This is a genomic window from Peribacillus cavernae (genome assembly GCF_003989135.1).
GTDB classification, from domain to species: Bacteria; Bacillota; Bacilli; order Bacillales; family DSM-1321; genus Peribacillus; species Peribacillus cavernae.
Map to the genome: position 1 here is coordinate 115,344 of NZ_RYZZ01000006.1, position 57,671 is coordinate 173,014.

General features: G+C 40.3%; 56 protein-coding genes, 3 pseudogenes and 3 riboswitches (2 of these 62 cut by a window edge). Of the genes and pseudogenes, 45 read left to right on the top strand and 14 right to left on the bottom strand.

Annotated features, from left to right (window positions below):
- The 8 genes from ELQ35_RS05065 to hutH all read left to right on the top strand — a co-directional run.
- Window positions 1-236: the final stretch of a xanthine dehydrogenase family protein molybdopterin-binding subunit gene (locus ELQ35_RS05065; RefSeq protein ID WP_221884951.1), read on the top strand. It extends 2,140 nt beyond the left edge of the window; the window shows 236 of its 2,376 coding nt (coding positions 2,141-2,376); the start codon falls outside the window, past its left edge; it ends in the stop codon at window positions 234-236.
- A 5-nt stretch (window positions 237-241) separates the two neighbouring features.
- A complete protein-coding gene (locus ELQ35_RS05070; protein WP_126863749.1) occupies window positions 242-742 on the top strand; it encodes a (2Fe-2S)-binding protein in 501 nt (166 codons plus the stop codon).
- Window positions 739-1,470 (top strand): RraA family protein, encoded by a 732-nt coding sequence (locus ELQ35_RS05075; RefSeq protein WP_126863750.1) that lies wholly within the window; start codon window positions 739-741, stop codon window positions 1,468-1,470. Before ELQ35_RS05070 ends, ELQ35_RS05075 begins: the two co-directional genes overlap by 4 nt.
- A gap of 6 nt (window positions 1,471-1,476) precedes the next feature.
- On the top strand, window positions 1,477-2,007 hold the full coding sequence (locus ELQ35_RS05080; RefSeq protein ID WP_126863751.1) for an XdhC family protein: 531 nt from the start codon (window positions 1,477-1,479) through the stop codon (window positions 2,005-2,007).
- The gene (locus ELQ35_RS05085) at window positions 1,962-2,558 is read left to right on the top strand and encodes an XdhC family protein (protein ID WP_281278107.1); all 597 of its coding nucleotides are present in this window, start codon (window positions 1,962-1,964) and stop codon (window positions 2,556-2,558) included. Before ELQ35_RS05080 ends, ELQ35_RS05085 begins: the two co-directional genes overlap by 46 nt.
- Window positions 2,559-3,243: 685 nt before the next feature.
- On the top strand, window positions 3,244-4,269 hold the full coding sequence (locus ELQ35_RS05090) for a serine hydrolase domain-containing protein (RefSeq protein WP_126863753.1): 1,026 nt from the start codon (window positions 3,244-3,246) through the stop codon (window positions 4,267-4,269).
- 48 nt (window positions 4,270-4,317) lie between these two features.
- Window positions 4,318-5,130 carry a YihY/virulence factor BrkB family protein gene (locus ELQ35_RS05095; RefSeq protein ID WP_126863754.1) on the top strand — a complete coding sequence of 271 codons (813 nt, stop codon included), beginning with the start codon at window positions 4,318-4,320 and terminating at the stop codon, window positions 5,128-5,130.
- A 482-nt stretch (window positions 5,131-5,612) separates the two neighbouring features.
- The gene (gene hutH / locus ELQ35_RS05100; protein ID WP_126863755.1) at window positions 5,613-7,103 is read left to right on the top strand and encodes a histidine ammonia-lyase; all 1,491 of its coding nucleotides are present in this window, start codon (window positions 5,613-5,615) and stop codon (window positions 7,101-7,103) included.
- A gap of 244 nt (window positions 7,104-7,347) precedes the next feature.
- Here the strand turns inward: hutH and ELQ35_RS05105 are convergent, their stop codons facing one another.
- Window positions 7,348-7,581 (bottom strand): hypothetical protein, encoded by a 234-nt coding sequence (locus ELQ35_RS05105; protein ID WP_185861671.1) that lies wholly within the window; start codon window positions 7,579-7,581, stop codon window positions 7,348-7,350.
- Between the two features lie 165 nt (window positions 7,582-7,746).
- Here ELQ35_RS05105 and ELQ35_RS23665 point away from each other — a divergent pair.
- A pseudogene (locus ELQ35_RS23665) lies at window positions 7,747-7,938 on the top strand (acyclic terpene utilization AtuA family protein); the annotation flags it as partial.
- 244 nt (window positions 7,939-8,182) lie between these two features.
- Window positions 8,183-8,812 carry an RNA polymerase sporulation sigma factor SigH gene (gene sigH / locus ELQ35_RS05115; RefSeq protein WP_185861681.1) on the top strand — a complete coding sequence of 210 codons (630 nt, stop codon included), beginning with the start codon at window positions 8,183-8,185 and terminating at the stop codon, window positions 8,810-8,812.
- 77 nt (window positions 8,813-8,889) lie between these two features.
- Here the strand turns inward: sigH and ELQ35_RS05120 are convergent, their stop codons facing one another.
- A complete protein-coding gene (locus ELQ35_RS05120) occupies window positions 8,890-10,089 on the bottom strand; it encodes a NupC/NupG family nucleoside CNT transporter (protein ID WP_126863758.1) in 1,200 nt (399 codons plus the stop codon).
- A 314-nt stretch (window positions 10,090-10,403) separates the two neighbouring features.
- Here ELQ35_RS05120 and ELQ35_RS05125 point away from each other — a divergent pair, with 314 nt between their 5' ends.
- Entirely contained in the window at window positions 10,404-11,390 is a 987-nt protein-coding gene (locus ELQ35_RS05125; RefSeq protein ID WP_126863759.1) for an aldo/keto reductase, read from the top strand.
- Window positions 11,391-11,601: 211 nt separating this feature from the next.
- Window positions 11,602-12,216 (top strand): NUDIX hydrolase, encoded by a 615-nt coding sequence (locus ELQ35_RS05130; protein ID WP_126863760.1) that lies wholly within the window; start codon window positions 11,602-11,604, stop codon window positions 12,214-12,216.
- Window positions 12,217-12,375: 159 nt separating this feature from the next.
- Here the strand turns inward: ELQ35_RS05130 and ELQ35_RS05135 are convergent, their stop codons facing one another.
- On the bottom strand, window positions 12,376-13,608 hold the full coding sequence (locus ELQ35_RS05135; RefSeq protein WP_126863761.1) for a CynX/NimT family MFS transporter: 1,233 nt from the start codon (window positions 13,606-13,608) through the stop codon (window positions 12,376-12,378).
- A 381-nt stretch (window positions 13,609-13,989) separates the two neighbouring features.
- On the opposite strand from ELQ35_RS05135, the gene ELQ35_RS23670 reads away from it, so the two are divergent.
- The 6 genes from ELQ35_RS23670 (at window position 13,990) to ELQ35_RS05165 (ending at window position 18,049) form a co-directional block, all read left to right on the top strand.
- The gene (locus ELQ35_RS23670; protein ID WP_370873437.1) at window positions 13,990-14,160 is read left to right on the top strand and encodes a DUF4181 domain-containing protein; all 171 of its coding nucleotides are present in this window, start codon (window positions 13,990-13,992) and stop codon (window positions 14,158-14,160) included.
- A gap of 101 nt (window positions 14,161-14,261) precedes the next feature.
- Window positions 14,262-14,371, top strand: a riboswitch (TPP riboswitch).
- A 99-nt stretch (window positions 14,372-14,470) separates the two neighbouring features.
- On the top strand, window positions 14,471-15,460 hold the full coding sequence (locus ELQ35_RS05145; RefSeq protein ID WP_126863762.1) for an ABC transporter substrate-binding protein: 990 nt from the start codon (window positions 14,471-14,473) through the stop codon (window positions 15,458-15,460).
- 12 nt (window positions 15,461-15,472) lie between these two features.
- The gene (locus ELQ35_RS05150; protein ID WP_126863763.1) at window positions 15,473-15,763 is read left to right on the top strand and encodes a thiamine-binding protein; all 291 of its coding nucleotides are present in this window, start codon (window positions 15,473-15,475) and stop codon (window positions 15,761-15,763) included.
- Window positions 15,760-16,542, top strand: a complete 783-nt coding sequence (locus tag ELQ35_RS05155; protein ID WP_246025981.1) for an ABC transporter permease — start codon at window positions 15,760-15,762, stop codon at window positions 16,540-16,542. Before ELQ35_RS05150 ends, ELQ35_RS05155 begins: the two co-directional genes overlap by 4 nt.
- Window positions 16,526-17,260, top strand: coding sequence for an ABC transporter ATP-binding protein (locus ELQ35_RS05160; RefSeq protein ID WP_126863765.1), 735 nt, complete (start codon window positions 16,526-16,528; stop codon window positions 17,258-17,260). The genes ELQ35_RS05155 and ELQ35_RS05160 overlap by 17 nt, the downstream gene beginning before the upstream one ends.
- 12 nt (window positions 17,261-17,272) lie before the next feature.
- On the top strand, window positions 17,273-18,049 hold the full coding sequence (locus ELQ35_RS05165) for a TatD family hydrolase (RefSeq protein ID WP_126863766.1): 777 nt from the start codon (window positions 17,273-17,275) through the stop codon (window positions 18,047-18,049).
- Between the two features lie 167 nt (window positions 18,050-18,216).
- Here the strand turns inward: ELQ35_RS05165 and ELQ35_RS05170 are convergent, their stop codons facing one another.
- Window positions 18,217-18,654, bottom strand: coding sequence for an RrF2 family transcriptional regulator (locus ELQ35_RS05170; protein ID WP_126863767.1), 438 nt, complete (start codon window positions 18,652-18,654; stop codon window positions 18,217-18,219).
- Between the two features lie 185 nt (window positions 18,655-18,839).
- Between ELQ35_RS05170 and ELQ35_RS05175 the strand changes: the two genes are divergently transcribed.
- From ELQ35_RS05175 to ELQ35_RS23675, 15 genes and pseudogenes are all read left to right on the top strand, one after another.
- Window positions 18,840-19,706, top strand: coding sequence for a sulfite exporter TauE/SafE family protein (locus tag ELQ35_RS05175; protein WP_126863768.1), 867 nt, complete (start codon window positions 18,840-18,842; stop codon window positions 19,704-19,706).
- Between the two features lie 337 nt (window positions 19,707-20,043).
- Window positions 20,044-21,156, top strand: a complete 1,113-nt coding sequence (locus tag ELQ35_RS05180) for a GerAB/ArcD/ProY family transporter (RefSeq protein ID WP_126863769.1) — start codon at window positions 20,044-20,046, stop codon at window positions 21,154-21,156.
- Window positions 21,157-21,255: 99 nt separating this feature from the next.
- Window positions 21,256-21,332, top strand: a riboswitch (glycine riboswitch).
- 95 nt (window positions 21,333-21,427) lie between these two features.
- Window positions 21,428-21,697, top strand: a complete 270-nt coding sequence (locus ELQ35_RS05185; RefSeq protein WP_126863770.1) for an ACT domain-containing protein — start codon at window positions 21,428-21,430, stop codon at window positions 21,695-21,697.
- 15 nt (window positions 21,698-21,712) lie between these two features.
- Complete coding sequence (locus ELQ35_RS05190; protein WP_126863771.1) at window positions 21,713-23,074, top strand: PFL family protein; 1,362 nt, start codon at window positions 21,713-21,715, stop codon at window positions 23,072-23,074.
- 123 nt (window positions 23,075-23,197) lie between these two features.
- A complete protein-coding gene (locus ELQ35_RS05195; protein WP_126863772.1) occupies window positions 23,198-24,229 on the top strand; it encodes an acyltransferase family protein in 1,032 nt (343 codons plus the stop codon).
- 309 nt (window positions 24,230-24,538) lie between these two features.
- On the top strand, window positions 24,539-25,582 hold the full coding sequence (locus tag ELQ35_RS05200; protein ID WP_126863773.1) for an ArsR family transcriptional regulator: 1,044 nt from the start codon (window positions 24,539-24,541) through the stop codon (window positions 25,580-25,582).
- Window positions 25,579-26,805: an MFS transporter gene (locus tag ELQ35_RS05205; protein WP_126863774.1), complete on the top strand. Its 1,227-nt coding sequence runs from the start codon at window positions 25,579-25,581 to the stop codon at window positions 26,803-26,805. Before ELQ35_RS05200 ends, ELQ35_RS05205 begins: the two co-directional genes overlap by 4 nt.
- A gap of 100 nt (window positions 26,806-26,905) precedes the next feature.
- The gene (locus ELQ35_RS05210; protein WP_126863775.1) at window positions 26,906-27,367 is read left to right on the top strand and encodes a GNAT family N-acetyltransferase; all 462 of its coding nucleotides are present in this window, start codon (window positions 26,906-26,908) and stop codon (window positions 27,365-27,367) included.
- Between the two features lie 102 nt (window positions 27,368-27,469).
- The gene (locus ELQ35_RS05215) at window positions 27,470-30,700 is read left to right on the top strand and encodes a S8 family peptidase (RefSeq protein WP_126863776.1); all 3,231 of its coding nucleotides are present in this window, start codon (window positions 27,470-27,472) and stop codon (window positions 30,698-30,700) included.
- Between the two features lie 127 nt (window positions 30,701-30,827).
- Complete coding sequence (locus ELQ35_RS05220) at window positions 30,828-31,385, top strand: putative glycolipid-binding domain-containing protein (protein ID WP_126863777.1); 558 nt, start codon at window positions 30,828-30,830, stop codon at window positions 31,383-31,385.
- 41 nt (window positions 31,386-31,426) lie between these two features.
- On the top strand, window positions 31,427-31,639 hold the full coding sequence (locus ELQ35_RS05225; RefSeq protein ID WP_126863778.1) for an N-acetyltransferase: 213 nt from the start codon (window positions 31,427-31,429) through the stop codon (window positions 31,637-31,639).
- 148 nt (window positions 31,640-31,787) lie between these two features.
- On the top strand, window positions 31,788-32,240 hold the full coding sequence (locus ELQ35_RS05230) for a GNAT family N-acetyltransferase (protein ID WP_126863779.1): 453 nt from the start codon (window positions 31,788-31,790) through the stop codon (window positions 32,238-32,240).
- Between the two features lie 79 nt (window positions 32,241-32,319).
- A complete protein-coding gene (locus ELQ35_RS05235) occupies window positions 32,320-33,054 on the top strand; it encodes an alpha/beta fold hydrolase (RefSeq protein WP_246025997.1) in 735 nt (244 codons plus the stop codon).
- Window positions 33,055-33,188: 134 nt separating this feature from the next.
- The gene (locus ELQ35_RS05240; protein ID WP_126863780.1) at window positions 33,189-34,442 is read left to right on the top strand and encodes an MDR family MFS transporter; all 1,254 of its coding nucleotides are present in this window, start codon (window positions 33,189-33,191) and stop codon (window positions 34,440-34,442) included.
- A 98-nt stretch (window positions 34,443-34,540) separates the two neighbouring features.
- A pseudogene (locus ELQ35_RS23675) lies at window positions 34,541-34,726 on the top strand (hypothetical protein); the annotation flags it as partial.
- Between the two features lie 52 nt (window positions 34,727-34,778).
- Here the strand turns inward: ELQ35_RS23675 and ELQ35_RS05250 are convergent.
- A complete protein-coding gene (locus ELQ35_RS05250) occupies window positions 34,779-35,657 on the bottom strand; it encodes a metal-dependent hydrolase (RefSeq protein ID WP_126863782.1) in 879 nt (292 codons plus the stop codon).
- A 65-nt stretch (window positions 35,658-35,722) separates the two neighbouring features.
- Between ELQ35_RS05250 and ELQ35_RS05255 the strand changes: the two genes are divergently transcribed.
- From ELQ35_RS05255 to ELQ35_RS05265, 3 genes are all read left to right on the top strand, one after another.
- Complete coding sequence (locus ELQ35_RS05255) at window positions 35,723-36,382, top strand: hypothetical protein (RefSeq protein ID WP_126863783.1); 660 nt, start codon at window positions 35,723-35,725, stop codon at window positions 36,380-36,382.
- A 180-nt stretch (window positions 36,383-36,562) separates the two neighbouring features.
- Window positions 36,563-37,027 carry a helix-hairpin-helix domain-containing protein gene (locus tag ELQ35_RS05260; protein WP_126863784.1) on the top strand — a complete coding sequence of 155 codons (465 nt, stop codon included), beginning with the start codon at window positions 36,563-36,565 and terminating at the stop codon, window positions 37,025-37,027.
- A gap of 315 nt (window positions 37,028-37,342) precedes the next feature.
- The gene (locus ELQ35_RS05265) at window positions 37,343-37,933 is read left to right on the top strand and encodes a molybdopterin-dependent oxidoreductase (RefSeq protein ID WP_126863785.1); all 591 of its coding nucleotides are present in this window, start codon (window positions 37,343-37,345) and stop codon (window positions 37,931-37,933) included.
- 46 nt (window positions 37,934-37,979) lie between these two features.
- On the opposite strand, the gene ELQ35_RS05270 is transcribed toward ELQ35_RS05265, so the two are convergent.
- Window positions 37,980-38,939 (bottom strand): D-2-hydroxyacid dehydrogenase, encoded by a 960-nt coding sequence (locus tag ELQ35_RS05270; protein ID WP_126863786.1) that lies wholly within the window; start codon window positions 38,937-38,939, stop codon window positions 37,980-37,982.
- A gap of 740 nt (window positions 38,940-39,679) precedes the next feature.
- On the opposite strand from ELQ35_RS05270, the gene ELQ35_RS05280 reads away from it, so the two are divergent.
- The 4 genes from ELQ35_RS05280 (at window position 39,680) to ELQ35_RS05295 (ending at window position 46,694) form a co-directional block, all read left to right on the top strand.
- A complete protein-coding gene (locus tag ELQ35_RS05280) occupies window positions 39,680-41,383 on the top strand; it encodes a sigma-54 interaction domain-containing protein (protein ID WP_126863787.1) in 1,704 nt (567 codons plus the stop codon).
- A 197-nt stretch (window positions 41,384-41,580) separates the two neighbouring features.
- On the top strand, window positions 41,581-43,653 hold the full coding sequence (locus ELQ35_RS05285; protein WP_126863788.1) for a hydantoinase/oxoprolinase family protein: 2,073 nt from the start codon (window positions 41,581-41,583) through the stop codon (window positions 43,651-43,653).
- A 3-nt stretch (window positions 43,654-43,656) separates the two neighbouring features.
- Window positions 43,657-45,435, top strand: coding sequence for a hydantoinase B/oxoprolinase family protein (locus tag ELQ35_RS05290; RefSeq protein ID WP_126863789.1), 1,779 nt, complete (start codon window positions 43,657-43,659; stop codon window positions 45,433-45,435).
- A 14-nt stretch (window positions 45,436-45,449) separates the two neighbouring features.
- Window positions 45,450-46,694: a hydantoinase/carbamoylase family amidase gene (locus tag ELQ35_RS05295; protein WP_126863790.1), complete on the top strand. Its 1,245-nt coding sequence runs from the start codon at window positions 45,450-45,452 to the stop codon at window positions 46,692-46,694.
- A gap of 299 nt (window positions 46,695-46,993) precedes the next feature.
- On the opposite strand, the gene ELQ35_RS05300 is transcribed toward ELQ35_RS05295, so the two are convergent.
- From ELQ35_RS05300 to ELQ35_RS05340, 8 genes and pseudogenes are all read right to left on the bottom strand, one after another.
- A complete protein-coding gene (locus tag ELQ35_RS05300) occupies window positions 46,994-48,193 on the bottom strand; it encodes an MFS transporter (RefSeq protein WP_126863791.1) in 1,200 nt (399 codons plus the stop codon).
- Between the two features lie 102 nt (window positions 48,194-48,295).
- Window positions 48,296-49,342: an LLM class flavin-dependent oxidoreductase gene (locus ELQ35_RS05305; RefSeq protein ID WP_126863792.1), complete on the bottom strand. Its 1,047-nt coding sequence runs from the start codon at window positions 49,340-49,342 to the stop codon at window positions 48,296-48,298.
- 205 nt (window positions 49,343-49,547) lie between these two features.
- A complete protein-coding gene (locus ELQ35_RS05310; RefSeq protein WP_126863793.1) occupies window positions 49,548-50,600 on the bottom strand; it encodes a lactonase family protein in 1,053 nt (350 codons plus the stop codon).
- Window positions 50,601-50,785: 185 nt separating this feature from the next.
- Window positions 50,786-51,411 (bottom strand): annotated as a pseudogene (locus tag ELQ35_RS23680) (adenine deaminase C-terminal domain-containing protein).
- 136 nt (window positions 51,412-51,547) lie between these two features.
- The gene (locus ELQ35_RS05325) at window positions 51,548-52,243 is read right to left on the bottom strand and encodes an LrgB family protein (RefSeq protein ID WP_126863796.1); all 696 of its coding nucleotides are present in this window, start codon (window positions 52,241-52,243) and stop codon (window positions 51,548-51,550) included.
- Window positions 52,240-52,608: a CidA/LrgA family protein gene (locus tag ELQ35_RS05330; RefSeq protein WP_126863797.1), complete on the bottom strand. Its 369-nt coding sequence runs from the start codon at window positions 52,606-52,608 to the stop codon at window positions 52,240-52,242. The genes ELQ35_RS05325 and ELQ35_RS05330 overlap by 4 nt, the downstream gene beginning before the upstream one ends.
- A gap of 119 nt (window positions 52,609-52,727) precedes the next feature.
- Window positions 52,728-53,612, bottom strand: a complete 885-nt coding sequence (locus tag ELQ35_RS05335) for a LysR family transcriptional regulator (RefSeq protein ID WP_126863798.1) — start codon at window positions 53,610-53,612, stop codon at window positions 52,728-52,730.
- A gap of 2 nt (window positions 53,613-53,614) precedes the next feature.
- Window positions 53,615-54,403 (bottom strand): HAD family hydrolase, encoded by a 789-nt coding sequence (locus ELQ35_RS05340; protein WP_126863799.1) that lies wholly within the window; start codon window positions 54,401-54,403, stop codon window positions 53,615-53,617.
- A gap of 221 nt (window positions 54,404-54,624) precedes the next feature.
- Between ELQ35_RS05340 and ELQ35_RS05345 the strand changes: the two genes are divergently transcribed.
- The 5 genes from ELQ35_RS05345 to ELQ35_RS05365 form a co-directional block, all read left to right on the top strand.
- Window positions 54,625-55,392 (top strand): DUF4931 domain-containing protein, encoded by a 768-nt coding sequence (locus ELQ35_RS05345; RefSeq protein ID WP_126863800.1) that lies wholly within the window; start codon window positions 54,625-54,627, stop codon window positions 55,390-55,392.
- Between the two features lie 70 nt (window positions 55,393-55,462).
- A riboswitch (PreQ1 riboswitch) is annotated at window positions 55,463-55,505 on the top strand.
- Between the two features lie 34 nt (window positions 55,506-55,539).
- Window positions 55,540-56,226, top strand: coding sequence for a 7-cyano-7-deazaguanine synthase QueC (gene queC / locus ELQ35_RS05350; RefSeq protein ID WP_281278101.1), 687 nt, complete (start codon window positions 55,540-55,542; stop codon window positions 56,224-56,226).
- A complete protein-coding gene (queD, locus tag ELQ35_RS05355; protein ID WP_126863929.1) occupies window positions 56,226-56,702 on the top strand; it encodes a 6-carboxytetrahydropterin synthase QueD in 477 nt (158 codons plus the stop codon). Before queC ends, queD begins: the two co-directional genes overlap by 1 nt.
- Window positions 56,695-57,423 carry a 7-carboxy-7-deazaguanine synthase QueE gene (gene queE, locus ELQ35_RS05360; protein WP_126863802.1) on the top strand — a complete coding sequence of 243 codons (729 nt, stop codon included), beginning with the start codon at window positions 56,695-56,697 and terminating at the stop codon, window positions 57,421-57,423. Before queD ends, queE begins: the two co-directional genes overlap by 8 nt.
- 214 nt (window positions 57,424-57,637) lie before the next feature.
- On the top strand, window positions 57,638-57,671 hold the 5' end (the start) of the coding sequence (locus ELQ35_RS05365) for a hypothetical protein (RefSeq protein WP_126863803.1). 386 nt of this gene lie beyond the right edge of the window; only the first 34 of its 420 coding nucleotides appear in the window; it begins with the start codon at window positions 57,638-57,640; its stop codon lies off the right edge, out of view.

The window sequence follows — 57,671 nt, forward strand, 5'->3', positions numbered from 1 at the left end:
CGGAAACTATCATTGTTGAGGTTCCACATCCGGAGGGACCATTCGGCGCCAAGGGAGTTGGCGAAACCGCCTCATTTGCCGTGCAGCCGGCAATTGCGAATGCATTGTATCAAGCAACAGGAGTTCGAGTTAAAGACATGCCTTTAACTCCGGAACGGGTTTTGCAGGCTTTAAAACAGACGACAAATCGGTCAGAGTCCACAATTCGTGATTTTAAAGAAAAGGCTAAAGGGTGAATCACATGAAAAAACAAGTAAACTTTACGTTGAATGGAAAAAAAGTCACCGCATTAGTTTCCTCTAGCGATACCCTGTTAGAGGTCTTGAGAAATCAGTTTCATCTATATGGGGCCAGAGAATCATGCGCCTTGGGACTTTGCGGGGTTTGTACCTTAATCGTTTCCGGTAACCCGGTAAGCGGTTGTCTTTATCTTGCACCCATGGTTGATGGGGAAGAAGTCTTGACGGTTGAAGGTTTGGAAAGCGAGGGCGAGCTTCACCCAGTTCAGCAAGCTTTTTACGAGAAAAATGCTTTTCAATGTGGGTATTGTACGTCGGGTATGATTTTAATGGCAAAAAAGTTACTTGATGAGAATCCGAACCCGTCAGAGGAAGAAATCAAGGACTACATGGCAGGAAATATATGCCGGTGCGCAAGTTACAAACAAATTATAGAAGCGATAAACGAGGCATCAAAGATATTGGATACCGGAACTAATGGCGTGAAGGCAGCCTACCAATGATGGAAGGAAAGAAAATGGTTGGGCATACAGGTTTCGGATACATTGAAACGATTGACCGCCCATGTGCAGAATTGATAAATAATTTGACAATGATGGATTCGGCCAATGTGACAGATGCTCAAAACAGAACTGGCGCAATGGACAGAGGAATCAAACCTTTGGATCAAGGTAAGAGGATTTTTGGGACAGCGATTACAGTGGAACTGCCATTAGGAGACAATCTAATGCTTTATAAAGCATTAGATTTAGCTCAACCTGGAGATGTTCTGGTAGTATATACGAACGGAAACTTCAACAAGGCGATCTGGGGGGAATTAATGACCAAATCGGCCATGTTACTGAAAGTTGGCGGTTTGGTTGTCGACGGACTCATTCGTGACAGACAGGCAAATCGCAATCATGATTTTCCGATTTTTTGCAGAGGAACTACTTCTGTAAGTGTTGAGAAAAACGGACCCGGGTTTGTTAACGGGGAAATTCCCTGCGGTGGTACAGTTGTAAGACCAGGAGATATCATCATCGGGGATGATGATGGAGTTGTTGTGGTCAAAAAAGAGAATCTGTCAATGGTGATAGAGAACCTTAAACAAATCGAACAGCGAGAAATCACTAGAAGCCAAGAAATTGCCAACGGTCAGGCGCTGCCTAAGTGGTTTGCACAACTCATGGCGGAAAAAGGATTGTTACCTGGAATGAACAGAGAGGATACACGAATAGGAAAGAAGTGACTTGTGGTGAACGAACTCAAAATGGTTTATTCTGCTATCGGGAAGGCGCGAGATGAAGGGCAAAAGGTAGCCATGGCAACTGTTGTAGCCGTCAAGGGGTCTGCATATCGCAGACCTGGGGCTCGTATGATTGTTGTTGAAGGTGAACAGTCTGTCGGAATGCTTGGTGGAGGTTGTTTTGATACGGATGTAAAAGAAATAGCCATGGAAGTGTTGAATACAGAAGTACCCAAACTTCGCCTGTATAATATGGCTGACGATGAGGTATGGGGACTTGGACTTGGATGTAACGGTAGTGTGTATGTATTAATCGAATCTATGTTAACTGACCTTGGTCAGGAATGGCTTCAAAGGGTAGGACAATCGCTGGAAAACAGAAACGGTTTATGGATTCAACATCGCTTTTCAAAACCACTTAATTTTGATTATTTTGACGAAAATATGAAGTGTCTTTACAGCGGAACTATTTGGATTTGTATTCTAAAACGAACATGCAGGTACAAAAGGGCAGCCCCTTTATCTTTGATGAATGGATAGAACCAACTTCAAGGTTGATCATTTTCGGAGCGGGTCATGACGTGATACCAGTCGTGGAGTTTGCTTCCAAGGCTGGGTTTGATGTGACAATCGTCGACCAAAGGCAAGAGCTGCTCAACTATAATCGTTTTCCAGGTGCTGTTGGATTTGTCCATTCATACCCGGATGAATACGAGGAAAAATTGCCTCTAATGGCCAATGATTATGTTCTATTCATGTCACATCGAATTAACTATGATGCGGCCGCATTTCGAGTCTGTTACCGGTATCCAGTTAAATACCTCGGTTTCTTGGGACCAAAGAGCAGGACTGAACAAATAAAAGAGATGGTAGGAATCGATATTGGGTTTTTAAATCGTATCCAACATAGGATTTTTGCACCGATTGGTTTGGATATTGGATCAGAAACGGCAGAACAAGTGGCATTAAGCATTGTGTCTGAGTTATTAGCAATCAAAAAAGACCGACCTGCAACATCTCTACGTGAAAAAAACGGGAACATTCATGACGGAAAACCCGATACTTCCCGCTCGATAGGCGGACTGAATTGACCTTCTAGCTGCCATTCTTGCTTGGTTTATATTAAATCCCTCTGATCCAGAATCTTGGAGAGATCTTTTCGTAATTGCAAGTATTCCAGCCTTTTGCACGCTTCTTTTCATTATCCTATTTGTACAAGAATCACCTGTTTATGAAATTAATCCAGGTGTTAAATAAAAAAAGATGTGCAAAAGTCAAAAATGGCTTGCACATCTTTTTTTATCTCCATTTCTTAGTGTCAAAAATAATGTACCAGATGTGTGGTCAGACCATCAAATATTCTGACCAGAAACTTTTCTAAAGCTTATGCTCGTATTTCACTACTTTTATTGAAGTGAGCGATCAACTAACCACAGTCTAGACCGATTATACGTAAGTTCATGTATGATCTATACAATTTCAGCAATTTAGTTTTACGAGTTCAAAACAAAGCAGTTATCGTCCTGGAATTTCATCAGAATATCTATAACGCGATTAAACAGCCGGATACGGAAAAAGCAAGCACTCTTATAGTAGACCATTTGTATAGTGTTCATGGGTTTCTAAAGAAAGGATAATGGGAATATGAATAAAATCCCAACTAACCTTTTATTGAGTGCTACGGCCAAATTTTCTTAAAAAGAAGGTATTTCTGCTATGATGCAGAAAATAGAAATGTACTCATGCGGTAAAGTCCGAATGAAATGGGGTAGCATCATGCTAAAAAGTAATATTGAGATTGACAAGATCGTAGCAGATATCGATGACTTTGTAGGGTTATCAGGAGTCGTGTACATGAAAAACGGAAATGATGTTGTCTTTGAATCAGCGTATGGTTATTCAAACAGGGCTGAAGAACTGTCAAACACCGTGAATACACGGTTTGGCATCGCGTCTGGTTGTAAATTGTTCACAGCCATAGGTATTTGTCAGCTAGTTGAAAAAGGGGCTCTCTCTTTTCATACTCGCCTGAAAGACTGTTTAGGTATCAATTTTCCGAACTTTGATGAAAGTATAACCATCCATCACCTTTTAACACACAGCTCCGGCATCCAGGACTATTTTGACGAGGAGGAAATGGACGATTTTGAGGAGCTTTGGAAGGAACAGCCTACGTATCTTTTAAACCATTTAAAAGATTTTTTGCCAATGTTCCAAAATAATCAGATGATGTTTAAACCAGGCGAAAGATTTCATTATAATAATGCTGGTTTCATTGTATTAGGATTAATTATCGAACAACAAACAGGGCTCAGTTTTACAGATTATATGGAGTCAGAAGTATTTAATCGATGTGGTATGAGGGATTCGGGGTACTTTTCTTTAGATAACCTCCCGAAAAATACAGCCTATGGGTATATAGACAATGAAGAAGATGGGACCTGGAGAACAAATGTATTCTCTATACCTATTAAAGGCGGGGCTGATGGCGGGGCATTCATCACAGCACCGGATATGATGAAATTGTGGGAAGGATTATTTAACCATGAGTTATTAAGTGAAGCCTATACGAATGCCCTATTGAATCCGCATATAGCGGTTAAAGGTGAGGCGTATTACGGTTATGGGATATGGATAAACAAAAGAAACAATAACATTTTCAAGTACCATGTTATCGGATATGACCCTGGTGTGAGCTTTCATTCATCCGTGTATCCGGATCTTGGAATTAAGCTAGTTGTACCTTCAAACAAAGGCTACGGTTCATTTGATGTGACAAAAGCAATAGAAGATCTTTTTTGATTCGAAAAACTACCATTAGTTCATCTCGCTAGTAGAGGAGTCCCTGTTATGAATATCAGTTACGTTCTTAATCAGTTGAGTGACCGTTTTTTTAAGTTGCGGGTATATGATCTATCCGCACAAATGGCTTATTACTTTTTAATGTCCGTCTTTCCATTTTTACTAGTCATTTATTCATTAATGGCTTATTTGCCAATAAAGGAAGATAATATTTTAGAACTGGTCAAACCTTATGCACCCGAAAACACCTATGATTTAATTGACAAAACACTGTCGTACACCGTAACGGAGCAACAGGGGAACATCTTGTCATTCGGTTTAATTATTACATTATGGCTCTCTTCAATGGGTTTCCAATGCATTAAACGGATTCTAAATGATGCTTATTCTGTTCAATTGAAGGGTAATTTTCTGAAACAAATTCTCGAGAGTTTAGTGCTTACAGTTGGATTTATGATCGCCATCCTGTTTTCAGTCTTTATTCCCGTTATTGAAAAAGTAATGAGACATTATTTGAATGCTGTCTTTTCTATAGATGGATTTCAGAACTTATGGATTCTAATTCAATGGGGAATTGGAAGCTTATTTTTAATTATCTTTTTTTTAGTTTTATATTATTTTGCACCTAATATTAAGCTGAAATTGTCAAAAGTATGGCCAGGTGCGATTTTTTCAACGATTGGCTGGCAGCTTGTTTCGATGGGATTCGCGGCCTATGTAAGAGGGAGCAATTATTCTGCATTGTACGGGCAATTGGGAGGAATTGTTGTTTTAATGCTCTGGTTTTATCTTTCTGCCATGATTATTATTATTGGAGGCTTGTTGAACACCATCGTCCATCCCGCAAGAGAAAGCAATTAACTGATAAAAGCTGACCAGATTTAGAATTTTGAAATCCTTCACTACTGTATCATACTACTATACTAGTATACTAAAATTTCCCAAAACCATTGACAATTAGGAGGATGGACAAATAAAATAAAAGTAAGTTAGTAATGAATAGGCAATATTCGGAAAATGGGGGTTACTATGAGCCAAAATAATGCGATTGGGAAAATAGCAAACCTCTGGCGTCCCTGAAGGAAGAGGAAATGGATTTTTTTCGGCCACTATTGAACGAGGAGGCGATGATGGTATCACGATGCCATTATCGTCTTCTTTTTTTTCAAATTTAAGCAAGATTCAAGCGAAAAATTCCTGGATTAAGCGAAAAATGGGAAATCGAGCGAAAACAATGGTGATTCAAGCGAAAAAATTTGGAATCAAGCGAAAACAGATCTTATTCAAGCGAAAAGAAAAGCGAAAACCTACTTTTAAAATCGAGTATTTCAGGAGGGAAAGTCATGGTTGAGTTAACTGGAGATTCACTAACATTGGGCCAAATCAGACAAATTTGCTTTGAAGGTGAGCTTGTGGCGATCAGCGCGGTTAGCATGGGCAAGGTGGTAGAAAGCAGGGCAGCTGTTGAAAAAATCGTTGCTGAAAAACGTACGATATACGGAATTAATACCGGATTTGGCAAATTTAGTGATGTGATAATCGCCGAAGATGATGTGAACGATTTACAGTTGAATTTGATCCGTTCTCATGCTTGCGGGGTGGGAGATCCTTTTCCGGAAGTGGTTTCAAGAGCAATGGTGCTGCTTCGCCTGAATGCTCTGATAAAAGGGTTTTCCGGGATACGGCCTGTTACAGCGGAACAACTTGTTACGTTATTAAATTCGCACATCCACCCAGTCATCCCGCAGCAAGGCTCCCTGGGGGCATCCGGAGATTTAGCCCCGCTTTCCCATCTTGCTCTCGTTTTAGCGGGAGAAGGAAAGGTGCACTATAAAGGAAATGTTTGCACCACCCAAGATGTTTACAGGCAGGAAGGGCTAAAACCGATTGTACTGCAGGCAAAAGAGGGGCTGGCCTTGATTAACGGTACTCAGACCATGACAGCAATGGGCGTGATTAACTGGCTTGAAGCAAGCGATCTTGCCTATCAAAGCGAGTGGATTGCAGCGCTCACAATGGAAGGGTTGGGGGGCATTATTGATGCCTTTCATCCAGCGATTCATGAAGTACGCGGTTATCCGCAGCAAATAGCGGTTGCCGAGCGATTACGGAATATTTTATCAGGAAGCAAGTTGATCACCAGGCAGGGGGAGAAGCGCGTACAGGATGCTTATTCACTGCGCTGTATTCCACAGGTGCATGGCGCTTCCTGGCAGGCATTGGATTATGTGAAGGAGAAGCTTGAAATTGAAGTGAATGCTGCTACCGATAATCCTTTGATTTTCGACGGCGGGAAAACGGTTATCTCGGGCGGTAATTTTCACGGCCAGCCGATTGCGATCGCCATGGATTTTATGAAAATTGCCATGGCGGAATTTGCAAGCATCTCCGAAAGAAGGATTGAACGGCTCGTGAACCCGCAATTAAGTGATTTGCCGCCGTTTTTAAGTCCTCAGCCGGGACTGCAATCAGGGGCAATGATTATGCAATACTGTGCTGCATCACTGGTCTCGGAAAACAAAACACTTGCCCATCCGGCAAGTGTCGACTCCATCCCTTCTTCAGCCAACCAGGAAGATCATGTAAGCATGGGTACGATCGCGGCCAGGCATGCCTATAGCATTATCCAGAATGTTCGCCGGGTGCTCGCAATTGAGTGCATTTGTGCCCTGCAGGCAGTTGAGTACCGCGGCGTGGAAAAAATAGCACCGCAAACGAAAAGCTTTTATGAAGAGGCACGGAAAGTGGTAGCTTCGATTAATGTGGATCGGGTGTTTTCGGAAGATATTGAAAGAATGGCTGAATGGCTAAACAAAGGTAAATGGCCCCGGTAGGATTGGCGTGATTTAATGGGATGCTCATCATGATGTGCGTACTAACAGCAGAAGGAAAACAGCTTCAATGATGACTTTTCCTTTGAATTTCGTATTAGCCATTACCTTCCCTAATAATAACCCTAAAACTAAAACCATTACTCCAAAGACAGATGCGATCTCAATGGAGAGTCTGACCGGTGACCAAAAGTCGGTTGCCATTTAAATTAATTCAGACCTTTAAATCCGTACTTTACTAAAGTCTCTATAGATTTTTCATTTTGGAGATACTCGTAGAATAGTTGGGCTTCTGTTGAATGGGAACTGTTAAAGCATCTTGTAAACTTGAAGCTGCCGAAATAGTCAATTCCACTTTCTTATCAGAAGCTTCTTGCTTCTGTTCTTCTGGCTTTTTACTTTGTTCATTTGTTGAACACCCAGACACGACTAGCAATAACAGCATTACCGAGACAAATAAAAGATATAATTTTTTCATCATCCCTCTTCCTTCCTCGTATATTATAATTAGTTATAATAAAAAATGAAATAAAAAAGTCACTTTTATTACTATTAACGTTATTTAAAAAAATTTCAATACCGGTTAAGGATGGGTGGCTCCGTGAAAGGTGAAAGCAATTCGAATAGGTGATGGGCAGGTTACGCAGGAGACCGTATCGAGTCTGCCATTGAATTATTGCAGAAGGGGAATTTGGATTATATCATTTTTGAATGCCTGGCGGAAAGAACGATTGCGATTGCCAAACAAGAAAAATTAAAATACTCTGGCAAAGGCTACATTCATTTACTAGAGTATCGGATGTCTAAAGTTCTGCCTCTATCGATAGTTTCAAAATAATAAAGATACTATTCGACACATTCCATCTTAATTCGACACCATTTTCACAGAATAGATGCTTTTTTATAGCTTTGTGGTACTGGCTGTAAACAATAGTCGATATTTTCGCATATCTTAATAGGCTCATCTAGTGTTACTATTAAACTACATTATATTGGTTGGTGAAAGAAATATACCAGTTAATCAACATCAAAACTCAACTGAATTCTGTGGGGGGATATGAGTGAGTACAAACTTCGGAGTAATGGTAATGGAACAGTATGATACATTAGAAGATGAAGCTCTTGTAAAGCTAATTCACAATGGAGATGGCCAGTCGACCGATTTTCTGATCAATAAATACCGGAATTTTGTACGGGCCAAGGCAAGCAGATATTTCTTAATTGGTGGAGATAAAGAAGATATCTTTCAAGAGGGAATGATTGGTCTATATAAAGCCATTCGTGACTATAAAGAGGACAAACTTACCTCTTTCAAGGCTTTTGCTGAAGTTTGTATTACCAGACAAATTATCACGGCGATTAAAACGGCTACCCGGCAAAAGCATACACCATTAAATTCGTATGTTTCGCTGGACAAGCCCATTTATGAAGAGGAATCCAACCATACGCTTTTGGACGTGATTTCTGGAACGAAAGTAATGGATCCGATAGCAATCATCATTAACCAGGAAAAAGCCGATCATATGGAGTTAAAAATGTCAGAAATGCTTAGTGATTTGGAAAGAAGAGTCCTAGCCTTATACATGGATGGGCAATCCTATGTAGAAATTTCCGAAGAATTAAATAAGCATGTGAAGTCAATTGATAACGCCCTTCAGCGAGTAAAGAGGAAACTGGAAAGATATCTCGAGATGGGAGAGGCTATCCTTTAGTTTTAAGCCCGAAAAAGCCAGTAATATGACTGAGTCATGCACAATACTGGCTTTTTGTTGGTAGAGGAGGGCAGCCTTTATCTAATAAACAAACCGACAACCATTGCTGTCAAGAATGAAACTAGTAGACCTGATAGGAGTAATCTCCATGTGTTTTTTGCGATTAACATCGTTTTTTCCTCGTCAAATAAAGACTTTACACTTCCTAAAATAATCCCGATTGTAGAAAAGTTACAAAAGGAAACGAGAAACGTCGAGATTACAGCCTCTGTATGTTCACTGAGTTTTGGAAGGACGGGATGCAAGCTGCCCATTGCGATAAATTCATTTGTTGCTAATTTTTCGCCCATGAATTGAGATACCGTAAATATTTGAGAGGGTGTTACTCCCATTAAGAACGTAAAAGGATAAAAAATAACTGCGAAGATATTTTCCAATGAAAGACTTTTATTGAATAATGCCAGAATACTGTCACTGGCGGTTATTAATGCTGTGAATCCCATCAGCATGGCGGCAATGATTAATGCCATCCTTCCTCCAGTAAGCATACTTTCGGCTAGCATATCAAAAAAGTTCCTTTTGTTCTCCTCCTTTGCCGGATTATAGACAACGTCATCTTCTTTTGTCACCTTGTATGGGTTTAATAAGGAAGTAATGATCAAGGCCCCGACCGCGTTTAATGGGATGGCAATCAAAACATATTTAGGATCGATAAGCTGCATATATCCGCCAAGAACCCCAACACTGACGCAGGACATCCCGAGCATGGAGGCCGTTAACAACCGTTTATTATCCATTTCATTAAGCTGTTTTCTTGTGATAGCCAAGACTTCATTATTCCCCAAAAACATAACCTGGGTCGCAAAAAAACTTTCAAACCGTGGAGTCCGGGTCAGTTTGGAAAGCACAAAACCAACGATATTAATTAATGCAGGGAGAATTCCGAAATAGGTTAAAACGTCAAAGAACGCAACGATAAAAATAATCGGCATTAATACGCTGATAAAAAAGGGTGCCGGACCATCGAGCGGAGCAAGATCACCAAATACAAAATTGATCCCGGACATCGAACAATCAATCAGCCATAAGAAAAACTTGGCAACTAACTGGATGAATCCTTCGCCAATTTCTGTGGATAGCATGAACCATGTAATAACCAATTGTAAAATAAGCATCAAGGCAATGGAAATGAAGTCCACACTCTTCCGATTTATTGAACATACATACGCTATAGCAAATACAACGATAATTCCAATTGCGTTGATAATAAAAGACAACGAAATTCCTCCCTGGAGTTCCTAATAATCATACTTATTAAGTTTTTCCAGACAAAATACTTTTATCCATTATGGAGTCTATGTCTTCCGCGTGTCGTAGGTAAATCGCAAATAAATAAATTATATTATTTTTGGGTTACATTTTCATATTTCAGGGAAGAAGATGAAAGGTAGCGGAAAAGCAAAATAAATCGGCCTTTGGATAGAGGCCAAATGGCTGTCCGCCTATATCGATCGCGACAAAGTAGGGAATCCACCGAAGGTATAACAGAAAAAAGATTTTGATAAATGGTTATAGGAAAGGGGCAAGTAACATGAAAAAGAGGAAATTAGGAACAGAAGGATTGGAAGTTTCCACGATTGGACTCGGATGCATGGGCATGTCGGATTTTTATGCTGGGCAGGATGACGAAGAATCGATCAAAACGATCCATTATGCACTGGAGTTAGGTGTAAGCTTATTAGATACTGCAGACATGTACGGAGTCGGGAAAAATGAAGAATTGGTAGGCAGGGCGATTAAAGACCGCAGAGACAAGGTCATTCTTGCGACAAAGTTTGGGAATGTCCGAGGAGAAGATGGTTCTTTTTTAGGAGTCAGCGGACGTCCGGAATATGTCAAACAAGCATGTGACGCAAGCCTGCGGCGTTTAGGTGTGGATCACATTGATTTGTACTATCAGCACAGGGTGGATCCGAATACTCCGATCGAGGAAACGGTTGGTGCTATGGCCGACCTTGTACGCGAAGGAAAAGTCCGCTACATTGGTTTGTCGGAAGCAGGGCCGGACACGATTCGGACCGCTCATAAAGTCCATCCTATTTCAGCGCTTCAGACCGAATACTCGCTCTGGAGCAGGGATGTGGAGGATGAAATTTTACCGACGGTGAGAGATCTGAGAATTGGATTTGTACCGTACAGCCCGTTAGGCCGAGGCTTTTTAACCGGGCAAATCCAAAAATTCGAAGATCTTGCTGAAGACGATTTCCGCCGTTTCTCACCGCGTTTTCAGGGTGAAAACTTCGAAAAAAATATTCAATTAGTGAACAAAATCAAAGAAATTGCAGATAGAAAAGGATGCGAAGCCTCACAACTAGCTTTAGCCTGGCTTCTTGCCCAAGGGGAAGACATTGTGCCAATTCCTGGAACGAAAAGAAGAAAATATTTAGAAGAAAATATAGGAGCGGTTGAGCTCCAACTTACAGAGGAAGAACTGGCTCGGATTAACGAAATTTCTCCTCAAGGGGCTGCAGCAGGACAACGCTACGACGAGGCAATGATGAAAGGTGTAAATCTATAACCAATCGCATCCCCGTCCCTTTGCCTAATGGCAGAGGGGCTTTTTCATCAAGAATAGCAGTATTCAGGCTAAATCTTGTCTTGGTTGATAAATTTTGTGTTTGGTTGCTAACAATATTTGAAAAACATTTAGTTTCACTTGTCGGACTCAAAGAGGTATTGTAGAAATAGTAAGCTAATCAAGCTTTGAAAGTAAATTTGAGGTGTGATATATGAACATGGAACACATTATTAGTAAATTAGACCAGCATACCCCTACGATTCTGGGGAGCGAAAATTTTTTAAAATATGCGGTCCTCTTGCCGCTGATTCGAAAAGACAGTGAGATTCATGTTCTTTTTGAAGTCCGTTCGCTGAAACTAAGAAGGCAGCCTGGTGAAATTTGTTTCCCGGGAGGAAGAATTGATTCAGAAGATACAGATGAGAGAGGTGCAGCCATTCGCGAGACGATCGAAGAATTGGGAATTAAAGGCGAGGAAATTTCGGATGTATACCCAATAGATTATCTCATTTCCGGATTTGGAATGATTGTCTATCCTTATGTAGGATTCATCGACTGTCCAGAAAGGATTAAGCCTAATCCAACCGAAGTCGGCGATATTTTCACGGTACCTTTATCCTATTTTATAGAAACGGAGCCGGAAGTTTATCATGTTAGTTTTAAAGCTGAACCCGAGGAAAACTTCCCGCTTAACTTATTGGTCGGCGGTGAGAATTATAATTGGCAGTCAAGGCAGATGGATGAGTTTTTCTATATCTATGAAAACAGGGTCATATGGGGGCTAACAGCAAGGATTTTATCGCACTTTGTTGAAATTCTTCGTTAACTTATAAAGACTAGAGAAAGTGATTTCACGTATTATCTCCTCTCTGGCAAGCGGGGCTACGGGTCAAATCATTCATTCGGATGGGGGCTTTTGGGATTGAATCGCCCGATATGGAAAGCACCCAACCTACCATACCAGGAAGACTAGGTGCTTTCTTTGCTATCTTTTCTGAGATCTTTCATTGCTTCGCAGGGAGGTTACATACTTATTGCTGCCAGCTTCCATGCCAACTATAAAGAGAAGAACAGCCTCGATAATCAGAATGATGAGTGGGATTGTCCAGGCATGCGCAATATCGTGGATAAATCCAAATAGAGCGGGAGCTATAGCTGCTAATAAATAACCGACAGATTGCGCCATACCTGATAGCTCAGCTGCCTGTTCTGCGTTATGAGTGCGCAGTACAAAAAACATGGTGGCCAGGCCAAATGCTGCTCCAATTGCAATCCCTATCAATATTACATATAACGGTGCTAAAGCAGTAATTCCACTTAGAAGTCCCATGCAGCCAAGGAGTAAAAAGACAACAATGAATCCCACTAGACTGCGTTGATTGGAGCTGCGTCCTGCCAGAATTGGTACGATGAATGAAGCTGGAAGGCTCGCAAATTGTGCCAATGACAGAAGCCAGCCTGCTGCTGATTGGCTTATCCCTTGTTGGTGAAGAATCGCTGGTAGCCAGGTGATCACAGAATAGAAGAACGTTGATTGCAAACCCATGAACAGGGCTACTTTCCAGGCAAGGCTAGAGCGCCATAAAGATTCGCCTTTTGCTGGAGAACTTTTTGGCTTTTGGCGAAGACGCAGTTGCGGAATCCAGAATAGAATGGACACAACAGAAAGGAGCGCCCAGCAAGCAAGGGCACCGCGCCATCCAAAACCTAAGCCTTGAGTGATCGGAATACTAATCCCCGAGGCAATCGCGGCCCACATATTCATCGAAACCGAGTATGTGCCTGTCATAATACCGACTCTATTGGGAAATTCCCGTTTAATTAAGCCGGGTAAAAGTACGTTACATATAGCAATCGCTATCCCAAGCAAAACTGTACCGATAAACAGTGTATTCATAAATGGCACAGAACGCAGAATAATTCCTGCAGCCAGCAAAAGCAATGCTCCAAAGAGTGTGTACTCTAAGCCAAGACGACGCGCAACTTTAGGAGCAAGAGGCGAAAAAAAAGCAAACGCCAGCACTGGCAACGTGGTCAGCATGCCTGCTATCGTATTCGACATTCCTGTATCCTGGCGAATCGTTTCAATGATCGGTCCTACACTTGTAAGAGGTGCTCTTAACGTTGCTCCAGTAAAAACAATTCCTAATATGAGTACCCAAATTCCCAACCGGGAAGAAGAAGCATGTGTCTGAGTTATTTTATCTTCCGGAATCATGTAAATCCTCCTTATGCTTTTATGTCGTATAGTAATCTGAATGTAAGTTTAGATTTTATAAAAAATCCACTATATCCTCATTATCTTTTTATTGTTTTTCAATATTCATAGAGATCCTATTAAAAGAAATCTCAGGACGCCTATTAGCCTTATATAAAAAAAAATCTATTAAAAAGATAAAAACAAACCTCTGAAGGTTTGCTCTCTTTTCGGACACCTTAATAAAAATGCCATGAATAAAAGGTGAATAATAAGAAAAGCTTTTTGCATAATTATTATAGCATTGTTTTTATTTAGCAATCAGAAGTTTTTCTTCCCAGTGGAGCTTCTTCTTTAGTTGGAAGTTTATTAATAGAAAAAAATGTTATTATCTGTTTCGTTATTGCTCCATTTTTTTCATTCACTTATTTTTTCTCTTTCTTTATAACGCTCCAGGTTTTCAGAATTTTCATGGAATGGAAATATGATAATGGCACCAAAGAATATATTCTATCACTAAACGGATTGGCTTTTTATTTAGTAATCGTGGGCACCCTGAATCTGTACAGATAGTAAACCGCTCTCGAAATGTAAATTAGTAAGAACAATCCTGCAAAAAAATTTTTCACCAAATTTCGTGTAGTTTTGCTATAATCAAGAAAAGTTCATATTCAAGAGAAATGTAGGGGAGCTGGTGTTGCCAGCTGAGAATGCATCCGTAAGATGCTGACTCTTTGAACCTGATCTGGGTTAGACCAGCGGAGGGAACATCAATTCAAACACTTCATGTTTGTTAGGTATGTTAGCGTCCGGATCAGATCCGGACGTTTTCTTTTTGCTATTTTTCTGATACGTGGACAAATGAAAGAGGAGGTTTATTTATATGGGGAAATTTATTGTTGTCTTGGCAGCTATTTTTGCTTTGGCCGGATGTTCAGGAGAAGAACCCAAGCAAAGTGATGAAGGGAAAGAGCCGCTGAAAAAGGTATCTGTAGTCCTTGATTGGACACCTAATACTAATCATACCGGATTATACGTGGCAAAAGAAAAAGGGTATTTTGCAGAACAGGGACTTGATGTTGAGATTGTAAAACCGGGGGAAGCTGGAGCCGATCAGCTGGTAGCGTCGCAAAAAGCAGATTTTGGTGTCAGCTACCAGGAAGGCATCACCCAGGCCAGAGTCCAGGGCGTGCCGCTTGTTTCGCTGGCTGCAGTAATTCAGCATAATACATCAGGATTTGCTTCACCAGCCAGCAAAAACATCAAAACCCCTAAAGATTTTGAAGGAAAAGTATACGGCGGCTGGGGCTCGCCTGTGGAAAAAGCTGTTTTGCTATCATTAATGAAGGTGGATAAGGCTGACATTAATAAAACGGAAATCGTAAATACCGGGGATACTGATTTTTTCACATCCGTGAAGAGGGATATTGATTTTGCCTGGATTTATTATGCCTGGACAGGAGTCGAAGCTGAACTGCGCGGGGAAAAGTTAAACATGGTCTATTTAACCGATTATAGTAAAAAGCTCGATTATTACACTCCAGTTTTAGCAACAAGCGAAAAAATGATTGAAAAGGATCCTGAAACAGTGAAAGCCTTTACCCACGGGGCGTCAAAAGGATATCAGTTTGCGATTGAGCATCCAGATGATGCTGCTGATATTCTTATAAAAGCTGAGCCCGACCTTGATAAAGAGCTGGTGAAAAAAAGCCAGCAATGGTTAGCGCCGAAATATCAGGATGATGCGAAACGCTGGGGTGAGCAAAAACTTGAGGTATGGGAAAATTACGCTTCCTGGATGGATGAAAACGAATTGCTTGAAGGTAAATTTGAAGCAGAAAAGGCATTTACAAATAAATTTATACCTGAGTGAGGAGGAAAAACAATGGCTAGTTCTTTAGTGAGTGTTCAAATCATCCCAAAAACAAACAATGGGGACGATGTGATTCCGTTTGTGGATGAAGCAATTAAAATCATCGATGAAGCCGGCGTCAAGTATGAGGTGCATCCGTTGGAAACGACAATGGAAGGAAATTTACCTGAACTTCTTGATGTGATTAAGAAAATGAATGATAAAATGATCGAGCTTGGATGCCAAAACGTGATTACCCAAATGAAAATATTATATCAGCCGCAAGGAATTACCATGGATACTTTAACGGAGAAGTACCGTTGAAGTTTAGGGTGATTTGGAAAAAGGCAGGAGCTGTTTTCCTCCTGTTCGGAATCCTGGTGATCTGGGAGTTGGCCGTGAACTGGACGGATACACCAGCATGGCTGCTCCCGGCACCGTCTGACATTTTTTCTGAAGCACAGGCCTCATATCCAGATTTTTTTGGACATGTTCTGTCGACTATCTATCTAACACTACTTGGTTTTTTGATTGGAAGTTCTGTTGGATTCTTGCTTGCGGTGATCCTTCATATTCTGCCAAAAATAAGGGATACCTTCTATCCTATTTTGATTCTTTCACAGAATGTACCAATTATTGTATTGGCACCGTTGTTAATCATCTGGCTTGGATTTGGAATCCTGCCGAAAATCATCGTGATTGGCCTGGTTTGCTTTTTCCCTGTGGCGATAGCAGCACTTGATGGATTGAAAAATACCTCTTCCGAATTAAAGCATTATCTAAACATGATGGGAGCAACCAAGTATCAACTCTTTTGGAAGCTGGAGCTGCCGCATGCTCTACCGTCTTTGTTTTCCGGATTGAAAATCTCCGCTACATATAGTGTCATGGGAGCAGTCATTTCAGAATGGCTTGGCGCCAAAACAGGAGTAGGCGTCTATATGACATTAGCATCATCCTCATTTCGTACCGACCGGGTATTTGTAGCGATTTTTACGATCATGCTTTTAAGTTTACTATTTTTCTTCGTAATAGTAATAGTAGAGCGGATTTTTACGAAATGGCACACCAAAGGGGTAGATAAAAGTGAAAGTAAGCATTGACGGTGTGTACAAGTCGTTTGGCCATACAGAAGTGTTGAAAGACGTCTCTCTTTCGGTAAATGAGGGTGAGTTCGTCACTTTGCTTGGACCTTCAGGCAGCGGAAAAAGTACGCTTTTTCATCTGATTGGCGGACTGATGACACCAGACAAGGGAAGTATATTTCTTAACGGGGAACAAGTGAATGGAAAAAGAGGGTTGATAAGCTACATGCCGCAGCAGCCTTCTTTGTTACCCTGGAGGACGGTGTTAGATAATGTGCTGCTTGGTCAGGAGCTTTCCCAAAAGCCAGAGATAGAAAAGGGAAAAGACTGGCTGCGTAAGGTGGGGCTGGGGGACTATGAGAATTCTTATCCAAGTGAATTATCGGGAGGAATGAAGCAGCGCGTGGCGTTTATTCGCGCCCTGCTTAGTCCCCAAAATCTAATGTGTCTTGATGAGCCATTCTCGGCTCTCGATGAGCTTACTAGATTAGAAATGCAAAGATGGTTATTATCCATTTGGGAAGAGCACCGGCGCTCGATTCTGTTTGTTACTCATAGTATTGAGGAAGCCTTGCTTTTATCCGATCGGATTTACATTTTGTCGCAGCGGCCTGCTGCAGTAATAGAGGAAATCAATGTCCCGTTTTCCAGGCCGAGAAAGGAAGCTCTACCCTTTACAGATCAGTTTGTGGCATATAAACGGCATATCTATGATGTATTGAAGCATGAAGTGTAGGCGGGTGAAAACATGAAAATCATCGATGCCCATATCCATTTTGACCAATATGAAAAAGACAAGCGAGATGTGATTTTACAAGAAATGAACGCAGCCGGGATTGATTATATCATTTCGGTATCTACCAATCTTGAATCATCGATAAAGAATTTAGCATTATCCAAAGATGATAGACGGATCAAGGCTGCATTCGGCTTTCACCCTGAGCCGCCGCTTCCGGAAAAAGCCGTCATTGATCAGCTGATCCAGTGGATAAAAGAAAACCAGGGTAATATGATAGCAATCGGAGAAGTAGGCTTGCCCTATTATGCAAGACAAGCGAGCCGGTCTGAAATGTTTCCTTATGAATCATATGTAGAGATATTAGAAAGGTTCGTCACGCTCGCTGCTGAGCTTCACAAACCGATCATATTGCATGCTGTTTACGATGATGCGCCAGTTGTTTGTGATTTACTGGAGAAACACAAAATAGCGTCCGCCCATTTTCATTGGTTCAAAGGTGATAAGCAAACGATGAAACGGATGATTCAAAATGGCTATTTTATTTCTGTTACTCCTGATGTGATCTATGAAAGGGAAATACAGGAGTTGGTGAAGGAATATCCTTTAGAGTTGATGATGGTCGAGACTGATGGTCCTTGGCCGTTTGAAGGACCTTTTTCTGGACAATCGACGCATCCAAAGATGATACAGCCATCCATCTCCAAAATTTCCGAGCTTAAAAATATAGCTGTAAAAGAAGTATCTGAAATCCTTTATGAAAATACGAGCCAGTTTTATACTTTATAAGGACTTCGCAACGCGTAAGTCCTTTTTTATAGAATTATAGGGTACATGCATTGTTCGGTCTTGGCCTTCGAACCAATTTTACGATGATAATTTTGCCTATTGTCGTTTTTTAATTTTGGTCAACAAGGGGATACGGCAGTTTGAATAAGAAATATCAGATTTAATTCCTATTTTCTATCAGAACGCTTTTTATTAATATTTCTATCCAATAAATCCTGTAAAGTGGTATGATCCAGCAAATCTGCCACTTCGTCCCGAATTAAAGCCCAAAGTGGTTTTAACATACAGCCTTGATCTTCAAGAGGACAATATTCATATGATGTGATGCTGACACAGCTCATGGGCGCAAGCGGGCCTTCCAAGTCACGAATCACCTTACCAATCACGATTCTTTCGGGTGCTTCCTTCAATTTGTACCCTCCATTTACCCCCCGTTTACTTATTACATAGCCGTGGCTTTTTAAATGCAATAAAATTTGTTCGAGGTATTGTGAAGATACTAATGTCTCCTTTGAAATGTCTTTGATCTGAACCAGTTCTTCTTCTTTTCTTCCTAAGGCTATTAGCGCTCTTAATGCATATTCTCCTTTACTTGAAATTTTCATATGATTGTCACTCCTCAGGTTAAAAAACCCTTTATATCATACTATTGTTTTTTAAAAGAAGTTATACATAGGAATATGCCTGTTTATATAAAGGACAAGCACGCATGTATCAATCTATTCATAATGTAAAGTAATTTAGAAAGTCGACTAACTTAATCAAGTTACTTTTGAATGGAGGATATTTTATGCGTAAATTGATCATTTTTGCGTTCATTGGGTTTTTAGCACAGTTAATTGATGGTTCACTGGGAATGGCGTACGGTGTTACCTCGTCCACGCTGTTGCTAACGTTCGGCATTGCACCTGCAGTTGTTTCGGCATCAGTCCACTTAGCAGAAGTTGTCACCACTGCAGCATCTGGTGCTTCGCACATTAAGTTTGGCAATGTAGACAAACAAGCCGTATTTCGGCTCATTATCCCTGGTTCCATTGGAGCATTTGCAGGAGCGTGCTTCTTGAGTAATTTACCTGGGGATGTGGCAAAGCCATATATCGCCTTGTTTCTATTGCTTCTTGGCATCTATGTTCTAGTTCGTTTTATGTTTAGACTCGAATCAGGAACACAGAAAAATTCAATTGGCTTAACCCGAAAGCAATCCATCCCCCTTGGACTGATTGCAGGATTTGCTGATGCAACAGGTGGAGGCGGATGGGGCCCCATCGCTACACCGGTCCTCTTGTCTAAAAAAGGGACGATAGCAAGAAAAGTTGTTGGTACAGTCGATACCAGTGAGTTTGCAATTGCGGTTTCAGCCACTCTGGGATTTTTGGTTTCCCTTGGTTGGGAAGAAGTGAACTGGTTCTGGGTTGGTGCACTGATGATTGGAGGGGTAGTGGCAGCCCCGATAGCTGCATGGGTAGTGAAAAAACTGCCTGCTTATCTGTTAGGTGTCCTGGTGGGAGGATTTATCGTTCTGACTAATGCCCGGACTTTACTCAATACATGGTCAGTAGATGCAACCTGGATGCCTTTGATCTATGGATTGATAGTGGTTGGGTGGTTCTTAGCAATCAATTATTCTATTAAAAAGAACAGATTAAGGAGAGAATAGGAATGGATTTTATTGATAAGTATTTAGATCGTTAATCCTTTTTCAACAAAATATTACTACAATACACTAAAGTGGATCTTATTAAACTTTATTGTAAAAACCTTTGATTGATTATTCCAATGAAATAGGAGTCAGAAGGAGTTCTTATGAACCCTTCTTTTTTATTTCTAATTTTTTAAATAAAAGAAGACCCCAGCCAAACCGGGGCCATTTACAGATGTGAAGTAAGAACAATTTGCAATCACAACGTGTGTATGTGCATATTCTACATTTTTATCACAAACAATATGTATAAACCGCTGCTCGACATGGCTTTCATTTTGCGAGGAGGAGTAAGATGAAAACTATAATCAACGAAGAATTTTTAGTATCCCCTTTTTTCGTTTTCTTTCTGATGTACACCAGTATTATTGGCGTGGGGATCATGAGTTTTCAAAGAGATATCACAGAGGGTGCCGGTTATGATGCATGGATTTCCGTCTTATTATCCGGAGTAAGCATTCATATTCTAGTTTGGATGATGTATCGAATTCTTGGATTAGCTAATAATGATGTCACTTATATTCACCAATTTTGCTTTGGTAAATGGATCGGAGGATTATTAAACGCTGTTATTATCATCTACTTTCTTTTAATGGTATTGATTACTTTCCGTGTTTATATTGAGATTGTCCAAGTTTCGATGTTTCCCTTAATGAAGACATGGCAAATAAGTTTCATTTTCCTGCTTCTGATTTATTATGTTGTTTCGGGTGGATTTCGTGTAATTACAGGGATATGTTTTTGGGGAACTGTACTGCCTTTTATGATTCTGTTTCCTCTTTCATTCTTTCCTTTAGAATTTGCACATATAAATCATTTATTTCCCCTTTTCAGTCATTCGGTTAAGGAAATATTAGTATCAACTAAAACGATGGTGTATCAGTTTATTGGATTTTCAACTCTATTCATGTTCTACCCTTTTATTAAGAATCCTGAAAGATCACAAAAATGGGCCCATTTTGGAGTTCTGACTACGATCTTACTATACTTTATCATAGCAATCATCACTTTTGTTTACTTTAGTGAAGAGCATCTCAAACATACTATCTTGCCGACATTAACTTTAGGGAAAATTGTGGAAGTACCTATGATAGAAAGATTCGAATATATTATCGTTTCCATGTGGTTACTTCTCGTACTGCCAAATATTTGCCTTAAATTATGGGCAGCATGTCGTGGTGTTAAGAAATTAATAAATATCAAACAACATACCATCTTGTTCATTTTCCTGTTTATCTTGTTTTGTTTAACTAATGTTTTAGAGCGCCATAGACAGATAGAACAACTAGCTAATGTAATCTCAAATATTGGTTTCTATTTTTCATATCTATATATCCCTTTTCTTTTTGTTGCCATTCACATTAAACAAAAATTCAATAAGTCTAAGGTTACTTCTGTGAAAAACTAACAACGGAAATATTTTATTGACCGTGTAGGTATGAATTGTTATAATCATTTTATTATTTTCAAATAGCAAGCGATGATCGTTATGGGTAACACTATAACAGGAGCAGCTTCTGGAGAGACCGTGGAATGCGGCGCCGAAGGATTCACAATCTCAGGCAAAAGGACAGAAGAGTAACTTATGATCACGTAATAGGTTATTCTACGGACTGCCTTGAGATTGGAGAAATCCAATCTTTTTTTTATTTTCAAAACTCAGGTAGGGAGATGACAGGATGAGACGTGCAGTAGTAAGTGTAGTCGGAAAAGACCAGGTAGGCATTATCGCCAAAGTGACCACTGTTTTGTCAGACAGCCATATCAATATTCTCGATATAAGCCAGACGATTTTACAAGATTTCTTTACGATGATGATGATTGTCGATGTAACCGGAATCGAAAATTTGGATCGACTGCAAGAACAGCTTGGTAATACCGGGGATGATCTTTCCTTGAAAATAAATATTCAGCTTGAAGAAATTTTTCAGGCGATGCATCGTGTTTGAGTAGGAGGATGAGAAATGAATATTGCACTCGATGAGATGATGGAAACGATCCGAATGATCCAGATGGAAAATTTGGATATCCGTACGGTTACGATGGGGATTAGCTTACATGATTGTGGTGATTCCGATTTTGAAAAGATGAACAAGAAAGTGTACGGCAAAATTGTAAGTCTCGCTGGCCGATTAAAGGAAGTTGCCGAAGCAGTTGAAAAAGAGTACGGCATTCCGATCATAAACAAGCGAATATCGATTACACCTATTGCTGAGATTTTAGGGAATGCGACGAAAGAGCAAGCAGTCGAGCTGGCTAAAACATTGGATAAAGCGGCCATTGAGCTTGGAGTTGATTTTATCGGCGGCTACTCTGCGCTTGTACATAAAGGAATCACAAAGGGAGACCAGACCCTGCTTGATGCACTGCCGGAAGCATTAAGCGTAACGGAGAGGGTATGTTCCTCCGTTTCCGTGGCTACGACAAGAAGCGGGATCAATATGGATGCTGTCCGCCAAATGGGCATGATCATCAAAGAAGCTGCGGAAAGAACAAAGGACCAGGATGGAATGGCCTGCGCCAAGCTGGTTGTTTTTTGCAATCCTGTTGAAGACAATCCGTTTATGGCAGGAGCCTTTCATGGGGCAGGCGAAGGTGAGGTAGTCCTAAATGTTGGAGTAAGCGGTCCAGGGGTTGTCTTGAACGCCTTAAAGCGCTATCCTGAGGCAGATCTCGGTGAAGTATCTGATGTTATCAAAAAGACTGCTTTTAAAATCACGCGTGCCGGTGAGCTAATTGGACGGATCGTGGCCGAGCGCCTTGGTGTTCCATTCGGTATCATGGATTTATCACTGGCACCGACAAATGCAATGAACGACAGTGTTGCAGAAATTCTCGAAGAAATAGGGCTTGAACGGGTTGGAACTCACGGAACCATCGCCGCGCTTGCACTCATGAATGATGCCGTGAAAAAAGGAGGCGCCATGGCCAGTTCCTATGTCGGCGGCCTGAGCGGAGCATTCATTCCGGTCAGTGAAGACAATGGAATGATCCAGGGTATTATCGATAACTCCCTGACGCTTCCGAAATTGGAAGCAATGACATGCGTCTGCTCGGTAGGCCTGGATATGATTGCCCTAACAGGTGATGTAACGCCTGCTACTTTGTCAGCACTCATTGCGGATGAAGCGGCAATCGGGATGATTAACAAGAAGACAACTGCAGTACGCGTCATTCCTGTTCCCGGTAAGGAAGAAGGCGAGATGGTTGAGTTTGGTGGTCTGCTCGGCCGTGCGCCGGTGATGGGAGTGAACCCATTCAGTTCAGAAAAGTTAATTCGCCGTGGCGGACGGATTCCCGCTCCGCTGCAGGCGCTGATCAATTAAATTAGTTTCGCACAAAACAGACTTACCTGAAGTGGTGAGTCTGTTTTTTTATCATTTGAATTAAAAAGCGTTTTTGGAAAATAATATAAGGGGATTCTAGAGGGAATTATCCAAGGAGGAAAAATGGAGAGAAACTATGCAATAGACTTTATAAAATTTTTCGCGATATTTGCTGTTGTAGTGATTCACACTATTCCAAAGGATAGTCTGATTGGATTATTTGTTCTTGATAACTTTTCTAGATTTGCTGTTCCTTTTTTCTTTGTTGCTTCAGGTTATTTGTTCGGCCTAAAAATTATCGATAATAAAGAATCTCTTGCGTATTTTAAGAAATATGTTATAAAAATCCTTAAAATTTACGTTTGCTGGCTTGTTTTCTATACGATATATGATGTTCTAATTATTTACAAAAATGGTTCTGGTGTACAACGAGAATTAATGAAGTATTTTGATGAATTTACGCTGTTGAATCTTCTGTATTACGGAGAAGGGACTAGCGGATACCATTTATGGTTTCTCACTTCCTTGATTTGGAGCATTATCACTTTGTATGTTTTTTTTAGAATAAAAAAAATAAACATCCTTTTCATAGTCAGCCTTGTTTTAAACCTAATAGGTCTGTTTGGACAATCCTACTCCATGTTCTATAAACTTCCGATAAGCAGCACTCGGGATACACTTTTCTTTGGGTTATTTTATACCGCTTTAGGCTTTTTCTTTGCCTTTAATTTAAAATGGAATAAACCCAGGCAAATAAACAATAAAACATACCTATATTTATTCTTTTTCTTTTCTCTTTTACAAGTGATGGAAGGGTACATTTTAGACAAAGTATTTTCAGGCAGTCATGGAGAATACTTTTTATCAACTATTTTTCTAACAGCGTTTCTATTTTTCTTTGCTCTGAATAACAAACTGCTTGGAAAGGGTTTACTAATCACAAAAATTGGTGGTGACGCTCTGGGCATTTATATCGTTCATGTTTTTTTTATAGATATTGTTGACCTTACTTTAAATTCTTTGGGCTTGAATTTTATATCAGAAAATTTGCTTTGGAAACTATTTGAAACACTGATTGTTTTTATTATTTCGTATATTGCGTATAGCTTTCTTCAGTATTTAAAGCATGGATTAATGAGGAAAAACCATTCTTGAAACCGTGGTACTTTAATGCGTTTATTTGTAAGTTCAAATTCTGAACATCAGCGGAAACACAAGCATACTCTGTTCTAGGGGGATTATTATGTTGAAAAAGTGTTCATTCTTATCTGGCGGAAACTGTTACCTATAGTGGTACTAGCAGTTACAATTAAATGGCATGAAAACTAGCTTTGATAACCTCGTTTATAAAGACTAAATAAGTTTTGTTACAAGAAAAAAATGTTTTTTCTTATTCTAATTATATTGAATTTAACATTCAATTATTTTAGAATGGATATATTACATAATGAGGGGGGCACTTTTATGAAACATCTGTATTCCCCGCAGCCAATTGAAACAATTTCCTTGGAAGTAGAATCCTCACCTGTTTGGGAAGTGATTCTTGGTATAGCGGGATACACACATACACAACTTCGACATACGTTCGATCTGGATGAAAAATGGACAACAGAGCAAAGCTCAATGCCTGGATCACTAGTAAATCATCTGAAAGTAATAGAGAAGACCAACTTCTGGTATGGGCTGATTATGCTTCAAAACAAACTATCTGCATCATCTGTTCGAAATTTTTCGAACCTTCTTTCTGAAATGCCAATTGATTATTTTTATGACATACTTCTACCTTATAAAGATCGTGATACTGAAGCTATGAGAAAAACAACTGCCACGCAATGTGATCGTCTAGAATTATTTGAGCAATATGCTGCCTATTTTGATACCCATGACTACCTAGGTGAATATGTTCGTGGTCTTGGCCACTATTCGTATCAAGATATTTGCGATCTTTTCAACTATACGATGGATGAGTGGTACAACTGGGTAAGCCAACATGAAGAATGGGATAAGTGGACTCGGGCACTTGCCTTTGAGCAGAAGCAATACAGTTCGCTAGACATGACAAATCCCACTGAAGAAATCGAGCGCATTACGGGTGGAATTAAATATCGCCCAGAACCTTCTGTTTGGACAGTCAAATTGATTCCACATATATCGTATCGTCCGTGGATCTTAGAAAAGCGCACACCCGATACGAAACTCTTCTTTTATCCTTTAAAGGAAGAATATCTAATGGAGCCAGGTATCCCGTCTAAGGAATTGGTTCGCGGTCATAAGGCATTAGGAGATGAACTTCGCTTGAAATTGCTTTATCAATTACTAAAGGGACCTTCATCGCTGCAAGAGATGAGCGTCCAGTTCAATACTTCCAAAACTACACTGCATCACCAGCTCTCTTTATTAAAAGCAGCAAAGTTTATTCGGGTTGATAAAGGGATCTATTCGGCTAATCTAACACAGATTAACTCCTTTTCCGGGCAGCTCACTCAGTACCTTGGAGATCACATATGAAAAAATATTCTAAACCATTTAAAGCACTTTGGATAGGCGAAATCATTTCGGAATTTGCCGGAGCAGCTGGGGGAATCATTAACGGGTTATTGCTATATGAATTGACAGGATCAAAGGAATGGATGGGAGCACTTTGGCTTATCTATTTTATTCCCTCCTTGATTTTGCAAGGCATAAGTGCTCCGTTTTTAAACCATGTCGTAAAAGAGAAAATGCTTCGAAACATACAGCTGATTCGTGCTGGTGCTTATCTTCTTCCACTCGCCAGTTATATACTGGGTACAGATTTGGGGATTATTTTGGGATTAATCGTTTTGCAAAGTCTGTTAGGATTGATGCAGCCGATATACGCAAGTCTGTCCTTTTCACTTCTACCTGATATTTGCAAAGAAGAAGAGCTTGTCGAAGCAAATGGATTATTGGATGGAACCATTCGACTCATGAGCTTTATTGCTCCCGGAGCAACTTCTTTATTTCTGTTGGTCAGCCCCGTGCATTTCATTTATGGTTTTTCATCTGCTATGTTCTTCGTTAGCTATCTCGCACTCTCACGCATTCCTCAGTCAAGTACGAAGAGAGTGGCAACTTGGACAAAGAAGTTTTGGTGGGCAGAAATGAAAGAAGGATATCGAACATTTTTTAAATACCCGCGTCTTATGCGACTCACGATTCTTTCTTCTACGGTGCAATTTGCGGTAGGAGCGACGCTGGTTTTAAGTGTGCCTTTTATACGAGGAGACCTTGATGGTCATTCTTGGGAATATGCAATCTTTTCTAGTGCTTTCCCAGTCGGTTATGCCATTGGAATGGTACTGCTTACGAAGTTACCAAAAACCTATCAAACGATGTACCTCGGTTTAATCGGAGGAGGTCTTTCGTTCGTACTCTTGTTCTTTGTTAACTCCATTCCTTTTGCGTGGATGTGTGAGCTGTTTGGGGGAATGTTATTTCCTCTTTTCAATGCTCAAAGTGCAGCGATTTTTCAGCGTGAGGCTCCTCGAAATCGTTTGACCCAACTAAGTGCCGTTCGATTGCTTTTCCTTCGGGTTACCATGCCGTTGGGAATATTGTTTGCTTCCTCATCATTTTTTGACCTAAGTACACGTCAGACCTATGCAATTGTCGGAATAGTAATTGTTCTCCCAGGATTACTTTGTCTCTTTGCTTCAGCTTCACAACCCGAAAACAATCTGCTTGAGAAGAAAAAGCAAAAAACAAGTTAACTAAAAGCGCTTAACCGATAATAAAATATATGTAAGCCAACTGTTTCGGTTCTTCAACAACCTTCAAGTGATAAAATTAAACATTAAATGGGGGATTAAGATGAAAATCAGCCAAACTACTGATTATGAATTAGTCGCAAGGTTAAATAAACCCGTTCACGATTTACACACAACCTTATATCCTAAATACTTTACGGAATATAACTTTGAGGATATGAAAGAAATGTTCAAACATTTAGTAGATGATGATAATTTTATTTTCCTCGTTCTTGAAGATAATCAAAATGCTGTTGGTTATGCCTGGTTAGAGATTAGAAACTATCCGGGACATGTCTTTAAAAAAGAATATAAATCTGTCTACGTTAATCAGATCAGCATCACCGAGACGGCAAGGAAAAAAGGCTTTGGTTCGAAGTTAATGGAAGAAGTCTATAAAATCGCGAAAAATAAACATATAGACTTAATTGAGTTAGATTACTGGTCTAATAACAATGTGGCGAAAGATTTCTATAAAAAACTTGGTTTTAAGATTTACAGAGAGTTTGTTTATAAAGAGGTATAAAATGCCTAAACATTTTTCCTTTTGGAGCACCTTCCATAAATGGATTATTTGTGGTTTAATAGCAGGATAAAAGCTTTTTTACTATTCCTGGGAGGTTCCACTATGAAAAAAGGAAAGATTAATTGTCTTATTGCTCTAGTTTTTATGTTTACTCTATGTTTTAGTCAGCTGCCCCAAACAAAAATACAAGCGGCAGAAAGCGATTCTATCATTGAAGAACAAACACTGACTATCTCAACTCCAGTAGAATCTACTTTAACCAGCACCAAAAATGTTCATTGGTATAAAGTAGTTCCTTCAGATGAGGATATCGCGAGGTTCACACATTTTCGTATTAAGCTTCAATCGAAACAGGAGTTGAATATTTCTGTTTATTCCAGCTTGGAAAATGCAATTGACAACAATACCTTTGACCGTTATCTGGGATACTCCTTTGAAGAAGGACCATCACAAATCGATTTCCCGATTTCATGGAAAGGCCCTTATTATATAAAGGTCGAATATTTTGGCCAGGAAACAGCGGAGGAGGGCACAGGTGTTATAGTAGTACAAGAAGAAGCAGGTAAGAACGCAGAAGCTGTCGAGCCAGTAATGACAGACGCACCTTACACCATCAGCTACGATGGGGTCACATTGCCTCCCTCCAATCAGTCCTATGCTGAAGAATGCCCGGCAGAACTAAGTACAGATCAAAGAAAAAATGGAAAAAGTATTTTACAAGATTTGCGGACGATCCGCGAGACGGTTTTGTCCCGAACAGACAATGGACAGGATTTATCTTCTTTATACTACAAAGCCGCTCCTTACATAACTACCAAAATGATATTCGGCAAAGAAGCTAAACAGACACGAGAGAATGTGTATCAGGATTTAGTTCAATTAAAGAGTTTATTTGTGGATATAGCTGAAAGTGGAAGCGAAAGCGGCTATACAATAACTGATCAAGACCAAGAGGCCATAAATGATCTTTATAACATTTCTCGCAATGCAGTTCCTGACTCCTTAAAAGAAAAGATTGATCAAATAGCTGATAAAGCCGGACTATCCAATGTAAAAGGTCTGCCAGTTTCAGCAATTTTGTTAAAAGCTGAACTTGCTGAGACTAAACCCAAGCTGCAAGATCGGTATATTGTAAAATTAAAAGCAGGCAAAAAGCTTAACTCGATTCAATCTGATGTAAAAAAATATGGAGTCAAATCAATTAATCCTCTAAAAGGCGATGCCTCCGTTTTTGAAAATATGTTTGTCGCGCAGTTAAGTACTACAGGGCAATCGAAAGCAGCTGCTAAGCAATTTAAGGCAACTGCAGAAAAGATTTCCGATCTTCCTGAGGTGGACTTCGTTGAGCAGGTTCAACAATATCATGCATTATCAACAGATTCACAATACTCCTATCAATGGTCATTAAAAAATGACGGGACTGACGGCGTAAAAAACGCAGACATTCAGTATGAAAAGCTTAACGATCTATTAAAAGGGAAAAATTTAAAAGACACTGTCATTGCGGTTGTTGATACAGGTGTCGATCATTCACTTGCAGACCTAAACAGCAAAGTCAACACGGATTCTGGTTACAACTATATTGATCGTTCCTCGAATGCGATGGATGACAACGGCCATGGTACTCATGTATCAGGAATAATTACGGCAGCAGCCAACAATCAATATTCCATGGCTGGTATTAATTCATTCGCAAAAATACTTCCGGTTAAAGTCCTGGATGCCATGGGTAGTGGGGACACCGAACAAATCGCATATGGCATTAAGTATGCAGCCGATCATGGAGCCAAAGTGATAAATCTCAGTCTGGGAGGACCATACAGCAGGACGATTGAATACGCGCTTGCGTATGCGAATAAAAAGAATGTTACGATTGTGGCGGCCAGCGGGAATGAAGCCTTGGACGAACTTTCATACCCTGCCTCTTCAAAATATGCGATTTCAGTTGGAGCGACAAACCGAATCGATCTTGTTTCCGATTATTCGAACTATGGGAAGGGATTGGATCTTGTCGCACCTGGTACAGAGATTCCGAGCCTCGTTCCCGATGGAAATATGACTTATATGAGCGGAACTTCCATGGCCACGCCTCATGTAGCGGCAGTTGCAGGGTTGCTGTTATCAGAAAATCCTAATTTAAAGCCAAATGAAGTAGAAAAGATTTTAACCGATACAGCTAAGAATGTAGCGTTTGAAGAGCAAGACAACCAGCCTCCGGAAGATTCAGATTATCCAGAGGACGATGAAGAAGGTCCGTATCCTGTCAAACTGCCCCAACCTATTCCTGGTTATGATCCTGTATCCGGCTGGGGAAGATTGAATGCTTATGGTGCCACAAGTGCCGTTGAGTTAAAGGCAAAAGTAAATCCGATCTTAAACTATCACACTACTGTATCCGGTACTGCTAAAAGCGGCTCTATTGTTAAGGTAATGAGTGGTGAAAAAATAGTAGCAACAGGTACAGCTAACCGTTCAGGTGTCTTCACTGTGAAAATGCCTGTTCAAAAAGCAGATCAGATGCTAAGTGTGGTCATTAAAAACAATAGCGCAGAAACAGCAATAAGAGCTGTCGTCGAGAAAGCTCCGGAAAAACCGATCGTCAATCGTTTAACAAATAATGATACAAAAATAACCGGCAAAGCGGCTAAAGGATTGACCGTCAAAATTAAAGACTCTACTAAAAAAGTGATAGCGACTTCTAAAGTAAAAGACAATGGTTCCTTTGAAGTACCGCTTAAAAGCAAACTAAAAGAAAAAACCGTTTTGTATATAACTGTTTTGGATGGATACAAAGAAAGCCTTGAAGTAAAGGTAACCGTTGCTGATGTGATTCCGCCTTCTGCACCAAAAATATCCACTGTCAGTGACAGAGATACAATGTTGAAAGGGAAAACGGAAGCCTATGCTGCATTAACAGCTACTGTAAAGGGAAAAACCATTGGCACCGGCAAAGCTAATGCCAAAGGCGAATTCCAAGTAAAGATTAAAAAACAAAAAGCAGGTACAGAAATAAGTGTCACTGCAAAGGATCCGGCAGGCAATACAAGTAAAGCAACAAAAACCAAAGTAATTGATAAGACAGCCCCATCTGCACCAAAGGTAACAGCAGTAACCAATAAGAGCACAATCATAAAAGGAAAGACCGAACCAAGTGCGGCAGTTACTGTTAAAGCCGGCAAGAAAACAATTGGAACAGGAAAAGCTAATAGTAAAGGGGAATACTCGATAAAGATAGCGAAACAAAAGGCCTACACTATTTTATCGATTTCAGCGAAAGATCAGGTCGGAAATACGAGCATAGCAGTAAAATCAATCGTTAAAAAAGCAAAATAATAAACGACTATCTTTACAGGTTGGAAGCAGAGAACGAACCTCTGCTTCCGTATTTTTTTAGTAAACGGAAAGGATAGTATAAATAAGAAAACTGGATTAACATGGGAATATAAAAGGAGGCGTTATAATGTCTTCAGAAAGAATAATGTGGGAGAATATTGAGGATTTTGGATGTGAATACTTAAATATTTCTCGAGATGAATCTGGATTAGTGGCAAAAGGAACTACTATTTTCTTGTCTAAAAGCGAGCCCTGCAAAGTTACTTATGAAATGGTTATGGATCCTTTTTGGATTACCAAATCACTTAAAGTGAAAACAGAGAGTAATGAAAAAGCAATAGAAATAAATTCAGATGGCCAGGGAAAATGGTTCGATAATAAAGGCTACGAACTAGATCATCTAAAAGGTGCGATAGATGTTGACATATCTGCTACACCTTTTTCGAATTCTTTGCCCATAAACAGACATACATGGAACAAGTCCCAGAAAAGAGATTTCGAGATGGCTTTCGTTTCTGTTCCAGACATGGAAATAATAAAAGTAAACCAAAGCTACACATTTCTAGGAGATCAGAATCATTCTAGAACTTTCTTCTATCAATCTGGTCTTTTTGAAACCAATATAGTTGTCGACGAAAATGGATATGTTCTGGATTATCCAGGGATTTTTTCAAGAAAATATTAATTGAAATATTAGACCATTGAAACAGCTAATGAGGAGGATTTATGGAAATAGTGCAAGCATCACTTTTGGATCTGGAACAAGTATCTCATTACACCAGAAATGCCAAGAGAATGCTTGAAGAATGTACGAGAGATTTTACAAATCAAGGGCTAGAGGATGTTAGACTTGTGGTTTATAAAGGAAATAAAGCAATGGAGCTCTATGAAGAATTTGGATTTGAAGAGTATAGGGTTGTTATGCATAAAAAGCTCTAACAAATAACGCATCTAGGAGGATGATTTAAATGTCTAAAAAAATTTAAAATGCCAACATCTCGGTAGAAGGACACGTCTTACTCAATGCAAAATGATAAAAAAACCAGGAATCTTTAGGATACATTGGACCTGTTAAAAGGAGAGCGTCATGGAAATTAGGAAACTACATTTAGATGAGCCACCACCAATGGATTTATTGTTAATGGCAGATCCTTCACGGCTATTTATCGAGGATTATGTAAAAAGGGGCGAATGTTTTGTCGCCGAAAGCAATAAACAAATAATTGGAGCTTATATACTCCTGCCTACAAGACCTGGTACGGTGGAACTTGTAAATATTGCGGTTGATGAGAATCACCAAGGTAAAGGAATAGGGAAACAATTGGTCATGGATGCAATCCATACGGCCAAGTCGAGAGGCTACAAGACAATGGAAGTTGGTACTGGAAACTCGAGTATAGACCAATTAGCCCTCTATCAAAAGTGCTGCTTTAGAATTGTGGGAGTAGATACGGATTTTTTCAAAAGGCACTATAATGAAGAAATCTTTGAGAACGGTATCCAATGCCGTGATATGATCCGTCTTTCTCAAGATTTATAAGGGTGGGGCAAGATTTTGATTTGGATTCAATAACACGGTCAGGAGAATTATAGTGGAGACGAAAAAAACCCCGGCAATTATAGAAAAGGAAGCATTTATAGAACTAAATGGCTTTAAATTATTCACAAAATACTATGTACAAAATAGAGGCAAACCAACAATTGTAATGGATGCCGGTTATGGGGATTACTCAAAAACGTGGGATACCTTGATTCCTGAAGCAGCTAATCTAACAAGGGTTTTTGTTTATGATAGAGCTGGATTAGGGAAGAGCGAAAAAAGTCCGAACCCCAGGACAAGTGCAGAAATGGTAAAAGAATTGAATGATCTTCTCCAAAAATCAAAAATAAAGCCTCCATATATATTAGTAGGTCATTCGTTTGGTGGGGTAAATGTTCGGTTATATGCAACAGAGTTTCCCGAAAAGGTTGCAGGGGTTATTTTAGTTGATTCTACACCCGCGGACTATAGGGAGAGATTTCTTCCAACTATGCCTGCTGAATTTCAGGAGGCCTACAAAAAACAATTCATTCTTGAAGGCACATATGATGAATTTATGGAAAGCTTAAACCAACTATCGGAGAATAGGTATCTCGGCAGCATTCCCTTAATCGTTTTATCGGCAGGAAAAAAGGCATACTATTCAACGGAATCACAGGCATTGTGGCATAAGATGCAAAAGGAAATCCTGGGCATATCCGAAAATAGTGAGCTAATCATTGCCGAGAACAGTGCCCATTACATTCAGAATGATAGGCCTGAGATTGTAATTGGTGCAATAAAACGATTGATACAAATTGACTACCAATCATAAGTACGTTCCTGGAGACGATTCTTTCTTAAGTAGGAATCGTTTTTTACCGGACAATGTTAATGGAAAAAAGAAGGGTTTTTTAAAGTAATTGTCGAAGATTAGAATTCCGACTTTAAACAGGGAGAAGGAATAGCATGCGATTTAAAGACTTCCATAAGAATATCAAAATACGAATCATTGAAACATTTTTGAGCAGATTTGTAAGCGGGATGATTTTTCCGTTTATGACGATCTACCTGGTAAGCCATTTTGGTGCCAAGGCTGCGGGACTGTTATTGCTCATCAATGTGTTTGCCGGAATAAGTGTTTCTTTTTTAGGAGGATATTTTTCCGACCAATTTGGCAGGAAGAAAATCATGCTCAGTGCTGAAATTCTTAGATTCCTAGCTTTTTTTACGATGATGCTGTGTAATTCACCATGGTTTGAATCTGCGTTGATTACTTTTTTGATGATGACGGTTAACAGTATTTGTTGGGGACTTGCCGGTCCCGCCAACGAGGCCATGCTGATTGACGTGAGCACACCTAATCAGCGGAAACTGATGTATTCTATCACATATTGGGCCAACAACTTTTCGATAGCCATCGGGGGGATTGCTGGAGCCTTTCTATTTAAAGATCACTTATTTGAACTATTCATCGCTCTTAGTTTCGTTGCAGCTATTATTGTGATCCTTGTCGGCTTTTTTATGGATGAGAGCCATGTACCAGCTTCCTTAGATATTAAACCAACACAGCATATTATCCAATTGTTCTCGAGTTATAAAATCGTGTTACGTGACCGGTTATTCATTTGGTTTGTTGTAGCAGGTGTCCTAATTTTATCGATGGAAATGCAATTAACAAACTACGTTGGTATCAGGCTAGCCAGTGAAATGCACACCCAACATTTCCTGTCATGGGAGATAGACGGCATTACTATGCTCGGTTTCCTTCGAAGTGAAAATACCATCCTAGTCGTTTTTTTGGCCTTGTTTGCAACGAGATTAACAGATTATTTTAAGGATAGAACTGTGTTGCTCGCCAGCTGCCTGTTATTCTCCATAGGGTATGGCGTATTATCATATGCAAATAATATATGGGTCCTTTTTGTCTTTATGGTTTTATTAACGATCGGGGAAGTGTTCCGGGTACCTGTGGAGCAATCATATATTACCTCGATTCCGCCAGATCATGCCAGAAGTGCTTACATGGCCATAAACGGCCTTAAGTATAACCTGTCCATGTTAATTGCTTCCTTAACGGTTACCGTAGGATCGTTCCTGTCTTCTTTAACAATGGCGATACTAATTACCGTTGTTGGACTAACCGGTACTTTCATTTACTTGCTTATAACACCAACTTTGGACAGGCGAAAGCACGAGCGGCATATGGAGCAGGTAAGTTAAGTTTGGCTGAACAAGTTTGCATGGGAAGGGGCCGACTTTTTGATCCGCTTCCCTTTGATGATCGAAATATCACAAGAGAGATAAAGCATTTGTATGTTGATAGTGTAGTTACATATCATCGAACAATTTCCACATTAATCAATACACTTATCAAACATGACTTTGTATTGGAAGAGATTATTGAACCCCAATCAACTCCAGCTGGATTAGAAAAAAACAGAAGCTTAATAATTAATTGGCGAGAAAAAAACCTTCCAACGAGATTTGGAAGGTTTTTAGGATAAACTTTATTATTCAAAGTGAAGCCACCCAATAGGTTGTTCAATATGAATCACCTTACTTTATCTGTGTTTTCTCAATATACTCAAACAGAAAGGACTGTCCATTTTGATAAAAACGCGGATCATATATTCCAAGTCTTTCTTCGTTATTGACAATAACAACAAAAGGGGACCATTGGTACAATGTTTTGGCTTCCGGGTTTTTAGCGAATAACGTTTCAAGATTTGCTTTATCACTGGATTGAAGCCTGTATACCAAATTTGCTTCTGATAATACAGAATCGTGTACGATATCTATCGTTGCGTCGTTTTTTCCGATTACTGAAAAATGCCATGGAAAAAATCTTGCAGATAATGCAACCTCATCATAACTATTTTTATATTGTTCGTAGAGGACATACCCTTGTGTTGATTGAATGACTATGTGGAGTGCAATAACGATCCAACTTATCCTGTAAATTGTGTATTCTTTTCTTGTTGAACGTGTTTTGGATACGATAAATGCCAATAAAAAGATAAACCAAATGACAAAATCAACAATCGACACCGTCCCCAAAGTCAGCCTAGCAGAGGAGAACGGTTCTAGATAGCCGGTTCCCCAGGCATTAAAAATATCACTGGTATCATGTATGAATACACCAATGAGGGCAATGAAAAAGAAACGGAAACTTTTTATCCGAAAGATAAACCGGTTCATAATAAAAAAAAGAAAAGCCCATACAGGAACAAGGAAAACAGAATGTGTAATCCCCCGATGCCACATCTGATATTGCCCAGCAGAATCCCAAAGTTGAGAAATCACATCAATATCAGGAATTTGGCTTGCTCCTACGGTAGTAAAGAGCAGCGCATACTTTTCTTTTTTGCTCATTTGTTCTTTATTGACAGCTTTATAAAGGCCAAGTCCAAACAACGTATGTGTGATCGTATCCACATATCCACCAACTTTCGATCATTTCTGTTAATCTAGTAATAATTATAAGCGAGGATGGATGAAAAGTGAAAAAAAGATTAGGTTGTCTGCATGCCCACTATTCCAATATTGATTACATAGAAAATGCACTCTCTCCATATGAGATTGACTTGTTACATTTCGTTGACCCAGGATTGATGTATCGCGTTACAGCGGAAGAAGGTTATCGTTCTTCGGATGCTCAAGAGAAGGTTAGACAACAAATCGAATCGATTGCTCAATGCAAAGTAGATGCAATCTTAATTACCTGTACAAACTATATTGCTATATTACAGGAGACACACCTTTCCATTTCAGTGCCAATCATTAAGATCGACGAACCTTACTTTGAGCGCATTTGCAATATACAGCACCCTCAGACAATTTTTTTTACAAATCCCGCCACTGTTGAAGGCACAGTCCAGCGTCTTGAACAGTATGCTAATACCCATGAGAAATTAGTAGATGTAGAAATTGTTGTGATTGAAAATACTTTTGAATTGGTTATGCAGGGACGACAAGAAGAGTACAACCATGAGGTATCCAAGTATTTGATACAAAGGATGAAAAGCGGAAATCGGGTTATGTCCGTCGCTCAACTATCGATGTTGAATGCTGCCCGTAACGTGGAGCGTGAGACATCTAAGACCATTATTAATCCACTGGATCCCTTAGTATTTGACATTGTGAATCAACTAGAATTATAATCTGGATAATATGATAATTACCATTAAGATTGATTAATTATTCATTTGTATACAGTCATTATCTAAACGTAAGGAAGCAGGGCTTGTGTTTTTATTACAAAGTTCTTAAGAACCATTTTTTGAAACCAATCCAAAAGATCTATTGCATAGGTTTATTCATAATATTTTGAGGTGATCCACATGGAATCTTCCTCTCCAAAACTGCCTTTAACAACTGAAGAAAGATCAAGGTTACGGGCGTGTAAAATAAAATTAAAGCAGATTGCTTATATGGATGTGTCCGAGCTTTCTCAGTGTCTGCAATCCCCTAAACGGGCCCAATTCCTGTATGCAATGGCTCAATTTCAAGCCGTACCCTCAATTGGTCCTAAATTAGCTCATCTGGTAATCCAATTGGGTTATTACTCTTTAGAAGAAATTAAAGATGAAGATGGTGCTAATTTACTGAATAATTTGGAACAACAGTTAGGATACTGGGAGGATCCATGCGTTGAGGATTCTTTACGTTGTGTTGTTCATCACGCTAATCATCCTCAAAGTGATAAAAGTTGGTGGCATTTCACTACTGAAAGAAAAATGTACCGAGAACAATATGGATATCCTGCTTCACGGCCGTCCATTCCCTGGTATGTTGAGAAAAAATAACTATGTCTTAAGTTAGTTGTTCTTCGATAACCTTCAAAATATTCACAAACGGTTGATCTTGTTCAATGCATTATCTAAATTAATCAAAAGAATATGCACCCAAGCTTCGTGGAAAACTTTCACTTACATAATCCAATACGGAATAACAAAATCTAAACCTTTTATTTGGAGACGGCTTTTTTTATTTTCTCGATTTTCGTTCAAACTATGTTCAAATTTCCAATTAAGGCGTGTCACCCTTGCATCAATTTTTTTTAGTCGGTATCATGTAGATGCATGTTATGGTATATTTTTGCTGTGAAAGGATGAATCATCATGGAGAAACAGCTGCCTCCTGGTCAATTTAAAACAAAAACTTGGCCCATTTTGCACCAGGGTGATGTGTATGAATTTAATGAACAAAGCTGGAACTTCAGATTGTTTGGACAGGTGAAACAGGAAGTTTCGTTATCATTTGCAGAAGTGATGAGCCTGCCAAAGACTGTTTCCACCGTCGATATGCATTGTGTGACTGCCTGGTCAAAGTTTGATACAACATTTGAAGGAATTGCATTGCATGAGATGCTAAAGTTTGTGGAACTTAATGAGGACGTCAAATACATTCAAGTTTACGGCTACTATGGCGGGGACAGGTTTGGATACAGTGCCAATTTGCCTTTAAAGGACCTTCTAGGAGACAATGCTTTGTTTGTTTACCGCTGGAAAGATGAAACCCATGATTGGCAAGACATTACTCCGAAGCATGGGTACCCATTGCGTTTTATCCCGCCAGCTTCTTTTTATTTGTGGAAAGGGACGAAATGGGTGTCGGGAATCCGTTTCATGAAGCAAGATGAGGAAGGATTCTGGGAAGAACTTGGCTATTCGATGACGGCGAATCCGTTTAAAGAGGAAAGGTTTAGATAAATCGCAAAAAAATGGACACTTCTAAAAAGAAGGTCCATTTTCCAATTTAATATCCCTTTTTGTAATCCACCAGATTAATAGATGGTTTATTTTCTCCAATATACTCTTGCAGGTTTGGAATTAGTATATCTTCAATTACCCGCTGATTATAATACTCAGTGGCTCCTGCAGTATGAGGAGTGATAATCACATTTTCAAGCTCCCATAACGGGCTTTCCGTTTGTAATGGTTCCGTTTCAAATACATCGAGCCCGGCTCCGGCTATCCGTCCCTCTGTTAAAGCTTTAATAAGATCTTCCTCAACCACCGTTTCGCCGCGGCCGATATTAATGAAGAAAGTGTTAGGCTTCATCAGCTTAAATTCCTCTGCACCAAATAGATGATGCGTTTCTTTAGTGAGGGGCAGGGTAACTACGACATAGTCACATCGGGGGAGGATCGAGTGCATTTCTTCAGACGTGTACATTTCATCCACGTATTCTTCAGGCCTGCCGGAATGCCTGACTCCCAATACCTTCATTCCGAAGGCTTTTGCTATCCTCGCCGTTTCTCTGCCTATCGCTCCTACACCGATGATACCGATCGTCTTTTGATGGATCTCAAGATTCATGTTGGCGTGGTGCCATGTTCTTGAGCTTTGGTTTCTTATGTAGGTATGAATTTTCCTAGTAAACGCAAGCATAAGCCCAAAGATGGTTTCGGATATTGGGAAAGCATGTACGCCGTTAGCACTGGATATCAAAATGTTTCTTGACTCTAGTTCTTTTTGAGGCAAGTTATCAATCCCGGCACTCCAGGTTTGAATCCAGCGCAGTGACGTATTTTTTGCAAGTCTTTCTTCTATCCCCTTTTTCCAGCCTGCAATGATTTCAGCATCTTCTACATGGTCCTGCCAGATTTCAGGATCCTTACCAGTTATGACACTCCATTCTGGAAGTAAGTCATTGATCTGATCGATATACTCTTGGTTGATGTTGTGCGTAATAATTAACTTCCTTTTTGGCATATTCCGTCTCCTAACATTCTCGACTTATAGATTCATTATAATATATATCACCAAAATTCTGAATATTTTCATCTCATAAATTTGACATTTTGCCCAAATGACCAGCGGTTTCGTTATAATGGAAGCAGGAAAGGAGCCATCCCCGGCTCCTTTCCTGGATTTAATGAAGCAATAATACATTACTGTTGATTGACATCTTACATATTAATATGGTTCCCGCAGACGAGGAGTGTAAGGGAAATCAGCCCCATGTAGAGTCTCGTATAAACGAACGGCAGCACTCGCTATTTCCACGTCGTTAGCCACCGTACTGCCGCTAGCACCGACGACCCCTATGATCTTCCCATCTTTGGCAAGGGGGATCCGCAGCTTTGATTAACTTTTTAGCAGCTTCTAAAGTCAATCCACTCCTTTTAGAATTGTTCGCTTGATAAGTTGCTAAGCCGATTTCCCATGTATTATATGTTCTGGAGGCGAAAATGGGTGTCAGACTGGGGAACATTCTTAGGGCGGCTGTAATGTTCTCAATTTCAGTTCTTGAAGTCAGAAAACATAGAACTATCCTGTTTATGCAATAATCAGCGGATGTCTTGGGGTCATGTCCAAACAATTCTGATCTTTACGTTTTTTTCTTTAAGAGAAACAGTTTTAGAGATATAATGTTAGCTAATATATTTTCAATATTGGCAATTCCAGACTATGCCGCTGAAACTAGTAATTAAAGTTGGGAGGGGATCAATTTGTTTGAATTAGATACTATGGGGGAATATCTTCCCTTTGGTCTGTTAGTGGTTGATTTTAAAGGGAAAATCCTCTATGGAAATCAGGTATGTGAAAGTATGTTCAAAGTTACAAGCTTCGATAAGCTATTTATTCAACATGTATTGCCGGACAGTAACATAATAAAAGTGATTAAAGAAGGCGGTTTAGAAATAACCACCTGTCATACTGCCGAGGAAATGTATGTAATGAATATCTCCCTGACGTCAAAAAAGATTGGCATAATGTCTTTTTTGCCTAACGATATATATCAAAAATTAGCGAGTAAGTCTCCAAAAATTATCGATTTAAAACAAGAACTGCAAGCGATTATGAATTTGAGCGGTGAATTAGTTACCATCACCGATGCTGAAGGGATTGTATTACGGGTCAATAATGCCTGTGAACAGATTCTGGGCGTAAAGGAATCTGATTTCATTGGAAAGTCTGCTACCATTTTAGAAAAAAACGGAGTGATCGATGCTTCATCTACAACGCATGTCATTAAGCAAAAACGCAAAGTAACGATGAACCAAACAACTAAGTCTGGCCGTCGGTTGCTTGTTCAAGGACACCCCATTTTCAATGATGATGGAACATTAAGTAAAGTAATTAATATATCAAAAGATGTCACTGAAGTTGCTAACCTGCAAGAAAAATTAGAAGAGGCAAAAACCGCCATCAATTACTATCAGCAGGAACTTAGTATACTTCAGAAAAAAGATCAAAAGATGGTTGTTAAATCAAAGGCAATGGAAAAGGTGTATGAGCTGGCCTGTAGGGTTGCTGATGTGGATGCAACGATTTTTTTAAACGGAGAAACAGGTGTTGGAAAAGAAGTGATGGCCAGGACTATCCACAGCCTAAGCATAAGAAAAGAAGCACCTTTTATTAAAATAAATTGTGGAGCTATTCCGGAAAGCATTATCGAATCGGAGCTGTTTGGTTATTCAAAAGGAACATTCACCGGCGCAAATAAAGATGGAAAAAAAGGGCTGGCGCTTGCGGCACATAAAGGAACCTTGTTCTTCGATGAAATTGGAGAATTGCCGTTTAATATACAGGCAAAATTACTTCAACTGTTACAGGAAAAGCAGTTTACGCCGCTAGGAGAAACGAAGCCTGTGCAAGTAGATGTGCGCTTTATTGCCGCAACAAACCGAAACCTGGAGGAAATGGTGCAACAGGGAACATTTCGGGAAGATTTATATTATCGTTTATTCGTTATACCTATTACCGTCCCTCCGTTATCTGAAAGAAGAGAGGACATTCCTTTTCTGGCAAGCCATTTTATCGAGATATACAGCCAAAAATACAAACAATACAAGACCTTCGATAAAGAAGTCATCCAGTTTTTCATGGACCATGAATGGAAAGGAAATGTAAGGGAATTACAAAACACGATCGAAAGACTTATTCTAACTGCTCCTGTCCAGCATATTGAGTTAGGCCATCTTCCTGAAAAACTAGTAAAGCCTAATGATCAGAATAAGCAATTGGTAAGTGAGAAGCTGAACTTAAAACAGGAAGTAGAGCAATTAGAAAAACAAATCATTATCCAGGCTCTCGAAACTTCTGCCACTATGAAAGAAGCAAGTCAAAAATTAGGGGTGGACGCCTCGACAATAAGCAGAAAAGTAAAAAAGCATGATATCAATGTTGCAAAGTTGCATTTTTTAATGTAACCTTGCAATTTTATTTTTTATGCCTATTTATAAGAATTTTCTGATATAAAATCTACTTATTTTTCAACTACCTAAATGCAATATTGCAATTAGGTAGAAAAGTTTTTAAAAAGTCCCTTGTTGCATAAGGTTTTATATTTTGGCACGGATCTTGCATTACTTATTAGTGAATTAATTTTAAAGGGGGCACTGTAAATATGAAATTATTTGGAGTAGACGTCGGCGGAACTTTTACAGACGTTATTTTTAGCGATACTGATAATCGACTGACCGCAATTCATAAAGTACCAACCACGTTAGATGATCCTTCTACAGGAGTTATCCAGGGAATCCTTGAGCTTTGTGAGGGCAAAAATATCGATAAGGCACAAATTGATCATGTTTTCCACGGAACAACGATTGCCACAAACGCGATTCTTGAGTATGACGGGGCTAAAACCGGGATGTTGACAACGAAAGGGTATAGAGACATCATACATATCGGCAGGCATCAAAGGCCTCAGAACCATTCAATTATGCAGGATATTCCATGGCAGGACAGGCCGTTAGTACAACGTAGACATCGGTTATCTGTAACGGAGAGAATGGGTCCGCTCAAAGACCAGGTCATCATGCCCTTAGAAGAAAGTGAAGTTCGTGGTGCTGTTGCTACATTAAAGAAACAGGGAGTCGAATCAATCATTGTTAACTTTCTATTTTCATATATCAATCCCGCACATGAGCAGAGAGTAAAAGAAATTATTGAAGAAGAATATCCGGAAGCATTTATCACAATATCTTCCGATGTTTCACCGCAATTCCGAGAATTTGAACGTTTTACAACAGCGTCTATTAATGGGTTTGTCGGGCCGAAAGTAAAGAATTACATTCAAAACCTGGAGCAACGTTTGAAAGATTCAGGAATAGCCGCTGAGCTTCATATTATGAGTTCAAACGGTGGTGTGGCAACTCCAAAAACGGTATCTGAAAAACCGGTTAATACTCTGTTATCAGGTCCAGCCGCAGGGATCCTCGGAGGAGCTTGGGCAGGGGAGCTAACGAATCGTGAAAAGTTGATTACCTTTGACATTGGCGGCACCAGTGCTGACATTGGCATTATTACAGGCAGCGGGTATAGTGAGTCATCGGCGCGCGATACTTGGATTGCCGGCTATCCTGTTATGGTGCCTATGATTGATATCCATACTATTGGAGCAGGCGGAGGCAGCATTGCCCATATTGACGAAGGCGGGGCATTCAAGGTAGGACCAAAAAGCGCAGGATCGCGTCCTGGACCGGCCTGTTACGGTCATGGCGGTTCAAAACCGACCGTTAGTGACGCTAATGTAGTCCTCGGAAGAATCGATGAATATAACTTCCTAGGCGGAGAAATGCAAATCTATTCAAATGCCGCCTATAAAGTGATTGATGAATTGGCTGGAGAACTAGACTTAAGCAGAGAAAGAACCGCTGAAGGAATTCTTCAAATTATGAATAACAATATGGCGAATGCTATTCGTGAAAGAACGGTTCAAAAAGGAGAAGATCCGAGGGAATTTTCCTTGGTTGCCTTCGGAGGCGCCGGACCGCTTCATGCAGTGGAAGTAGCGAAAATTCTAAATATCCCGGAGATAATCATACCGTTATATCCAGGCATTAATTCGGCAACTGGATTGTTAACGACTGATTTGAAATACGACGTCATTAAAACGGAATTTATGCTGAGCACAAATATGGATTTCTCTGGACTGAATGCTGATTTTAAAGGTTTAGAATCCCAGTTGGTCAATCAATTGAAAGAAGATGGGATTACGGAGAATGACATTCAAGTGGCCCGCAGTGCCGATTGCCGTTATGCAGGGCAAGGATATGAATTGCGCATTGATTTGTCTGGGGATGTACTCGATGAAGTAACGATTATTGAAGCATTCACTAATTTTCACGAAAGCCACAAGGCTGAATATGGCCATCACTTTATGGAAAGCGCAATTGAAATTGTAAATATCCGGGTAACCGGTATGGGCGTTATGCCTAAAATCGAAAAACAGAAGATACATCACGACCATCAATTGGAGGATGCTTTGCTAAAAACAGGTGAAACCACTTTTAATATCAATGGAAATCTAGAAAAAGTGGAAACAAAATTTTACCAAAGAGAAAAGATTCCTGCCGGTGCAGAGTTCCAAGGTCCTTGCATTGTGCTTCAAAAAGATACAACCACTGTCATTCCTCCCGACTGTACGGCTTCTATCGAGGAATACGGAAATATGATTATCAAGGTAGGTGTATAATCGATGACCAAAGTTCAAAGTAAAAAAATTGATCCGATTACTGTTCAGGTTGTCTTAGGAGCTTTAGAGAATGTGGCGGTAGAAATGGGACACAAGCTTGCGAGAATGGCTTATTCAAGCATTATTAGGGAATCCGAGGATTTTGGTTGTGCGCTCGTTGACGTAAGGGGCCAGCAATTATGTGAATCCTCACATAGTACGCCTCTTCAATCCGGTCCGATTCCAGGATATATTAAAGGAATCCGGCAAATCATGGAGGAACGTAATGATACGTTTTATCCTGGTGATGTAATTATGCATAATTCCCCTTATCATGGCGCCTCCCATGGACCCGACGTCGGATTTTGTATTCCTGTTTTCTACCAGGATGAACTAATCGGATTTTCGTTTACAGCGGCCCACCACTTAGATATCGGCGCATCGACGCCAGGGAGCTGCGGAATTGTCGATGCAGTAGACGCCTATGCGGAAGGACTGCAATTTAAGGCTATAAAAGTGTATGAAAAAGGTGTAAAGAACCGTTATGTCTGGGATATGCTTAGCGATAACATCCGGGCCCCTAAGATGGTCGTAGGCGATATGGAAGCCCAAATTGCCGCTGCAAAAATCGGTGCTCAAAGGTATCTAGAGATCATTGAGAAATTCGGGTTGGATACAGTTGAGGCGGCAAGTGAAGAATTAATGAATTACTCCGAAAAAATGATGCGCGATGCCATTAAGAAACTGCCGGATGGTGAATACACAGCTGAAGGTTTTTTAGATGGTTATTTGGATAGCAGTGACCCTGCAAAAAAGGATTTACGAATTAAGGTGACTGTGAAGGTCCATGGAAGTGAGATGACAGTTGACTTAACAGGGACATCACCTCAAGTGACAGACAGGCCGGTCAATATGCCGTTAATGGGGACCGTAGACATTGCCATTTATCTAACGTTACGCTCTATTCTATTAGACTCGACTATTTATGGGAGTTTCCCGCAAAACTCTGGGTTAATACGGCCGATACACATTGTCGCCCCAAAAGGCACCTTGTGTAATCCGATCTTCCCGGCACCAACAATCGCTCGTTTCAACTCAGGGAATATGGTCGCTGACACATTGATGAAAGCATTGGCACAAGTGGTTCCGCACCAGGTGAGTGCAGGTGTCGGAAACTTGCAAGTCGTGGCTTTCAGCGGGGAAAAGGACGAAAACTACTGGGTTTATATGGACATCATGGAAGGCAGCTACGGCGGACGTTATGGCAAAGATGGAATGGATGCCGTTGATACATTGTACGCGAATACAAGAAATAATCCAATCGAGGATATTGAATCCCATTATCCTTTAAGGGTAAACCGCTATGAACTGAAGGATAATGAATGTGCACCCGGCAAGTGGCGCGGAGGAATTGGCTCAATCCGTGAAATCAGCTTCCTCGCTGACGGCAGTTTTTCCGTTGAAGCCGACGGCCATAAATTTGCCCCATGGGGTTTTGATGGCGGAAAAGCAGGATCTGTTGGAAGCCTATCGATTCGTGAAAAAGAATCAGATGAACCATTCAAACTCCCTTCCAAGCTGCCAAACAGAATCGCGAAAGCTGGAAGCAATATTGAATTAGCCGGCCCTGGCGGAGGCGGATATGGAAATCCATTTGAAAGGGATCCAGAAAAGGTAGTATCCGACTTCTTAGATGGGTTCATTTTAAAAGAAAAAGCTTTCGAGGATTATGGAGTTGTGATAACGGGCTCAGGGGAAGTAGATTACCAGAAAACAAACGAGATAAGAAACCGCCAGCGGTGAAAATGGATGCAGCGATGAAAACAGTAGCAATCAGTGGACAGAGATTAAGCAGCCGCATCGAACAACTAGGGCAAATCGGAAGGACGAAAGATAACGGTGTCCAGCGCCTTGCCTTGACTGAAGAAGACAGAGAAGCAACTCTGTTAGTTTCAGAATGGATGAAAGAAGCAGGCCTTACTGTCTCCCATGACCATTTTGGAAATTTAATTGGCCGAAAAGAGGGGAAGAACCCCGCCCTGCCTCCCGTGATGATCGGTTCTCATATTGACTCAGTCCGCAATGGCGGTAAATTCGATGGGATTATCGGCGTGCTGGCAGGTATCGAAGTCGCACATGTGATATCCGAGACTGATTTTTCCCATGAACATCCTCTTGAAGTGGTCGCTTTTTGTGAAGAGGAAGGATCCCGGTTTTATGATGGTTTATTCGGAAGCAGAGGCATGGTTGGGAAAGTACTGGAAGAAGATCTACAAAAAGTGGATGATAATCATATAACAAGGTATGAAGCTCTAAAAACGTTTGGTTTTGGGATTAATCCTGATCAAATAAAACAGTCAGTGAGGAAGATTGGAGACATTAAGCTTTATTTGGAGTTGCATATTGAACAGGGCCCTTTTTTGGATATGAATCAGTATCCAGTAGGAATTGTAAGCGGGATTGCAGGGCCGTCCTGGTTTACAGTAAGGCTTGTGGGTGAAGCAGGCCATGCCGGCACTGTTCCCATGAACTTCCGCAAAGACCCCATGATGGGAGCAGCAGAAGTTATTAAAGAAGTAGAAGATTTATGCATGGAAAACCCGGACGCTCCTACCGTTGGAACCGTTGGTAAAATAGCAGTTTTCCCAGGTGGAAACAATATCATTCCAGAATCAGTAGAGTTTACGCTTGATATCCGTGACATTGAGTTGGAAAGACGAAACACTATTATTGAAAAAATAGAAAAAAAGATTCAACTAGTAAGTCGAGCAAGAGGCTTAGAATATAAGATTGAAAAAAATGTAGATGCAGCTCCGGTGAAGTGTTCTGAGGATCTGGTCAATACGCTAAAGGAAGCAAGTAAAGACTTGGTGATAGAGGCTCCGGTAATGGTTAGCGGAGCTGGCCATGATGCCATGTTTTTAGCGGAAATCGCAGAAATAGGCATGGTATTCGTCCGCTGCCGCAAGGGGATAAGCCACCAGCCAAAAGAATGGGCAGACATAAATGACATCGTCACCGGTACAAAGGTCATTTATGAAGCTGTTCTAAAGCATATATAAAAATGTATGGCGGCCAGATTCTCAGGCTGCCATATAATTTTATATGTGTAAGTACTATTCTGAAAATTCTCCACTTCCGGAAGTGATCTTGAATGTACTAGCAATTAACAATAATCATCTTTTACAAGCAAATGGAAGATGATTAACCTAAGCTTAAGAAAACAAGCAAACTAAAAACCTATAAATACCCTGAGAAAAAAGAATATATGGGTGTACTGGAAAGTTTCGGACAGAGTCAAAGCACTATTATTTAAATAGCAAAAAGAAAGGAGCCAGGCAAGGAAATCCTATTGCCTGGCTTATATTTCATCCAATCGCATTTGTTCTTTACCTTTCCATGCTATTGTCATCACAAATCCGGCAGCAAGAATGATCGTGGCAAATAGGTAAGGCAAATTGATATTCCAATCGAACAGAATACCGGCCAGAGCGGGTCCAATAATGTTCCCGAGGCTTGTGTAAGTCGAGTTCATTCCTGCGACAAAACCTTGTTCTTCTCCTGCCAGTCTTGAAAGCAGCGTTGTCAGGGCTGGGCGCAGTAAGTCACTGGCCAAAAAAACAATAAAAGTAACGGCCATGATCATCCAATAGCCGCTAACAAATACAGAGAGGGTGATAAAGACAGCTGCGAATAACAGTGTCCCCTGAATCAGTAATTTTTCGCCTAACCTCTCCACAAGCTTTCCAAAAAAGACTACCTGAGCAATCACCCCAAAAACAGCACCGACTGTAATAATGACAGAGATATCTTTAGGAGTAAAACCAAACTTTTCATCCACAAACAGTCCGAACATAGTTTCATAAACTGACAATCCGAAAGCTAGAACAAAGACAATAATTAAGGGTATAAAATATATCGGCTGAAACGATTTTTTTAGTTCTCTCCAAAAACTTATCTTGGTATTATTTCTTTCAATTTCTTCTAACTGTTCTTTGGATAAAGGCTCTTTTAGGATTAATAATGAGAAAATAGCAGCAACTAATGCGATGGCGGCAGCAAAAAAGAAGGGTGCCCGCACACCTAAACCCGCAATAAAACCGCCAATCCCAGGGCCAATGATAAAGCCGGCACTAATAGCGGCCGAAACATAACCCAATGCTTTTGGTCTTTCTTTCGCTGTTGTTATATCTGCTACAAAAGCGGTTACAGCAGGCATAATAAACGCAGCACTGATTCCTCCTAATACACGTGAAACAAAAAGAACCCAGACCTGATTTCCAAGACCAAAAATAAGTTCGGAAAAAGAAAAAATGAACAGTCCGGAGACAATCATTTTCTTTCTCCCGATTTTATCTACCCAAACACCAGAAATTGGGGAAACAAGCAATTGAGCAAAGGCAAAGGCCGCAATCAGATAACCCATTATTTCACCGGATAATTGCAGTTCCTTCATATAGGATGGCATGATCGGAACGACCAGACCGATTCCCAAAAACGCAATAAATAAATTACTCAATAATAAAAGTAACGACACTTTTTGTTTACTAAATAGACCCATTTCATTTACCTCATTCTATTCTTCTTCCTTTACAGGCAATTAATTCAAAAGAGGAGCCAGGCGCAGAAAACACCATGCCGGACTCCTCATATTTAAAGTATTTTATTGATTAGAAGAAGCTGCTTTTATTTCTGTAATTTCTGAAATGATTTCATAAGATCGCAGGCGGTCAAAATGGTCGAAAATCTGGGCGTTAATAATCATCTCATCTGCCTGGGTTTCATCAAGAAATGCCTGTAACTTCTCCTTAACTGTTTCTGGACCACCAATTATGGAAGATCCAAGCTGTTGTTCAAGAGACGCTTTTTCGTAAGGTGTCCATATTTCGTCCATATTATCCACCGGCGGTTTGATTTGTCCCGGTGTATTGCGGATCATGTCCAAAAATTGCTGCTGCATGGAAGTGGCAAGACGCTTGGCCTTTTCTTCACTGTCTGCTGCAATTACGTTTACACCCACCATTGCATAAGGTTTATCAAGCACCTTGGAAGGGCGGAAACTATTGCGATAAAGTCGTAAAGCTCCTAGGGTATTAGCAGGGGAGAAATGGCTGGCAAAAGAGAATGGCAGACCAAGCTGCCCCGCTAATTGCGCACTGAAACCGCTGGAACCTAACAGCCAGATTGGAATGTTCAGCCCTTCACCGGGAACTGCCCTGACATGCCTGCTGTTTGAGCCCAATGACGGATTAAAGTAGGATTGCAGTTCATCTACCTGTTGTGGGAAATCCTCGCCATTGCTTTGTTGATCCCGGCGCAATGCATAAGCCGTAAGCTGGTCGGTACCCGGCGCGCGGCCCAGTCCGAGGTCGATCCTTCCTGGAGAAAGCGACTCTAAAGTACCAAATTGCTCGGCAATGACAAGCGGTGAATGATTCGGTAGCATGATACCACCGGATCCTACCCGGATTTTTGATGTGCCTTGGGCCACATATCCGATTACGACAGAAGTAGCCGAACTGGCAATTCCGGTCATATTATGGTGTTCGGCCAGCCAGTATCGGTTAAAGCCCCATTTTTCTACATGCTGGGCAAGATCCAGGGTATTTTTTAAAGATTCGGAAGCACTGCCGCCGACTACAATCGGCGAGAGGTCAAGCACAGAAAATTTGATATCACGTAACTGTTTTGCTGAATTTTCACTGGACATACTTTCATCTTCTTTCTATGAGATTATCATCTAGACGTTAAAAGGAGTCTGCAATTTGTATGAGTTCAGAAAACACAATAGCAAATCACAACTACATTATATTTACTTGCTTTTTATAAGCTGTCCAAATTATATCGGTTTAAAAAAGGATGAGCAAAGAAATTGCTCATCCTTCATGCATTTATTTTGCGGAAAATCCTCTAAATTAAACATTTAAAAATTTCACGCACACGGGATACGGCACCGTTATATCAGCTTGAAGCAGGGTCAATTTCCCTGTAACTTCATTCCTGGAATAAAGGACAAGGTTATGGGACTCCTGGTTTGAGGCCACAAGAAATTTCCCAGAAGGATCCAATACAAAGTCACGCGGCCAATTTCCTTCCGTGGAAATGCGTTCAACAAAAATCAGTTCACCTGTTTCCTGGTTGATTGAAAAAAGCGCAATGCTGTCATGGCCCCGGTTTGCTGCATAAACAAACCGTCCGTCAGCAGAAATTTGGATCGCACTGCCCTGATTATTTTCCGTAAAGTCTTCTGGTATTGTAGAAATATACTGTTGCTCCGTAAAGCTGCCGTCTTCCGGATGATAAGCTAATACAATGATTTCATTGCTTAACTCTGTCATTAAATAGGCATATTTTCCATTAGGATGGAAGGTAAGGTGCCTGGGGCCGCTTCCCGGGTTAACGGCCAGTGATTGTACCTCGGTCAATTGCCCGTTATCAAGGGTATATGTAATCAACTTGTCAGTTCCTAAATCCACGACCACAACGTATTTTTCATCAGGGGTAAAGCCTGAATAATGGGCATGTGCCTTTTCCTGTCTGTCTTTATTCGGGCCTGATCCTTCATGCTGAATGGCCGAAATGGCCGGGCTGATTGCACCATCCTCATCTTCAATCTGATAGGACTTAACCGTGCCATCATGGTAAGTTGCTGTCACAATATTGCTTTTTTTACTGTCGACGCTTATATGGCAAGGAGAGGGACCAGCTGACACTTGTGTATTTTTTAATGAAAGTTCGCCTGTCTCACCGTTGATCGCATAAGCGGCAGCACCTCCATAATCCCCCTGTTTTACAACTGCATATAAATGTATATTATCTTTGCTGACGGTTACGTATGTAGGGTTTTCCAATTCGGCAGCGAGTTTTGCCGTACTGAGCTTTTGGCCATCCGTATCGAGAGTAAAGGTATAAATTCCTTTGCTATCACCTTTAGTGTATGTTCCAACGTATCCAATGAATTTTGTCATGACATCTCCTCCAAGATTAGATTTTTCATTTTATCATAAATCCATAATCATCAAGCATTCCAGGCTCTTCAAGGTAAATTCAGCAAACTTCTTACTCAGTTAAACGAAATCCATGGGCAATGGCTCCAAACAGGGTGTTCATTAGGAGTTCATTAAGCCATTTTTAAAAAAATTATTTCTTTACCTTAGCTCTTTATACTTTTCACTTCTTCATCAATCAAAATATGCTGGAAGGTGGGAACATGGAACAAGCCATGGTCGGTTATTTTTAGTTCGGGAATAACCGGTAATGCTAAAAAAGACAGGGTGAGAAACGGGTTAAACTGCTGATTTACACCTATTTTCTTCAATGCCAAATGTAAAGATGCTAATCCTGAATGGACGTTTTGATAACTGGATTCAGACATTAACCCGCCAGCGGCAATTCTAAAGCAGCGAGTATTTTTCCATGACTTATGATAACGACACCTCCTTGTATCGCACTTATTACTTCAGCAGCTGCCAGCATATCAGCATCATTCGCACCGGCATTGATCAGATTGTGGGAATCGTGCGACACAGTTGTGGCAATTGCCCTGGATGTCAATCCAAGTCCTTTGACTATACCAAGTCCAATGTTATGCGTCATGTGATGTCGTTCGATCACGGCAAGCTTTAGTAAGTTCCTGTCGATGGATGTTTCGAATGCTCCATTTTTATCGATCTTTACCTCGTCAGTCAGGTGGCGTGTGACCAGACTGTTTGCATTGATTTCGATAATATTCGCTTTTCTGTTATTGAGCGGAATCTGAAAATCAACTTCCGAAATAATCTAACAGTATAATTAATCCCATTAATATAAAATATTATCATGATACACTCCAATCATATTAAGTTGATTTAGAAAAATAAAACAAGGGAAAAGCGTTGTCAAAGAGCGGCCTCAAACGGAAGGCCGTTCCAAATGATTACAGTGTATGCACCATTTTCATCATCAATGGAATTAACGAGTTTCCCCAAAAAACGGTGATCCCCGCAGCAAATATCATTCCCAGTGTCGAGAAGGTCGCTTCTTGCTCGCCATATTCCCTCGCTTTGTTTGTGCCTACTCCGTGGGCGCCCATACCGAGTGCCAGGCCTCTGGCAATGGGAGATGTAATAGACATCCATTTGATTGCATACGGTCCAATAATGCTGCCAAATATGCCAGTGCAAATGACAAACACAGTCGTTAATGCCGGAAGCCCGCCAATTTCTTTTGATACCTCTATCGCTATAGGAGTAGTGATTGATCTCGGCAAAATGCTGATTACAAGCTCAGGGTTTAACCGCATCGATAGTGACAAAGCAAAAGAAGAAAGAATAGCGACAAGTGTTCCGGTAGTAATGCTGATAATGATATTTCCAAGGTGTTTTTTCACGATATGGATGTGCTTATAAATTGGAATGGCAAAGGCTACAGTCGAAACCCCGAGCATATGGGAAATCCATTTTGTTGAAGCCAAATACTGATCGGCAGGAACATGAATCGCCGCAATTAACAAAATCAAAGCGAGCGGACTGATCAATAAAGGATGGAGAAAGGGTAGCGGCCACCTTTTATATATTTTTTTCGCAAGGCGGTAAAGCAAATAGGTGATGCCTATGAAAAAGATTGTTTTCATTCTGTTTCCCTATGTTTTCTGTTATACATTTTTTCAGCAGTAAATGCAGTTGCACCCATGACGATAAATGTGCTAACCCCGATTAATAGGACGGACTCTGCACCTTGTAAGCTGAAGATTTCATCATAATTCACAATCCCCACAGCGGAAGGAATGAAAAAAAGGAGTAATTCAGCCAGCAGCCAATTTCCTCCTTGTTCGATCCATTCAAGCTTGACGATTTTCAACAGTAACGCGATCAGGAGCAATAAAAGCCCAATCATTGAAGCTGGCACAGGAACAGGAATAAAGTTCTTAATAGCAGCACCTAAAAATAAAAACAAATGGATAAATCCTATTTGTAAAATGATGATTCCCAATTTCATCGTTAACATCCTTCCTGGATAGAGGAAGGGTAAACTTGCTCCATTCCTATATCTATAAGTAATGTTAAGGCGAAAACCACCATTCGTAAAATATATATTTATTATACCTTTTATAACTTTTAGTTATAATGAAACGCTTTTTGCAGAAACTCGATAAATGCCCGGCCGGCAAAAGAGATATAGCGCCCCTTTTTTGTAATAAGCGCTAAGTGCCAGGGAATAACCGGCCGTAACGTTAAGATATTCACATTTTTGTCCTTCACACGCCTGCAGATCGATTCCGGCAAAATTGTAATCCCCAAATTGGCGGCGACCATCTCCGACATGAAATCCCATTGTGAGCTTTTAAAAATAATATTGGGAATAAAGCCTTCATCGATGCATTTATTGCGGATGATATCATAAAGGGCAAATTCTTCATTATAGAAAATAAACTCTTCATCCTTTAATTCATTTAATTGGACTACTTCCTGCTTAGATAAACGATGTTGTTTAGGAACGACAAGTTTTAACTCCTCCCAAACAATCGGATAAGTCTGGAAGCTTCTTTCATCTACGGGGAGAACGACTACACCAAGTTCAAATTCTCCTTCTTCGACGCTTTTGACAATTCGCGCAGCCCCATATTCAGTAATGTTCATTTTGACGTTAGGGTACTCCAGGTGAAATGATGCTAACACTTTCGGAAAGAATAGGCTGCCAATAATAGGAGGGATACCGATATTGATTTGACCTCGCATGAGGCTCGTCATATCATTTAACGTAGATGTCATTTCATCAACGTGTGACAGTATCTTTTGGGCATATTCGAACACAATTTGGCCTGCATCTGTTATTTCACTGGTTTTATTCGAGCGAAACAAAAGGGGCATCCCAAGTTCTTCCTCAAGACTTTTAATCATTTTGCTTAAGGCTGGCTGTGAAATATGAAGTTGTTCAGAAGCTTTTGTAATACTATTCTGCTTCACTGCTTCAAGAAAATATTTAAGCTGTCGTAATTCCATATCTAATCCAACAACCCTAGTGACCGCAGCCCGTTATAAACTCCGGAGTTTGTTACATCTGTCGTTTTATTCTTGGCATAAGAAAAGAGCTCGGGAGTGCTGTTGCCCATGGCGTAGCTTTCTCCGACAGCTGCAAGCATCTCCTTATCATTCATTCCGTCACCAAAGGCAATCGCCGCTTCACGTGGAATATTTAGCTTTTGCAGCAGAGCATGTACGCCGGTTCCCTTGTTGACATTATCCCGAATTACATCAAAACAATGATGAAAGCCTTCCATATTTACCTGTGATAAGTAAACGTCTTTTCCCGTATTATAAAGAGAAGCATCATTTTCTGACGAGGCAATAATCGTCATTCCTAGAATCTCGTCGAGCACTGACGAAGTATAGCGTTCATTTTGATATAAATGAAACTTCTGCTTGAACGCCTCCATGGAAGGGGTGTCCATAGCGGTTAGATGGTTTTTCGTACTTGAGTACATAACCAATTCATGTTTATGTTGTTTGGCAGTTTTTAGAAAATATTCCACGGACTCTCTGCTCATGGGTTTTTTGAAAAGATCTATGCCCCTGTAAACAGCATAAGCACCGTTGTAGCCGATGAACGAATCGATATTCAACGATCGTGCGATATCGGCAATTTCATGGATCGGCCTGCCGGTGGCGAGAACAGCCTCGATTCCGATTTGTTGAACCTGAGATACCGCTTTTTTCGTTGAATCCTCAATCGTATTGTCAGGTCGGATAATTGTGCCATCTATGTCCAGAAATAGAATTTTATATGAATTCATGGGAGCACTCCTTACAAGATATTGGCTAAAATTTTCTTCTCAAATCACGATACCATATTCCCTTACACCAAGCCATCTTATTTCCGAAGCCACCATACTAGTATCATAAATGTGTATATTATAAAAAGGAAAAATTCGTGTCCATGTCGAAATCAAATATTTAGCAACCAAGTATAGTTATTAGAAGAACGAGAAATGCAAAGATCTAAAAGAGGTGAATTATGGATATTACTAGACAACTATATTTTGTATCGCAGTTGGGGAAGCAAAAGCCTAGAACGATTTCGAACAGAGAAATCGCCTGTCCATTCTGCGCCACTGAAGGCCTTGAGAACATCATTGCGCAAGCTGGGCCGATTATTTTACTGGAAAACAAATATAAAACACTGCAAGACACATTCCAAACGGTGCTCATTGAAACGGATGAATGTGACAGTGAACTGTCGATGTACTCTAAAGACCATTTATATACGCTTTTTTCTTTTGGAATAGAGCACTGGATGAAGCTTGAGCGAAGCGGCAACTATCGCTCCGTGCTCTTTTTTAAAAATCATGGTCCGATGTCAGGGGGAACGATCCGCCATCCCCATATGCAAATAGTCGGCCTTGAAAATGTCGATTATAAACAGAATGTCAAAGAAGAGAATTTTGAAGGGCTTATCATACATAAAGATGAAGAAGTGAAATTTAATATTTCGTCCCACCCGATTAAGGGATTTTACGAATTCAATGTCATGATTCGCGATTTAATAAATATAAATAAAATGGCAGATTGCATTCAAATGGCGGTAAAGTATCTATTAAACCATTTCCAATTCAAATGTGAGAGTTATAATTTGTTTTTTTACCATCTGGATTCATTTATCGCATGCAAGATTATGCCGAGATTTGTAACATCACCTTATTTTGCCGGTTACACGATCCCTCAAGTAACCAATGATATTGAAATGGTATCCGAGGAAGTAAAGCAACTTTATTTATCGAATTGAGTCTTTAGGAATAAAGAAAATTATGTTACTATACTGATGTGATAAATTAGCTGAATAAAAATCCGATCAATCGGTAGAGGTTCTAGCTACCCTCTCTAAAAAACTAAGGAAAACAGGACTGCTTTCTTAGTGGTGCTGTTTTTTTTATTGGAAAGGAATTTTTCAAAAATGAATAAAGAAAAGGCTGTCATTGTATTTAGCGGCGGCCAGGATAGCACAACCTGCTTATTCTGGGCTAAAGAACGGTTTGCGGAAGTGGAGGCTGTAACATTTGATTATAATCAAAGACACAGTCTTGAAATTGAGTGCGCCAAAAATATTGCCAAAGAGCTTGGGGTAAAGCATCACATACTCGATATGTCCCTGTTGAACCAGCTGGCTCCCAACGCTTTAACAAGAAATGATATAGAAGTGAAAGATGGAGAGGAAGGAGAGCTGCCTTCTACCTTTGTCCCGGGCCGTAACTTGTTATTTCTTTCATTTGCCGGAGTGCTGGCAAAACAAATAAACGCGAAACATATTGTTACTGGTGTCTGTGAAACGGATTTCAGCGGCTACCCTGATTGCCGTGATATATTCATCAAATCGCTGAATGTAACGCTGAATCTGTCCATGGATCATCCGTTTGTCATACACACACCCTTAATGTGGCTGAATAAAACGGCAACGTGGGCGCTTGCTGACGAGCTGGGGGCGTTTGATTTTGTTCGCGAGAAGACGTTGACGTGCTATAACGGCATAATTGCTGATGGCTGCGGTGAATGTCCGTCGTGCAAGCTGCGGAAAAACGGCCTGGACGAATACTTGAAAAACAGAAAGGAGTTTTCACGATGATGTACGGATTCAGGATTGTCGACAAACTCCAAAAAATAGATGAAGATATCAAGCAGGATCAATTAAAATACCATTCCAAACGAGTTCTTGTCAGCAAGGAATTCACCTTTGATGCAGCGCACCATCTTCACTTCTATGACGGGAAATGCAAAAATCTCCATGGCCATACGTACCGGGTCATATTCGGGATCAGCGGCTTTGTCGATGACCTCGGCCTGATGATTGACTTTGGCGATCTAAAAGAGATCTGGAAAAATGAGATTGAAATTTTCCTTGACCATAAATATTTGAATGAAACGCTGCCTGCAATGAACACGACAGCAGAAAATATGGTAGTCTGGATTTACGAGAAAATGTTGGAAGCACTTGCTACCAGAGCCCAACATTATGATGGTGCTAGAGTGGAGTTTGTAAGGCTGTATGAAACGCCGACAAGCTATGCCGAGGCAAGACGGGAGTGGATGGAAGTTGAGTAGAATTCCTGTCATGGAAATTTTCGGGCCCACAATCCAGGGAGAAGGGATGGTCATCGGGCAAAAAACAATGTTTGTCCGGACCGCTGGCTGTGATTATTCCTGTGCCTGGTGTGACTCTGCCTTTACCTGGGATGGCACCGGAAAGCAAGATATTATCCAAATGGAAGCCGAAGAAATCTGGGAAGAACTCAAAAGGCTGGGTGGAAGTGGATTTTCTTTCGTGACGATCTCAGGCGGAAATCCAGCACTTTTAAAAAATCTGAGTGGTTTGATTGACCTATTGCAGAAAAACAATATAAAAGTTTGCCTGGAAACTCAGGGAAGCAAGTGGCAGGATTGGTTTTTGCGAATCAATGAGTTGACGATTTCGCCTAAACCGCCAAGCTCAAAGATGAAAACTGATTTTGTCATGCTTGATTCTATCCTGGAAAAGCTAAAAAATCGGGAGCCTGACAATTCAGTTAGCATGAAAATTGTCGTTTTCGACGATGATGATTTTCAATATGCCAAAAAAGTTTATCTCCGCTATCCTAATACACCGTTCTTTTTGCAGGTTGGGAATGATGACAGCAAAACTAATAACGATCAAGAGCTCATCGGTCGGCTGCTCAATAAATATGAGTGGCTAATCGAAAAGGTGATGGCGGATAATGAATTGACCAATATAAAAGTACTGCCGCAATTGCATACCTATATTTGGGGCAATAAAAGGGGCGTATAAAAGAATCGGTTTCTTGGCAGTAGCCACTGTTTTCCTCCTGGGATGGTTGAACAAAAAGATTTTGCGAAAATATTTTCATGTGAGTTCTTATTGACGGGCAGTATAAGGGAATAGGTTAGAAATCCACTTCCTAAGACTTCGTTTAAGACTTTTTACTCTCGAAGTTATACAATAGGGACATTATACTACCAGTACATCCTGGGAGGAGATTACAGTGCTAACATCCAAGATAACATTAGTGAACCAAG

Bases quoted from the DNA above. Each gene is read 5' to 3' on its own strand.
- ELQ35_RS05070 (WP_126863749.1), top strand. From the start codon at position 242: ATGAAAAAACAAGTAAACTTTACGTTGAATGGAAAAAAAGTCACCGCA.
- ELQ35_RS05075 (WP_126863750.1), top strand. From the start codon at position 739: ATGATGGAAGGAAAGAAAATGGTTGGGCATACAGGTTTCGGATACATT.
- ELQ35_RS05085 (WP_281278107.1), top strand. From the start codon at position 1,962: ATGCAGGTACAAAAGGGCAGCCCCTTTATCTTTGATGAATGGATAGAA.
- ELQ35_RS05090 (WP_126863753.1), top strand. From the start codon at position 3,244: ATGCTAAAAAGTAATATTGAGATTGACAAGATCGTAGCAGATATCGAT.
- ELQ35_RS05095 (WP_126863754.1), top strand. From the start codon at position 4,318: ATGAATATCAGTTACGTTCTTAATCAGTTGAGTGACCGTTTTTTTAAG.
- hutH (WP_126863755.1), top strand. From the start codon at position 5,613: ATGGTTGAGTTAACTGGAGATTCACTAACATTGGGCCAAATCAGACAA.
- ELQ35_RS05105 (WP_185861671.1), bottom strand. From the start codon at position 7,581: ATGATGAAAAAATTATATCTTTTATTTGTCTCGGTAATGCTGTTATTG.
- sigH (WP_185861681.1), top strand. From the start codon at position 8,183: ATGGTAATGGAACAGTATGATACATTAGAAGATGAAGCTCTTGTAAAG.
- ELQ35_RS05125 (WP_126863759.1), top strand. From the start codon at position 10,404: ATGAAAAAGAGGAAATTAGGAACAGAAGGATTGGAAGTTTCCACGATT.
- ELQ35_RS05130 (WP_126863760.1), top strand. From the start codon at position 11,602: ATGAACATGGAACACATTATTAGTAAATTAGACCAGCATACCCCTACG.
- ELQ35_RS05135 (WP_126863761.1), bottom strand. From the start codon at position 13,608: ATGATTCCGGAAGATAAAATAACTCAGACACATGCTTCTTCTTCCCGG.
- ELQ35_RS05145 (WP_126863762.1), top strand. From the start codon at position 14,471: ATGGGGAAATTTATTGTTGTCTTGGCAGCTATTTTTGCTTTGGCCGGA.
- ELQ35_RS05150 (WP_126863763.1), top strand. From the start codon at position 15,473: ATGGCTAGTTCTTTAGTGAGTGTTCAAATCATCCCAAAAACAAACAAT.
- ELQ35_RS05165 (WP_126863766.1), top strand. From the start codon at position 17,273: ATGAAAATCATCGATGCCCATATCCATTTTGACCAATATGAAAAAGAC.
- ELQ35_RS05170 (WP_126863767.1), bottom strand. From the start codon at position 18,654: ATGAAAATTTCAAGTAAAGGAGAATATGCATTAAGAGCGCTAATAGCC.
- ELQ35_RS05175 (WP_126863768.1), top strand. From the start codon at position 18,840: ATGCGTAAATTGATCATTTTTGCGTTCATTGGGTTTTTAGCACAGTTA.
- ELQ35_RS05180 (WP_126863769.1), top strand. From the start codon at position 20,044: ATGAAAACTATAATCAACGAAGAATTTTTAGTATCCCCTTTTTTCGTT.
- ELQ35_RS05185 (WP_126863770.1), top strand. From the start codon at position 21,428: ATGAGACGTGCAGTAGTAAGTGTAGTCGGAAAAGACCAGGTAGGCATT.
- ELQ35_RS05190 (WP_126863771.1), top strand. From the start codon at position 21,713: ATGAATATTGCACTCGATGAGATGATGGAAACGATCCGAATGATCCAG.
- ELQ35_RS05195 (WP_126863772.1), top strand. From the start codon at position 23,198: ATGGAGAGAAACTATGCAATAGACTTTATAAAATTTTTCGCGATATTT.
- ELQ35_RS05200 (WP_126863773.1), top strand. From the start codon at position 24,539: ATGAAACATCTGTATTCCCCGCAGCCAATTGAAACAATTTCCTTGGAA.
- ELQ35_RS05205 (WP_126863774.1), top strand. From the start codon at position 25,579: ATGAAAAAATATTCTAAACCATTTAAAGCACTTTGGATAGGCGAAATC.
- ELQ35_RS05210 (WP_126863775.1), top strand. From the start codon at position 26,906: ATGAAAATCAGCCAAACTACTGATTATGAATTAGTCGCAAGGTTAAAT.
- ELQ35_RS05215 (WP_126863776.1), top strand. From the start codon at position 27,470: ATGAAAAAAGGAAAGATTAATTGTCTTATTGCTCTAGTTTTTATGTTT.
- ELQ35_RS05220 (WP_126863777.1), top strand. From the start codon at position 30,828: ATGTCTTCAGAAAGAATAATGTGGGAGAATATTGAGGATTTTGGATGT.
- ELQ35_RS05225 (WP_126863778.1), top strand. From the start codon at position 31,427: ATGGAAATAGTGCAAGCATCACTTTTGGATCTGGAACAAGTATCTCAT.
- ELQ35_RS05230 (WP_126863779.1), top strand. From the start codon at position 31,788: ATGGAAATTAGGAAACTACATTTAGATGAGCCACCACCAATGGATTTA.
- ELQ35_RS05240 (WP_126863780.1), top strand. From the start codon at position 33,189: ATGCGATTTAAAGACTTCCATAAGAATATCAAAATACGAATCATTGAA.
- ELQ35_RS05260 (WP_126863784.1), top strand. From the start codon at position 36,563: ATGGAATCTTCCTCTCCAAAACTGCCTTTAACAACTGAAGAAAGATCA.
- ELQ35_RS05265 (WP_126863785.1), top strand. From the start codon at position 37,343: ATGGAGAAACAGCTGCCTCCTGGTCAATTTAAAACAAAAACTTGGCCC.
- ELQ35_RS05270 (WP_126863786.1), bottom strand. From the start codon at position 38,939: ATGCCAAAAAGGAAGTTAATTATTACGCACAACATCAACCAAGAGTAT.
- ELQ35_RS05285 (WP_126863788.1), top strand. From the start codon at position 41,581: ATGAAATTATTTGGAGTAGACGTCGGCGGAACTTTTACAGACGTTATT.
- ELQ35_RS05290 (WP_126863789.1), top strand. From the start codon at position 43,657: ATGACCAAAGTTCAAAGTAAAAAAATTGATCCGATTACTGTTCAGGTT.
- ELQ35_RS05295 (WP_126863790.1), top strand. From the start codon at position 45,450: ATGAAAACAGTAGCAATCAGTGGACAGAGATTAAGCAGCCGCATCGAA.
- ELQ35_RS05300 (WP_126863791.1), bottom strand. From the start codon at position 48,193: ATGGGTCTATTTAGTAAACAAAAAGTGTCGTTACTTTTATTATTGAGT.
- ELQ35_RS05305 (WP_126863792.1), bottom strand. From the start codon at position 49,342: ATGTCCAGTGAAAATTCAGCAAAACAGTTACGTGATATCAAATTTTCT.
- ELQ35_RS05310 (WP_126863793.1), bottom strand. From the start codon at position 50,600: ATGACAAAATTCATTGGATACGTTGGAACATACACTAAAGGTGATAGC.
- ELQ35_RS05325 (WP_126863796.1), bottom strand. From the start codon at position 52,243: ATGAAAACAATCTTTTTCATAGGCATCACCTATTTGCTTTACCGCCTT.
- ELQ35_RS05330 (WP_126863797.1), bottom strand. From the start codon at position 52,608: ATGAAATTGGGAATCATCATTTTACAAATAGGATTTATCCATTTGTTT.
- ELQ35_RS05335 (WP_126863798.1), bottom strand. From the start codon at position 53,612: ATGGAATTACGACAGCTTAAATATTTTCTTGAAGCAGTGAAGCAGAAT.
- ELQ35_RS05340 (WP_126863799.1), bottom strand. From the start codon at position 54,403: ATGAATTCATATAAAATTCTATTTCTGGACATAGATGGCACAATTATC.
- ELQ35_RS05345 (WP_126863800.1), top strand. From the start codon at position 54,625: ATGGATATTACTAGACAACTATATTTTGTATCGCAGTTGGGGAAGCAA.
- queD (WP_126863929.1), top strand. From the start codon at position 56,226: ATGTACGGATTCAGGATTGTCGACAAACTCCAAAAAATAGATGAAGAT.